Annotated in this window: 43 protein-coding genes and 1 other RNA gene; 14 read left to right on the forward strand and 30 right to left on the reverse strand. The window is 64.6% G+C overall.

The window, feature by feature from the left end; genetic code table 11:
- Positions 1-189, forward strand: a 189-nt coding sequence (locus ACQRCJ_RS05245) for a hypothetical protein (RefSeq protein ID WP_427799445.1), incomplete at its 5' end; no start/stop codon positions are given.
- A gap of 612 nt (positions 190-801) precedes the next feature.
- Here the strand turns inward: ACQRCJ_RS05245 and rny are convergent.
- From rny to ACQRCJ_RS05305, 12 genes are all read right to left on the reverse strand, one after another.
- Positions 802-2,361 (reverse strand): ribonuclease Y, encoded by a 1,560-nt coding sequence (rny, locus tag ACQRCJ_RS05250; protein WP_168934889.1) that lies wholly within the window; start codon positions 2,359-2,361, stop codon positions 802-804.
- A gap of 171 nt (positions 2,362-2,532) precedes the next feature.
- Positions 2,533-2,711, reverse strand: a non-coding RNA gene (ssrS, locus tag ACQRCJ_RS05255) — 6S RNA.
- A gap of 17 nt (positions 2,712-2,728) precedes the next feature.
- A complete protein-coding gene (gene zapA, locus ACQRCJ_RS05260; protein WP_168934888.1) occupies positions 2,729-3,007 on the reverse strand; it encodes a cell division protein ZapA in 279 nt (92 codons plus the stop codon).
- Positions 3,008-3,015: 8 nt separating this feature from the next.
- Positions 3,016-3,261 carry a DUF904 domain-containing protein gene (locus ACQRCJ_RS05265; RefSeq protein WP_081446796.1) on the reverse strand — a complete coding sequence of 82 codons (246 nt, stop codon included), beginning with the start codon at positions 3,259-3,261 and terminating at the stop codon, positions 3,016-3,018.
- A gap of 317 nt (positions 3,262-3,578) precedes the next feature.
- Entirely contained in the window at positions 3,579-4,934 is a 1,356-nt protein-coding gene (glmU, locus tag ACQRCJ_RS05270; protein ID WP_427799446.1) for a bifunctional UDP-N-acetylglucosamine diphosphorylase/glucosamine-1-phosphate N-acetyltransferase GlmU, read from the reverse strand.
- 367 nt (positions 4,935-5,301) lie between these two features.
- Positions 5,302-7,902, reverse strand: a complete 2,601-nt coding sequence (gene clpB, locus ACQRCJ_RS05275; RefSeq protein ID WP_204625286.1) for an ATP-dependent chaperone ClpB — start codon at positions 7,900-7,902, stop codon at positions 5,302-5,304.
- Positions 7,903-8,118: 216 nt separating this feature from the next.
- Complete coding sequence (locus tag ACQRCJ_RS05280; RefSeq protein WP_168934885.1) at positions 8,119-8,421, reverse strand: chaperone modulator CbpM; 303 nt, start codon at positions 8,419-8,421, stop codon at positions 8,119-8,121.
- Between the two features lie 15 nt (positions 8,422-8,436).
- Positions 8,437-9,360 (reverse strand): J domain-containing protein, encoded by a 924-nt coding sequence (locus ACQRCJ_RS05285; RefSeq protein WP_168934884.1) that lies wholly within the window; start codon positions 9,358-9,360, stop codon positions 8,437-8,439.
- A 307-nt stretch (positions 9,361-9,667) separates the two neighbouring features.
- Positions 9,668-10,768 carry a protein translocase subunit SecF gene (gene secF, locus ACQRCJ_RS05290; protein WP_168934883.1) on the reverse strand — a complete coding sequence of 367 codons (1,101 nt, stop codon included), beginning with the start codon at positions 10,766-10,768 and terminating at the stop codon, positions 9,668-9,670.
- An 18-nt stretch (positions 10,769-10,786) separates the two neighbouring features.
- Positions 10,787-12,367, reverse strand: a complete 1,581-nt coding sequence (gene secD / locus ACQRCJ_RS05295) for a protein translocase subunit SecD (RefSeq protein ID WP_168934882.1) — start codon at positions 12,365-12,367, stop codon at positions 10,787-10,789.
- A 153-nt stretch (positions 12,368-12,520) separates the two neighbouring features.
- The gene (gene yajC / locus ACQRCJ_RS05300; RefSeq protein WP_006004428.1) at positions 12,521-12,856 is read right to left on the reverse strand and encodes a preprotein translocase subunit YajC; all 336 of its coding nucleotides are present in this window, start codon (positions 12,854-12,856) and stop codon (positions 12,521-12,523) included.
- 485 nt (positions 12,857-13,341) lie between these two features.
- Positions 13,342-14,100, reverse strand: coding sequence for an alpha/beta hydrolase (locus ACQRCJ_RS05305; protein WP_168934879.1), 759 nt, complete (start codon positions 14,098-14,100; stop codon positions 13,342-13,344).
- A 77-nt stretch (positions 14,101-14,177) separates the two neighbouring features.
- Here ACQRCJ_RS05305 and ACQRCJ_RS05310 point away from each other — a divergent pair, with 77 nt between their 5' ends.
- The 10 genes from ACQRCJ_RS05310 (at position 14,178) to ACQRCJ_RS05355 (ending at position 25,540) form a co-directional block, all read left to right on the forward strand.
- Positions 14,178-15,506 carry an amidohydrolase gene (locus tag ACQRCJ_RS05310; RefSeq protein ID WP_303931307.1) on the forward strand — a complete coding sequence of 443 codons (1,329 nt, stop codon included), beginning with the start codon at positions 14,178-14,180 and terminating at the stop codon, positions 15,504-15,506.
- Between the two features lie 178 nt (positions 15,507-15,684).
- Positions 15,685-15,948 carry a PxxKW family cysteine-rich protein gene (locus ACQRCJ_RS05315; protein WP_006004419.1) on the forward strand — a complete coding sequence of 88 codons (264 nt, stop codon included), beginning with the start codon at positions 15,685-15,687 and terminating at the stop codon, positions 15,946-15,948.
- Between the two features lie 154 nt (positions 15,949-16,102).
- Entirely contained in the window at positions 16,103-17,365 is a 1,263-nt protein-coding gene (locus ACQRCJ_RS05320; RefSeq protein WP_303995565.1) for a M20 family metallo-hydrolase, read from the forward strand.
- On the forward strand, positions 17,346-19,277 hold the full coding sequence (gene mnmG, locus ACQRCJ_RS05325; protein ID WP_302261780.1) for a tRNA uridine-5-carboxymethylaminomethyl(34) synthesis enzyme MnmG: 1,932 nt from the start codon (positions 17,346-17,348) through the stop codon (positions 19,275-19,277). The genes ACQRCJ_RS05320 and mnmG overlap by 20 nt, the downstream gene beginning before the upstream one ends.
- Before the next feature lie 372 nt (positions 19,278-19,649).
- Positions 19,650-20,513 (forward strand): hemolysin family protein, encoded by an 864-nt coding sequence (locus ACQRCJ_RS05330; RefSeq protein ID WP_168934875.1) that lies wholly within the window; start codon positions 19,650-19,652, stop codon positions 20,511-20,513.
- A gap of 1 nt (position 20,514) precedes the next feature.
- Positions 20,515-22,059, forward strand: coding sequence for an apolipoprotein N-acyltransferase (gene lnt, locus ACQRCJ_RS05335; RefSeq protein WP_427799447.1), 1,545 nt, complete (start codon positions 20,515-20,517; stop codon positions 22,057-22,059).
- A gap of 5 nt (positions 22,060-22,064) precedes the next feature.
- Positions 22,065-23,178, forward strand: a protein-coding gene (gene prfB / locus ACQRCJ_RS05340; RefSeq protein WP_204625293.1) for a peptide chain release factor 2 whose coding sequence is annotated in 2 segments (ribosomal slippage) — positions 22,065-22,139 and positions 22,141-23,178 — 1,113 coding nt in all. Because the reading frame shifts where the segments join, the coding sequence is not laid out codon by codon here.
- A gap of 190 nt (positions 23,179-23,368) precedes the next feature.
- Complete coding sequence (locus ACQRCJ_RS05345; protein ID WP_006004403.1) at positions 23,369-23,644, forward strand: HU family DNA-binding protein; 276 nt, start codon at positions 23,369-23,371, stop codon at positions 23,642-23,644.
- 37 nt (positions 23,645-23,681) lie between these two features.
- Positions 23,682-24,563, forward strand: coding sequence for a 4-hydroxy-tetrahydrodipicolinate synthase (gene dapA, locus ACQRCJ_RS05350; protein ID WP_303876403.1), 882 nt, complete (start codon positions 23,682-23,684; stop codon positions 24,561-24,563).
- Between the two features lie 275 nt (positions 24,564-24,838).
- Positions 24,839-25,540 carry a LexA family transcriptional regulator gene (locus ACQRCJ_RS05355; RefSeq protein WP_278338622.1) on the forward strand — a complete coding sequence of 234 codons (702 nt, stop codon included), beginning with the start codon at positions 24,839-24,841 and terminating at the stop codon, positions 25,538-25,540.
- 530 nt (positions 25,541-26,070) lie between these two features.
- On the opposite strand, the gene argF is transcribed toward ACQRCJ_RS05355, so the two are convergent.
- The gene (gene argF, locus ACQRCJ_RS05360) at positions 26,071-27,102 is read right to left on the reverse strand and encodes an ornithine carbamoyltransferase (protein WP_204625295.1); all 1,032 of its coding nucleotides are present in this window, start codon (positions 27,100-27,102) and stop codon (positions 26,071-26,073) included.
- 256 nt (positions 27,103-27,358) lie between these two features.
- On the opposite strand from argF, the gene ACQRCJ_RS05365 reads away from it, so the two are divergent.
- Together ACQRCJ_RS05365 and ACQRCJ_RS05370 are read left to right on the forward strand one after the other, a co-directional pair.
- Positions 27,359-28,723, forward strand: coding sequence for a histidine-type phosphatase (locus ACQRCJ_RS05365; protein WP_304014702.1), 1,365 nt, complete (start codon positions 27,359-27,361; stop codon positions 28,721-28,723).
- Positions 28,720-29,103 carry a hypothetical protein gene (locus ACQRCJ_RS05370; RefSeq protein WP_427799448.1) on the forward strand — a complete coding sequence of 128 codons (384 nt, stop codon included), beginning with the start codon at positions 28,720-28,722 and terminating at the stop codon, positions 29,101-29,103. The genes ACQRCJ_RS05365 and ACQRCJ_RS05370 overlap by 4 nt, the downstream gene beginning before the upstream one ends.
- A 228-nt stretch (positions 29,104-29,331) precedes the next feature.
- On the opposite strand, the gene ACQRCJ_RS05375 is transcribed toward ACQRCJ_RS05370, so the two are convergent.
- The 6 genes from ACQRCJ_RS05375 to modA all read right to left on the reverse strand — a co-directional run bounded on the left by ACQRCJ_RS05375 (position 29,332) and on the right by modA (position 35,021).
- Positions 29,332-30,177, reverse strand: coding sequence for a tetratricopeptide repeat protein (locus tag ACQRCJ_RS05375; protein WP_300705588.1), 846 nt, complete (start codon positions 30,175-30,177; stop codon positions 29,332-29,334).
- Between the two features lie 129 nt (positions 30,178-30,306).
- Positions 30,307-31,248: a DUF4037 domain-containing protein gene (locus tag ACQRCJ_RS05380; RefSeq protein WP_427799449.1), complete on the reverse strand. Its 942-nt coding sequence runs from the start codon at positions 31,246-31,248 to the stop codon at positions 30,307-30,309.
- Between the two features lie 2 nt (positions 31,249-31,250).
- Positions 31,251-32,228 (reverse strand): DMT family transporter, encoded by a 978-nt coding sequence (locus tag ACQRCJ_RS05385; protein ID WP_427799450.1) that lies wholly within the window; start codon positions 32,226-32,228, stop codon positions 31,251-31,253.
- 341 nt (positions 32,229-32,569) lie between these two features.
- Positions 32,570-33,349, reverse strand: coding sequence for an ATP-binding cassette domain-containing protein (locus ACQRCJ_RS05390; RefSeq protein ID WP_302261792.1), 780 nt, complete (start codon positions 33,347-33,349; stop codon positions 32,570-32,572).
- Entirely contained in the window at positions 33,346-34,035 is a 690-nt protein-coding gene (gene modB / locus ACQRCJ_RS05395) for a molybdate ABC transporter permease subunit (RefSeq protein WP_427799451.1), read from the reverse strand. Before modB ends, ACQRCJ_RS05390 begins: the two co-directional genes overlap by 4 nt.
- Before the next feature lie 203 nt (positions 34,036-34,238).
- A complete protein-coding gene (gene modA / locus ACQRCJ_RS05400; RefSeq protein WP_204625302.1) occupies positions 34,239-35,021 on the reverse strand; it encodes a molybdate ABC transporter substrate-binding protein in 783 nt (260 codons plus the stop codon).
- A 153-nt stretch (positions 35,022-35,174) separates the two neighbouring features.
- On the opposite strand from modA, the gene ACQRCJ_RS05405 reads away from it, so the two are divergent.
- A complete protein-coding gene (locus ACQRCJ_RS05405) occupies positions 35,175-36,281 on the forward strand; it encodes a TOBE domain-containing protein (protein WP_168934863.1) in 1,107 nt (368 codons plus the stop codon).
- Between the two features lie 370 nt (positions 36,282-36,651).
- Here ACQRCJ_RS05405 and ACQRCJ_RS05410 read toward each other — a convergent pair whose 3' ends face one another.
- The 11 genes from ACQRCJ_RS05410 to ACQRCJ_RS05460 all read right to left on the reverse strand — a co-directional run bounded on the left by ACQRCJ_RS05410 (position 36,652) and on the right by ACQRCJ_RS05460 (position 50,573).
- Positions 36,652-37,365 carry a histidine phosphatase family protein gene (locus tag ACQRCJ_RS05410; protein WP_303933839.1) on the reverse strand — a complete coding sequence of 238 codons (714 nt, stop codon included), beginning with the start codon at positions 37,363-37,365 and terminating at the stop codon, positions 36,652-36,654.
- 1 nt (position 37,366) lies between these two features.
- Positions 37,367-38,605 (reverse strand): DVU_1551 family NTP transferase, encoded by a 1,239-nt coding sequence (locus tag ACQRCJ_RS05415; RefSeq protein WP_168934861.1) that lies wholly within the window; start codon positions 38,603-38,605, stop codon positions 37,367-37,369.
- Positions 38,587-39,846 (reverse strand): DVU_1553 family AMP-dependent CoA ligase, encoded by a 1,260-nt coding sequence (locus ACQRCJ_RS05420; protein ID WP_427799453.1) that lies wholly within the window; start codon positions 39,844-39,846, stop codon positions 38,587-38,589. Before ACQRCJ_RS05420 ends, ACQRCJ_RS05415 begins: the two co-directional genes overlap by 19 nt.
- Positions 39,833-41,293: a radical SAM (seleno)protein TrsS gene (gene trsS / locus ACQRCJ_RS05425; RefSeq protein ID WP_204625307.1), complete on the reverse strand. Its 1,461-nt coding sequence runs from the start codon at positions 41,291-41,293 to the stop codon at positions 39,833-39,835. The genes ACQRCJ_RS05420 and trsS overlap by 14 nt, the downstream gene beginning before the upstream one ends.
- Complete coding sequence (locus tag ACQRCJ_RS05430; RefSeq protein ID WP_168934893.1) at positions 41,286-41,747, reverse strand: DVU_1555 family C-GCAxxG-C-C protein; 462 nt, start codon at positions 41,745-41,747, stop codon at positions 41,286-41,288. Before ACQRCJ_RS05430 ends, trsS begins: the two co-directional genes overlap by 8 nt.
- Positions 41,747-42,451, reverse strand: a complete 705-nt coding sequence (trsM, locus tag ACQRCJ_RS05435; protein ID WP_168934858.1) for a DVU_1556 family methyltransferase — start codon at positions 42,449-42,451, stop codon at positions 41,747-41,749. Before trsM ends, ACQRCJ_RS05430 begins: the two co-directional genes overlap by 1 nt.
- A complete protein-coding gene (locus tag ACQRCJ_RS05440; protein ID WP_040369047.1) occupies positions 42,448-42,663 on the reverse strand; it encodes a DVU_1557 family redox protein in 216 nt (71 codons plus the stop codon). The genes trsM and ACQRCJ_RS05440 overlap by 4 nt, the downstream gene beginning before the upstream one ends.
- Position 42,664: 1 nt before the next feature.
- Entirely contained in the window at positions 42,665-45,028 is a 2,364-nt protein-coding gene (locus ACQRCJ_RS05445; protein WP_427799454.1) for a pyridine nucleotide-disulfide oxidoreductase/dicluster-binding protein, read from the reverse strand.
- A 211-nt stretch (positions 45,029-45,239) separates the two neighbouring features.
- Entirely contained in the window at positions 45,240-47,969 is a 2,730-nt protein-coding gene (locus ACQRCJ_RS05450) for a molybdopterin-dependent aldehyde oxidoreductase (RefSeq protein WP_303955836.1), read from the reverse strand.
- A 51-nt stretch (positions 47,970-48,020) separates the two neighbouring features.
- Positions 48,021-49,046, reverse strand: a complete 1,026-nt coding sequence (locus tag ACQRCJ_RS05455) for a molybdopterin-binding protein (RefSeq protein ID WP_304014712.1) — start codon at positions 49,044-49,046, stop codon at positions 48,021-48,023.
- Between the two features lie 609 nt (positions 49,047-49,655).
- Positions 49,656-50,573, reverse strand: a complete 918-nt coding sequence (locus tag ACQRCJ_RS05460; protein WP_168934855.1) for a DUF2333 family protein — start codon at positions 50,571-50,573, stop codon at positions 49,656-49,658.
- Positions 50,574-50,883: the final 310 nt, after the last annotated feature.

Below are 50,883 nucleotides of genomic sequence, written 5' to 3' on the forward strand. Positions count from 1 at the left end.
CGAGGGAGACTTATGTCTCATTTTCAAACCCGCGTCAAGAACTTTTTTGCCATCCGGAAAAATTTCTTTTTCCGTCGTCCTTTCGGACGTGGCCAGCTCGTTGGCGCGAACGGCTTTATGCGCCTTTTCAACTCCACCGTCAAGCATTTTTCCGCAAAAAAATTTATGGTTTTGCTCCCTGCTGACTGATTATTCAATCAACATACCGAAAAGACACAGAAAAATGTTTTATTTTTTTGCAAGCTATCAGTTTTCCTCACGCGCAAGGTCTCCCATTGAGAGCGGAAGGAATCACCGATCTGCCTGCTTTCAACAATCTCTGCTTCCTACCGTTTTCCCTACTTTTCCCTGTGACACAAACATACCAGGGCATATGACACTGCCTTATCCCTTTACCAGGAAGATAGCGGCCATCCAGATTTCATTCGTGTTCCAGTGCAACGCCAGAAACAGCAGGAGAGAGATGCATGCCTCCCCTGCGGCCCTGGTAATCCCTTCCCCCTCTCTAACAAGAGCCTTCGGCAGCTTTGAACGGCAAGCCTGCGAGATAAGGCACGACAGGAATTCCTTTTGGGATTTTCACTCTGGGAGAGAAGGTTTTCGTAGGCTGCCGGGGAGCAACCCTGCAGTACGGAGAAAACACAGAAGCCCGTCATCTTTCAGCAGCACCGGACAGAAGCCCCATACCCGGGAGCGAAGAGCCTTCGAGCATCAGACAGCCACCAAACAGGGATTTATTCGTACAACAAAAAAGGCGGCCACCGAAGTGACCGCCCTGAATATGCACCTGCTCGCTCTGCTCTACTTGGCAAAGCCCATGGCACGGCGTTCGCGGATGACCGTCACTCGGATCTGGCCCGGGTAGGTCAGATTCTTTTCGATCTTTTCCGCGATGTCCTTGCACAGCAGATAGGTGGCATCGTCATCCACATTGTCGGGATTGACCATGACACGGATCTCGCGGCCCGCCTGGATAGCGTACGCCTTGGACACGCCCTCGAAGCTGGTGGCGATGCCTTCCAGTTCTTCCAGACGTTTGACGTAGTTCTCCAGCAGTTCCTTGCGGGCGCCGGGACGGGCACCGGAGATGGAGTCAGCCGCCTGCACCAGCACGGCCAGAGCCGTCGAGGGGCGCTGATCCTCATGGTGCGCGGCGATGGCGTGGACGATGTCCTTGCCTTCGTTATACTTTTTGGCGATATCGGCGCCAATGAGGGCATGGGGCCCTTCGACCTCATGGTCGACGGCCTTGCCGATATCATGCAGCAGACCGGCACGCTTGGCCTTTTTGACATCCATGCCCAGCTCCGCGGCCATCATGCCGCACAGGGCGGAGACCTCCAGGGAATGCTGCAGCACGTTCTGGGTGAAGGACGTACGGTAGCGCAGCTGCCCCAGCAGGCGGATGATCTCGGGATGGATGCCGTGGACCCCGGCATCGAACGTGGCCTGTTCGCCCACTTCGCGCACCTGAGCATCCAGTTCCTGTTCACATTTCTGGACGATGTCCTCAATGCGGGCGGGATGGATGCGGCCATCCTGGATCAGACGTTCCAAAGCCATCTTGGCCACCTGACGACGCAGGGGGCTGTAGGCGGACAGGATGACGGTCTCCGGCGTGTCGTCGATGATGAGGTCCACACCGGTCGCGGCTTCCAGCGCACGGATGTTGCGCCCTTCACGACCGATGATGCGTCCTTTCATATCCTCGCTGGGCAGGGAAACCGCCGTGACGGTCTGCTCGTTGACGTAGTCGCCGGCATAACGCTGGATGACGTTGCACAGGATCTCCTTGGCCTTGCGGTCGGCGGTCTCCTTGGCTTCCGTCTCGATCTGGCGGATCATCTTGGCCGATTCGTGGCGGGTCTTGGCCTCCACCTCGGCAAACAGACGGGCCTTGGCTTCTTCCGCCGTCAGGCCGGCGATCTCGGAAAGACGCTGCTCTTCTTCATCGATGCGCGTCTGCAGGAACTCTTCCGACTCGGCCAGCTGGCGTTCCTTGCGGGCCAGATCCTTTTCAGCGGCGAGGAGCTCATGCTCCTTGGCGGTGGCTTTTTCCAGTTTTTCTTCCAACCGGCCGCCCATCTCTTCAAGCTTGCGTTCACGCAGTTTGACTTCGCGCTCGCGCTCCTTGAATTCGTTTTCCAGCTCTCGCTTCTGGTTAAAAAGGTCATCCTGCCCCTGGATGAGGATTTCCTTTTTTTGCGCCTGGGCCTCCTTGCGCGCTTCTTCCACAATGCGTTTGGCCAGCTCGTCAGCATCGCCGATGCGCTTGGTGGTCACACTTTTGTGCACCAGCGCACCGACCAGCAGGCCGACCACAGCGGCCAGGGCCAGCCATACAATATCCATAAAATCCATAACCATCCTCTATAATCAACGGGAATCACCCGGGTATCATAAATGGCGGAAGCCAGCCTCCGCACGAGGTCTACTGGCGGAGGGCTGGCTTCTGACCGCAAAAACGGCATAAGGATGGCTGCAGGCAAAGACCACGCCGAAGCGTGCAAGGAGTACGGTGCAGGACAGAAAAAAATCCCCAGAGCGCCGTGTCATGACTTCGATGCAGAACCTGGTTTCCCAGGGGGGGGCCGTGTACTTTTCTACAGGCTTCCCGTAAACGGGCGTGCTCACAAAAAGCAGGGACAGCTCCCGATTTTATGCTTGTAAGGTCAGCACCGAGTCATAAATCACGCACACTCCAGGGAAATATGCTGTCATTGATGACTTAAACGGACTCTTCTTTTATCTTTGAAAGCATGGTCTCGATGCGATTCTGCACATCGTCCAGCTTTTTTTGCGATTGCAACAAATCATCCGCCAGACCAAGAGCCAGAACAGTCAGCAGAATATCTTTGTTACTCTGCATACCGTGTGACCTCAGTTTCTGGTCTGCAAACCGTTCTTCCACAAGAGCGATGGCCTCACGCACACGCTCCATATCGGCACTGTGGCGGAATGTGACCGCAGTACCAAGAACGGTAAGGTTAAAGTGTTCTTGACTCACTCGAAAACCTACTCGGCGCTTTCATGCTCCTGGATAAGTCTCAGCAGAGCATCCATGCGGTTGATGGCATCGCCCCGCACCTGTTCTTCTTTGTTCAGGTTCTCGCGCAGTTCGCGGTTTTCTTCTTCCAAAGACATCTTCGCGGCGATAGTGGCCTCAAGTTCGGAGTGGAGACGACGAGTCTCCGCCAGAAGCTGGGCTTTCTGCTCCAAAAGGGCCAGTACCTGCGTTTCAAGTTGCTCTAGTGCTTCCATGATTCTGGGTATAGCACTGCCCCATGCCGATGGCAAGGCGGCCCATGCGGCAAATCACGATTTCATGCAAAGATAATCAACTGTTTTTCCTTGCTATTCAACGAAATTTCCTTTTCTGGAAAAAGAAAAAACTTTTCCTGCATATCAGAAAAAAAGAGGGAGGCACCGGGCCTCCCCCAAAGGATTTTTTGCCTGGAACTCTCCCGCCGGGCAGGAAGAATCAGACGGATAGAGCCTGACTGACGCCACGGCATGGCCGGGCAGTCTTGCCTGCAGCGGAAAAGTTTCTGGTGGCGCTTTTCATGCTCCCAAAGGAGCTAGATGGATTTGCGCGGCAGGTTCTTCTGCCGGCCGCGGGCGATGCCCATCTCGCCATCGGGCACGTTCTTGGTGATGACCGAGCCCGCCCCGATCAGCGCGCCGTCGCCCACACGCACCGGAGCCACCAGGGCCGTATTGCTGCCGATAAAGGCCCCTTCGCCGATGGTGGTCTTGAACTTGTGCTTGCCGTCATAGTTGCAGGTGATGGTGCCCGCACCGATATTGGTGCCCGCGCCGATCTCGGAATCCCCCAGATAGGTCAGGTGATTGGCTTTGGCGCCCTTGCCCAGACGGGATTTTTTGAGCTCCACGAAGTTGCCCACATGCGAGGCTTCTTCCAGCACGGCGCCGGGCCGCAGACGGGCATAGGGCCCCACCAGGGCGGCCTCGCCCACATGGGCATCCTCGAAATGGCAAAAGGAGCGGATCTCCGCCCCGGCCTCGATGACGGTATCGCGCATCACGCAATGGGAGTCGATACGGGCGCCCCGACGCACCACGCTGCGGCCGTAGATCTCGCACGGGCCCGTGATCTGCGCACCCGGCTCCACCGTGGCCAGCGGGCTGATCCGTACCAGCGCGGGCGCATGCAGCATCACGCCGGAACGCAGCAGGCCGTCCACCACACGTTCACGCAAAAATTCTTCGCTGCGGGAAAGTTCCAGAGGCGAATTGACGCCCATCAGGCTCTCGTCCCGGCCGCACTGCACACCCTGCACCTTGCAGCCTTCGGCCACAGCCAGGGAGATGAGATCGGTGATGTAGTATTCGCCGCTCTTGTTGGCATTGCCGATGCGCGGCAGCAGACGGACAGCTAGGTCCAGACGCACGCAGTACATGCCCGCATTGACCTCATGCGGTTCGGGCCCGTACAGCGCGGGATCATAGTCCTTGGCCTCCACGATGGCCCGCACGCTGCCGTCGGCGGCACGCACCACCCGGCCATAGGCGGCGGGATCGTCCAGCTCGATGGTGGCAAAGGCCAGATCAGCCCCTTCCGAGGCCTCCACGAAATGACGCACCACGTCCTCGGAGAGCAGCGGCGTATCGCCGTTGACCACCAGCACGCGCTCGCACTGCCCTTCCAGCGCGGGCATGGCCTGCATCAGCGCATGGCCCGTGCCCAGCTGCTGTTCCTGGTGCACGAAGGAAGCCTCCGGGAAGGCAGCCTCCACCATGCCCGCCTGATGGCCCACCACCACCAGCACACGCCCATCGAACACGGGGCGGACGGCTTCCAGCACGTAGCGCAGCATGGGTTCGCCCAGAACGGTCTGCAATACTTTGGGTTTGTCGGAATGCATGCGGGTGCCCTTGCCCGCGGCCAGAATAAGGGCGGCTGTCTGCAACATGGTGGCTCCTTGCAAAAAAGATGGAAAGAAAATAGCCCCTCAGCCCGCAAAGGGCAAGCTGATGGATACGAGGGGGAAGGGGAGGACCTTTTGAAAAAGGCCTCCCCTTCCCCCTCGAGCTCCCCCTTCCCTACCCGAAAACTTTTATTCTGAAGGATGGCAGGCAGGATAGGGGCCGGGAGCAGACACGCGGCCGCAGGTCCCCGGCAGGAAGACGGCTGTCCCGGACAAAGGGGAATGCTTTTGGCAAAAGCTGCCTTTTGGAATCATGGCGATACGAAAAAGGCGGCCCCGAAGGGCCGCCTTTGCTGTGCGGGATCATCCCGGCAGGCTGGCAGACAGCCATGCCGGAGCATTTTTTTCAGGCTCAGGCGTTCTGGAAGACCAGTTCGCCATCGCGCACATCAATCTGGACAGCCTGACCATCCAGGATGCGGCCGCTGACCAGCTCACGGGCCAGAGGCGTTTCCACGTACTGCTGCACGTAGCGCTTGAGCGGACGGGCGCCATACACGGGATCGTAGGCTTCGCCGGCGATGAACTCGCGGGCGGCATCCGTAATGCCCAGCGTGATCTTGCGTTCTTCCAGACGCTTGCGCAGGCGATCCATCTGCAGGTCCACGATGCGCGTCACCTGGTCACGCCGCAGGGGCAGGAAGAGCACAGTCTCGTCCACACGGTTCAGGAATTCCGGCCGGAAGTGGCGGCGCAGCTCTTCCATCACCGCATCACGGGCGCCTTCCTTCAGGCTGCCGTCCTCACCGATGCCGTCCAGCAGATGCGGCGAACCGATGTTGGACGTCATGATGACGATGCAGTTGCGGAAGTCCACGGTACGGCCCTGACTGTCGGTCAGACGGCCATCGTCCAGCAGCTGCAACAGGGTGTTGAAGACGTCGGGATGGGCTTTTTCGATCTCGTCGAACAGCACCACGGAGTACGGCTTGCGGCGCACGGCCTCGGTGAGCTGACCGCCTTCGTCATAGCCCACATATCCTGGAGGCGCACCGATGAGGCGGGACACGGAGTGCTTTTCCATGTACTCGCTCATGTCCAGACGCACCATGTTGTCCTCGGTATCGAACAGGGCCTCGGCCAGGGTCTTGCACAGTTCGGTCTTGCCCACGCCCGTGGGGCCCAGGAAGATGAACGAACCCGTGGGACGCGAGGGGTCGGACAGACCGGCACGGGCACGCAGCACGGCGTCGGCCACGGCCTGCACGGCTTCGTCCTGGCCCACCACACGCTTGTGCAGCTGATCGGCCAGATGCAGCAGCTTTTCGCGTTCGGATTCCATGAGCCGGGTCACCGGGATGCCGGTCCACTTGGCCACGATCTCGGCCACGTCGTCGGGACGTACTTCTTCCTTGAGCAGGCGCGGTCCGTCGGCACCGGCGGCAGCGGAGGCATCGGCCAGCTGCTTTTCCAGGGCCAGCAAGGTGGAGTACTTGAGCTCGGCGGCCTTGTTGAGGTCATAGGCCCGTTCGGCCTGCTCGATGGCCAGCTTGGTCTGCTCGATCTTTTCCTTGATGCCGCGCACGCTGTCGATGGCGTTCTTTTCCTTTTCCCACTGCTGGCGCAATTCGCCCTGCTGCACCCGCAGCTCGCCCAGTTCGCTTTCCAGCTTTTCCAGACGGTCACGGGAGGCGGCGTCGGTCTCGCGGCGCAGGGCCTCGCGCTCGATCTCCAGCTGCATGACCTTGCGGTTCACCTCGTCCAGGTCGGACGGCAGGGAGTCGATCTCGGTACGGATCAGGGCCGCGGCCTCGTCGATGAGGTCGATGGCCTTGTCCGGCAGCTGACGGTCCGTGATGTAGCGGTGCGACAGGGTCACGGCCTCCACGATGGCGGAGTCGCTGATACGCACGCCGTGGTGGACCTCAAAACGTTCCTTCAGGCCACGCAGGATGGAGATGGCGTCCTCCACCGTGGGCTCGTCCACCAGCACGGGCTGGAAACGGCGTTCCAGGGCCGGGTCCTTCTCGATGTACTTGCGGTACTCGTCCAGGGTGGTGGCGCCGATGCAGTGCAGTTCGCCACGGGCCAGCATGGGCTTGAGCAGGTTGCCCGCGTCCATGGAGCCTTCGGTCTTGCCAGCGCCCACGATGGTGTGCAGCTCGTCGATGAAGAGGATGATCTTGCCTTCGCTCTTCTCCACTTCATTGAGCACGGCCTTGAGGCGTTCCTCGAACTCGCCGCGGTACTTGGCACCGGCGATCAGCGCGCCCATGTCCAGGGCGTAGAGCTTGTGACCGCGCAGGCCCTCGGGCACGTCGCCCTTGACGATACGGAAGGCCAGGCCTTCCACGATGGCCGTCTTGCCCACCCCGGCCTCACCGATGAGCACGGGGTTGTTCTTGGTACGACGGGACAGGATGCGCACCACACGGCGGATCTCGGCATCACGGCCGATGACCGGGTCCATCTTGCCCTGACGGGCGGCTTCCACCAGGTCACGGGCGTACTTGCTCAGGGCCTCCACCGTATCTTCGGGGTTGGGGCTGGTCACCCGCGCACCGCCGCGCAGGCTCTCCATGGCCTGGCCGAAACTGGCACGGCTGATGTTGTATTCCTTGAAGACCTCGCCCAGCGGCGTGCCGGGCGCATTCTCGGCCAGCGCGGCGAACAGATGGTCCACGCTGACGTATTCGTCCTTCATGCGCCGGGATTCGTTTTCGGCGTCGCCCAGCACCTTGGCCAGACGCTGGGTGATGGAGATGCGGTTGGGGTCCATGCCGCCGCCGGAGACGGAGGGACGCTTGCGCAGTTTTTCCTCCACGGCTACGGCCAGAGCGGCGGTCTGCACGCCCATCTGATCCAGGATGCGGGGCACGATGCCCTGTTCCTGACGGATCAGGGCCAGCGCCAGATGCTCGCTGTCGATATCCTGATGGCCCATGCCCACGGCGATGCTTTGCGCCTGGGTCACGGCCTCGCGGGCTTTTTCCGTGAATTTGTTGATGTCCATATATCCTCCACGATGCCGCTATGGACGGGGCCCGTGCGCACACGGGCCGCCCCACGGCGGAAGGTAAGCAAAATCGATTTTTTTGTGCGCGGGCTGCGCAGGCGGACGGAGGCGGGCTCCAGAGGGCCCGGAGTGTCCGGGCGGCGGCGCAAGGCCGGGTGGGGTCTGCGGGCCGCCGCGACGGATCCGTATCCGCGGGCTTCCCGGCACAGGGGATCAGTCTTCCAATCCCTGCAGTTCGCGCACCTTGTGCTCCAGAGCGTCGATGCGCTCCAGCAGGTCCACGATGATGGTGCCGCCCACCACGGGCAGCTCAAAGTCGCAGCAGATGCGTTCCAGTTTGCGCACACGGTAGATGTCCGCATCCCGGAAGAACTGGTCGGAGCCTTCCGTGCGGCTTTCCAGCCAGCCCAGGGCCAGCAGCTCACGCAGCCGCTCGGGCGCGATGCCGGTGCTTGCCATGAATTCTTCGCACGCCATGACCACGGTGGTCATGTCGTCTCTGTCAGACGTGCTCATATCACAACCTCCATCCTAGCCGCGGGCCCGGAAGGACGACTTGTCCGCCAGCTGCTGCCACAGGGCCTTCTCTTCATCCGAAAGCTGCTCAGGCACCCGGATCATCACGCGGGCCAGCAGGTCGCCGCGATGCTGTGCCGAACCAAGTCCCTTGCCGCGCAGGCGGAACTTGCGCCCCGAGGACGAACCGGCGGGGATGTTCATCTCCACCTGCCCTTCCAGGGTGGGCACGGGCACCCGGGCGCCCAGGGCCGCTTCCCACGGGGCCAGGACCACGTCGCACTGCAGGTTGTCGCCGTCCACCTTGAACACGGAATGCGGCAGATAACGCACCCGCAGGAACAAATCGCCGGGCGCACCGCCGGGAGCGGGCTCGCCCTGTCCGCCCAGACGCAGCTTGGCGCCTTCGCGGATGCCGGAAGGCACGTTCACTTCCAGCGTCTTGGGGCCGAAGGCCGTCTGCAGGTTCACGCTGCGGCGGCCGCCGCGGGCCACTTCTTCCAGCGTCAGGGGCAGTTCGGCCTCCACGTCACGGCCGCGACGCGGCTGCTGCTGACGGAAACCGCCGAACGGATCACCGCCGAAACGGCTGCCGCGCCCGCCGAACAGGGTCTCGAAAAAGTCCGAGAAGCCTGCACCGTCGAAGTTCTGGCCGTTGAAGTTGAAGTGCATATTTTCAAAGCCCGGAGCGCCCTGGAACTGCTGGCCATGCTGCCAGTTGGGGCCGAGCTGATCGTACATACGCCGCTTTTCAGGGTCTTTGAGCACTTCGTAGGCTTCGTTGATATCCTTGAATTTGTCTTCGGCCTGCTTGTTGCCCGGATTCAGGTCCGGGTGGTACTTGCGGGCCAGCTTCTTGTAGGCTCTGGCGATCTCGTCCGCACCGGCGGAACGCTCCACGCCCAGAAGTTTGTAATAATCCTTGTATTCTACTGCCATGATGCTCTCCCCCAATCGGGTCTTCTTGCCAATAGGTAAGACGTTCTTGCCCGGTGTCAAGAAACCGTCACACAAAAAATATTCCCCGGCGCTCAACCGGGCCAGCCGGGGACAATGACCTGCCGGGGCCCTCCCGTCGGCCAGGGGCCGCTTCCAGACGACCGGCCCCTGTCCGGCAGGGCCTTCTTGTGCAGACCGGCCGCGCTCTTGCGGGCGCAGGCTCCGGCAGGCGGGAGCGCACAAAAAAAGCCGGGAAGGACCAACGTCCCTCCCGGCCGTGAATCACCATCCGGTGTGGCTGGAGCAACTAGACGATGCCGTGCTCACCGGGCTTTTCGTACACGGGGCGCTCCTGCTGGTGCACGTAGAATTCCGTGTCGCCCAGGGCCAGCAGAACGGCCGAGGACACATAGATGGACGACGCCGTACCCACGAACACGCCGATGAGCATGGTCAGGGCAAAGTCGTGGATCACGCCGCCACCCAGCAGGTACAGGGCCAGGGTCGCCACAAAGGTGGTACCACTGGTCAGGATGGTACGGGACAGGGTCTGGTTGACGCTGCGGTTGATGAGGGCGTCCAGGGGCTGCTTGGGCGCGGCACGCAGGTTTTCGCGCAGCCGGTCATAGACGATGATGGTGTCGTTGAGCGAGTAACCCACCAGGGTCAGCAGGGCCGCCATGACGTTGAGGTCGATCTCCACGCCCATGAGCGACAGCAGGCCCACCGTGATGAAAACGTCATGGATGAGGCCCACCAGGGCGCCCAGAGCGAAGTTGAGCTTGAGGACGAAGCAGACCACCAGGGTGATGCCCAGGGCCACCAGCACCAGCCAGCCCATGCTCAGGCCCGTGAGGCCGGCCAGGTACATGCCGCCCCAAAGGACGGCAGCCATGGCCACACCGGCCATCCAGCGCTGTTCGAAGCGGCCGGAGATGTACACGGCGATGAGCAGGGTCGCGTAATACAGGGCGCCCAAGGCCTTGTTGGTCAGGTCGTCACCGACCTTGGGGCCCACCATCTCAAGGCGCTGGATCTCCACGTCATTGCCGGGGAAGGCCTTGGCCAGGGCGGTCAGCACGTTGGTGCGCAGCGCCGCGGCATCGGTGTTCTCGGCAGAGGAAAAGCGCAGCAGGTAGTCGCGCGTGCCCTCACCGAAGCGCTGGGTGCTGATGCCCGGCAGTTCGGGCACATCCAGGCTCTTCTTCAGTACTTCGTCTTCCACAGGCTGGGCGAACTGCACCTGCACGATGACGCCGCCGGCGAAGTCGATGCCCATGCGCAGGCCATTGCCCCACAGCGCCGAGCCCAGACCCACCAGAAGCAGCAGGATCGAGATGGCGTAGGCGATGTGGCGCTTGCCGATAAAATCTATCTTGGTGTCATGCTTGATGAATGCGAAAGCCATGATTCTCTCCCGGCCAGCCTAGATGCTGATGCCCTTGGGGCCGCACTTGCGCGCCCAGTATTCAAAGATGGCCCGCGACACAAAAATGGCCGTGAACATGGAGGCCACGATACCCAGCGACAGAGTGACCGCAAAACCGCGGATGGGGCCCGTACCGAACTGGTACAGGATCACCGTGGCGATGATGGTGGTCAGGTTCGAGTCGGTGATGGAAATGGTGGCGCGCTCGAAACCGGCCTTGACGGCCGCCAAGGGCGAGAGCCCCAGATGCAGTTCCTCGCGTATGCGCTCGTAGATCAGCACGTTGGCGTCCACGGCCATACCGATGGTCAGCACGATACCGGCGATGCCGGGCAGGGTCAGGGTGGCGCCGAAGCCGGCCATGCCCGCCATGACGATGAGCATGGTGAAGCAGAGCATGATGTCGGCGATGACACCGCTCATGCCGTAGTAGATGGCCATGAACACGACCACAGCGGCGGCACCCACCAGAGCGGCGTTGATGCCGCTGTCGATGGATTCCTGGCCCAGGGAAGGACCGACGGTGCGTTCTTCCAGCACCGACACGGGCGCGGGCAGCGAACCGGCACGCAGCACGATGGCCAGGTCCGTGGCTTCCTGCGTGGTGAACTGGCCGGTGATGACGGCGCGGCCACCGGCGATGCGCTGCTGGATCACGGGGGCGGAATAGACCTTGTCGTCCAGCACGATGGCCATGCGGCGGCCCACGTTTTCGCCGGTGACGTTCTCGAACAGGGTGGCGCCGCGGCTATTGAAGTTCAGGCTGACGCTGGCACGGTTCTTTTCGAAGGTGGGCTGGGCATCGGCCACGTCCTCACCGGAGAGCATGGCGTCCTTTTCCACTGCGATCAGGCGCGTGGCGGTCTCGCTGCCGTCGTGGCCTTTTTCCAGCAGGGGCAGGGCCATGACGCCGCTGGGCAGCACGGCCTTGTTGGGATCCACGTCGTCACGGACAAGGTGGAATTCCAGATGGGCGGTCTGGCCCAGGATCTGCACGGCACGGCGCGGGTCGGAAAGACCGGGCAGCTGCACCTGGATGCGGTTGCCTTCCTGCTTGCGGATGTCGGGCTCGGCCACACCGAACTGGTCGATACGGTTGCGGATGGTCCGCAGGGCCTGATCCAGCGCCATGTCCTCGATGCGGCTGATCTCTTCGGGACGGAATTCGGCCACATAGCGCAGACCGGCTTCCGTACGACGGGGCTCGCCCACATTCAGCTGGGGGAAATTCTTTTGCAGGATCTCCTGCAGCTTGGCTTCATCGTCCACACGGGGCAGGGCAAATTCCAGTTTGTCATTGCCCACCACGCGGGGATGCAGCACGACGATCTTCTCGTCCTTGGCAAGGCGGCGGATATCCTGCCCGGCCAGCGCCAGCGAGTTGCTGACAGCCTTGGCCACGTCGACGCCCAGGGTCAGGTGGATGCCGCCCTTCAGGTCCAGGCCAAGGTTGATTTTTTTGGATGGTAGGACGTTTTCCAGCGCCGTCCCGATATAGGGCACGCTGGGCAACGCGTAGACAAGGCACAGGCCGAACACGAGCAGGGCCACGGCCAAGCGCGAGCGCAAACCAATCATTGGGATACCTTCCGCACTTGATGGAGATGTCCGTAAAAACGGAAAGAGGCGGCCGGCCGGAGCCAGAACCGCCCGACACGGCCCGGCGCCTCCCTGCAAACAGGGCGGCGCCGGAGCCGCAACCATTACCGATTCCGAAACAAGAACGGAATGTTACTTCTTTTCTTCGGCCTTGGCTTCAGCCTTTTCGGCGCTCTTGCCGATCAGGCCGCCGATGGCGCCGCGGCTCATGCGCAGCTTGGCATCGCCACATTCGATGACCACTTCTTCTTCGCTGATTTCCATGATGCGACCGATCAGGCCGCTGCTGGTCATCACGTGGTCGCCGCGCTTCAGTTCGGCCAGCATCTGCTTGTGGGCCTTGGCGCGCTTCTGCTGGGGACGGATCAGCAGGAACCAGAAGATGGCGAACATCAGGATCAGGGGAACAAACTGCATCAGCATGTCGCCGCCGCTGGGGGCGGCGCCGCCGGCCTGGGGGGTACCCATGGCGAAAGCAACGGATTCAAACAACAAGACGAACCTCCAAAGGGATGCTGTAGGCAGGCCGCTTTCTATGCGGGATGCCCGGGGTAACAAATTTTCAGCGCGCAAGCATATCCTGCCGCAAAAAAACTTGCAAGCCCTTCTCCTGAGCGGGAAAAACGTCCTCCGCGCGGCAGGGGTGACGGTAAAAAACATGCCGGCAGGGGCGCTTCGTTCAGAAAAAATCGCCGCCGCAGGGCCGATTTGAACGACCGGGGACTGTGCAGTCTCTTTATTGAAGGAAAGCCCGGTGCCTGGGCCGCCATCCCGCCCGGGAAGCTCCCGCACAGAGACGACAGGCGGAAAAGCGAAGTTCCTACGCAAGCGGCCTTCGGAAAGGATCGCCCCTCCTCTGCTCCACCCGTCTGAGGGAAGAAAGACGCATCCCCTTCCTATCACCGGGGATGCCGCCCCGGTATCCCGAAAAGGCTCTCTGTACGGGGCGGACCTCAGCTTCCCAGCACGGCCCGGACGAAATTGCAGGCGATGCGCACCACCTCGTCCCGGCTCTCCCTGTGCGACAGGGGCAGATGCCCGCCGTGACGGCTGACCGTGCGCAGCACATGGGTCTCGGCCCTGCGGGACGCCGTGCAGATCCACTCCACGGCATTGCGGCGCGGGCAGCTGCTGTCATGCCAGAGCTGGACATAACAGACCGGGACATCGCAGGCGGGCAGCAGGGCCCGCAGCCGGGGCTGCTCATGGGCTATCTCGGCCATATGGCGCCAGCAGACCACCCGCTCGTGTCCCTGCCAGGGCGCGGTCTCCCGCGCGGCCTCACTGCGCGGGGAGCAGATCTCCACAGGTTGTCGCCAGGCTTTCCAGGCCAGCCGCCAGCGCAGGGCCCGTTCGCCCAGACGGCCGGGGCGGGACGACCAGTAGAGCGGCGCGGCGAAGACCAGCAGGCAGCGGGGCGCGGGCAACCCGGCCTCCCGGGCCCAAAAAAGCGTATCCAGAGCCAGCAGGCCGCCCAGGGAATAGCCCGCCAGCAGGGGCGGCTCCGGGCTTTGGCCCGCAAGGGCGGCATAGGCCTCATGGGCCGCCGCGCTCCACTGGTTCCAGTGGCTGCGTACGAAAGCCTCCCAGCCGGTGCCATGCCCCGGCAGACAGGGCGCATGGCATGCCACGCCCATCGTCGCCAGCTCTTGCGCCAGCGAATCCATATCAGCGGGCCCTCCACCCAGACCGTGCAGCAGCAGCGCGTCCATTCTTGCCCTCCCCGAAGCATGAGGATACAACTACGCCTGTTTTCCCGTCCGCAGACCTTAACCCGTCAGGAGCATCCATGCAAACCTGCGACACGCTTCTCCACGCCGGTGTCCTGCTGACCCAGGACGATGACCGGCGCGTCCTCGAAAACGCCGCCCTGGCCATTGATGGCGGGCGCATCGTCGCCCTAGGCTACAGCCAGGATGTGACAGCCGCATGGCAGGCACGTGAAATCCTCGACCTTTCCGGCATGCTCGTCATGCCCGGCCTTGTCAACGCCCACACCCACGCGGCCATGACCTTCCTGCGGGGCCTGGCCGACGACATGCCGCTCATGGACTGGCTGCAGCAGAAGATCTTTCCCGTGGAACAGGGCCTGACGCCCGATCTGGTGCGTCTGGGCAGCCTGCTGGGCTTTGCCGAGATGCTGCGCACCGGGACCACGTCCTGCGTGGACATGTACATCTTCGAAGCCGCCGTGCTGGAAGCGGCGGACAAGGCCGGTCTGCGCTGCCTGGCCGGTGAGGGCGTGTTCAATTTCCCCTCGGCCTGCTGCCCGGATGCCGATGCGGCCCTGGCCTGCACCCGGGAGATGGCGCAGCGCTGGGCCGGTCATGACCGTCTGCATGTGGCCGTCATGCCCCACAGCGTCTACACCACCACGGCGGCGCAGCTCACGGCCTGCCGCGAACTGGCCGACGAACTGGGCCTGCCGCTGCACATCCATCTGGCCGAGACCCGTCAGGAAACGGCCCTGAGCCTGGAACAGCACGGCCTGCGCCCCGTGGCCCATGCCGACCGTCTGGGGCTGCTGCGTCCCGGGACCATCCTGGCCCATGTGGTGGACGTGGACGCCGACGAGATCGCCCTGCTGGCCCGCCGCGGCGTGATCGTTGTCCACAATCCCTCGTCCAACATGAAGCTGGCCTCCGGGGTGGCCCCGGTGCCCGCCATGCTGGATGCCGGCGTGCGGCTGGCCCTGGGCAGCGACGGCGCCGCCAGCAACAACCGCCTCAACATGTTCACGGAGATGGGCCGCGCCGCCCTGCTGCACAAGGCGGCGGGCGATCCCGAGACCATGCCCGCCCGGACGGTGCTCGACATGGCCACCCGAGGCGGTGCGGCGGCCATGGGCGGTGACGGCGGCGTCCTTGCCGTGGGGCGTCCCGCGGACTGCATCGCGCTGGATCTTTCCGCGCCCAACATGCAGCCCCTGTTCAACGCGGCCTCCCACGCCGTCTATGCGGCCACGGGCATGGAAGTGGCCCTGACCATGGTGGCGGGCGAGGTCCTGTACCGTGACGGCCGCTTCAGCCGCTTTGATTACCCGGCCCTGTGCGCGGAAGTGCGCGAGATGCGGTGCTTCGTCCTGCGCCGCCTGGGCCTGCCCGAACAGGTGGCCTGAGCCGGAGCCCTTCCCGTCGCGGCCTTGCCTGCCGGGGCCGGAGCGGGGCCCTTGCGGCAGCGGAAAAGCCGCCCGGGCGGGGTTCCCTTGCACGGGGGGACTTGACACCATTGTTTTTTGGTCTATAGTGCCCCATTCAGACTGAAACGAAAGCGCTTCGGCGCATGGAGGTATCGTTATGGCTGCTCTGCTTAATGCCGTGAAAACCGCCGAAGGCGTGGTTGTGAACGGTTTTGTGGTTTCCCCCATCATTGACAAGTGCGAAGGCTGTGATCGCATTCGCGAGTTTGAAGGCGAAAACTTCTGCTCCAGCTACGCCAGCCCCGCCAGCAAGTGGTCCGGTGGCCGCTGCAACTTCGCTACCCATGTGAAGGTGCAGGTCGCCGCCGCTGCCAAGGTCAACCCCCTGAAGGCGTCCAAGCGCGCCGCCAAGGGTCGCTAGACCATACGCGGCATGCGGGACGCGCCCGGCGCGAACATCCCGCACCGATTGCAATTTTCTGGCACATTGCACAGGGGAGGCTGTCGCGACAGCCTCCCTTTTGTCATTTGTCCGCAGGGGCCTCCAGGCCCGGGCGGCTTCAAGGAAAAACAGCATGAACACAAGTTCGCAGGACAGCGCCCTGTCCCCCCTCCTGCGCTGGCTGGATCAGCGTCAGGACCGTGTGGCGACCCTTCAGGGCGACCTGACCGCCTTCCGTGCCCTGGGCCCGGAAAACGGCGGCGAGGGCGAGCTGGCCAAGGCCCTGTATATCGAAGACTGCCTGCGCGCCTGCGGGGTGAGCGACATCCGCCGTCTGGATGCCGCCGATCCGCGCGTGCCCTCCGGGCTGCGCCCCAACGTGGTGGCCCGCATCCCCGGCCGTTCCTCCCGGACGCTCTGGCTTTTTGCCCACATGGACGTGGTGCCGCCCGGTGACCCGGCCCTGTGGCATTCCGATCCCTGGCAGGTGGTCCGGCAGGGCGACATGCTCGTCGGACGCGGTGTGGAGGACAACCAGCAGGGCCTGGTGAGCATGCTGCTGCTGGCCGAAGCCCTGCATGCCTGCGACATCACCCCCGGACTCAGCCTGGGCCTGCTGTTCATGGCCGACGAGGAATGCGGCAACGACTACGGCCTGGCCCATGTGCTGGAGCGCCACGCGGCTCTCCCCGAAGAGCAACGTTTCCTGCGTGCTGACGATTTCTACATCGTGCCGGACTCCGGTTCCCCCACGGGCGCGGACATCGAGGTGGCCGAAAAGTGCCTGTGCTGGCTCAAGGTCGACGTCAGCGGCGTGCAGTGCCATGCCTCCACGCCCCACAAGGGCCGCAACGCCTTCGTGGCCGGGGCCGCCGCCGTGCTGGCCTGCATGGAGCTGCACAAGGATTTCCCCCGCCGCGACGCCCTGTTCGACCCGGCCTGCTCCACCTTCGTGCCCAGCCGCCACGATGCCAACGTGCCCAGCGTCAACATCCTGCCCGGACATGACACTTTTTACGTGGACTGCCGTCTGCTGCCCGGCGTGGAACCCGAACATGTGCTGGACGCCGCCCGCCGTCGCCTGACGGCCGTGGCCGAACATCACGGCGTGCGCATCGACGTGGCCATCGAGCACTGCCAGCGCGCCTCGGAAACGGCTGCGGACAGCCCCGTGGTCGCGGCCCTGCGCCGTGCCGTCACGGACATCTATCAGGTGGAGGCCCGTCCCGTGGGCATCGGCGGCGCCACCGTGGCCGCCCTGCTGCGCCAGCAGGGCCTGCCCGCCGCCGTGTGGAGCTGCATCGACAGCACCTGCCACCAGCCCGACGAACATTCTTCCATCACCGCCACCCTCAAGGACGCCCAGGTGTTTGCCCATGTGCTCATGCAGCGCTGAGAACCGTTTTGACTGTATCGTGACAGGCGGCGGCCATGCCGGTTCCGAGGCCGCCGTGGCCCTGGCCCGTCTGGGCCTGAGCGTGCTGCTGATCTCCGGCAATGTGGACCGTCTGGGCTATCTGTCCTGCAACCCTGCCATCGGCGGCCTGGCCAAGGGCCACATGGTGCGCGAGATCGACGCCCTTGGCGGCATGATGGGCCTGTGGGCCGATGCCGGGGGCATCCAGTTCCGCACCCTCAACATGAGCAAGGGCCCGGCCGTGCGCGCCACGCGCGCCCAGATCGACCGCGAGGCCTATCAGAAGGTCCTCAAGAAGACCCTGTTCTCCACGCCCGGCCTGCGCATCTGGCAGGACTCCGTGACCGAGGTGCTGGAAGAGAACGGCCATGCCGCCGGCGTGCGCACGGCCCAGGGCCTGACCTTCCATGCCCGGCATGTGCTGCTCACCACCGGCACGTTCCTGGCCGGCCTCATCCACATCGGCCTCACGCATCTGCCCGGCGGCCGTCTGGGTGATGCCCCGGCCACGGGCCTTTCCGACAGCCTGCGTCGTCTGGGCCTCACGCTGGGCCGTCTCAAGACCGGCACCACGCCGCGCCTGCTGCGGGCGTCCATCGATTTTTCCAAACTGGAGGAACAGCCCGGCGATACTCCGCCGCCGCGCTTCAGCTTCCGAGGTCCCGGCCCGGTGCTGCCGCAGGTGCCCTGCCACATCACCTGGACCAACGAGGCCGCCCATGCGGCCATCCGTTCCGGCTTCGACCGCTCTCCCCTGTTCACCGGGGTCATCCAGGGCACGGGCGCCCGCTACTGCCCCTCCATCGAGGACAAGGTGGCGCGCTTCCCCGAGCGCGAACGGCACCAGATCTTCCTGGAGCCCGAAGGCCTGGACAGCCCGGAGGTCTATGCCAACGGCATCTCCACCAGCCTGCCGCTGGACGTGCAGCAGGCCATGATCCACGCCATCCCCGGTCTGGAGCATGCCGTCATGGTGCGTCCCGGCTATGCCATCGAATACGACTATGCCAACCCGGTGCAGCTGCACGGCACGCTGGAGACCAAGGCCCTGCCCGGTCTGTGGCTGGCGGGCCAGATCAACGGCACCTCCGGTTATGAAGAGGCCGCGGCCCAGGGGCTGTGGGCGGCCCTGAACATCGCCTGCCGGGAGAAGGAGCTCGATCCCTTCGTGCCTGGACGCGACTCCTCGTACATGGCCGTGCTGGTGGACGACCTGGTCACCTCCGGCACCGAGGAGCCCTACCGCATGTTCACCTCGCGGGCGGAGCATCGTCTGCTGCTGCGCGAGGACAATGCCGACGTACGCCTGACCCCGCTGGGCCGCAAGATCGGTCTGGTGGGCGAAGAACAGTGGCGCCTCTTTAACGACAAGATGGAACACGGCCATGCGGTGCGCCGCCTGCTGCAGCAGGTGCGCGTCCAGCTGACCGACGGCGACGAAGCGGCGCAGACCGCTCCGGCAACGCCCGAAGAGACGGAACTGCGTACCGCGCTGCGCGGCCGGACGCTGGAAGAGGCCCTGCGCCGTCCCGACATGGATCTGGAGCGTCTGGCCCGCATCTCGGCTCCGCTGGCCGAAGCCCTGGCCGATCGCGACCTGCGCGATCTGGAGACCGTCCAGGTGGACGTCAAATACGCGGGCTATCTGGAGCGCCAGCGCGAGCTCATCGCCCGTGCCGCGCGTCTGGAATCCGTGGAGCTGCCCGCCGATCTGGATTACCGGCAGGTGGCGGGCCTTTCCCGCGAGGTGGAGGAAAAGCTGGACCGCGTGCGGCCCCGCAACCTCGGCCAGGCCGGGCGCATCTCCGGCGTGACCCCGGCGGCCGTGGGCTGTCTGGAGATCCACCTGCACAAGCTGGGCCTGCTACGCGGCAAGCGGCAGTCCCTCTGATGCCTTTTCCGGGACCTGCGGCCCAGCCGCGGGTCCCCTTTTTGTGCCGCGCATCTTCGCCTGACAAAAGAAGGATGCGCTGTTGACGTTGGGGAATGTTCCCCGTTATCCTGAGAGGACGGGTGCCTTTTGTAGGCGTGTGCTCAGGGCCACGCCGTACACACGGCGGCAGACCGCGTTTTCCTGCCCCGGACGCGGCATCCGCTCCTGCGTCCGCCCGGACGCCTCCACGACAAGGCTGCACATCCCGCAGCCTGCGTGGGCTGCGTTCCCGGCGGCGTCCCCCTCACCCCAGCCCGTGCCCCGGCACGGCGACATGCCTTTGCCCGGCGCCGGTGCGGCGCGCAGGCAAAGCCCTTCTAGGAGGCTGTTTTGGACGGTGGTTCCGACTGTCATAGTAGCAATGGCACCATCTGGTCGCGTCTGACCCGCTTTTTCGGACGCGAAGACGATGAATCCCTGGAAAAAGCCATCATCGAAGCCCGCGCCGACGGCGAAGTGGAGCCCGACGAGGAGTCCATGCTCCTGGGCATCCTGCGCTTCAACGACCTGCAGGTGCAGGACACCATGACGCCCCGCACCGACATCGACTGTGTCCCCGAAGACATGCTCCTGCCCGAAGTGGCCAGGGTCATCGTGGAGTCGGGCCATTCCCGCATCCCTGTCTTCCGCGACACCCGGGACAACATGGTCGGCATGCTCCACGCCAAGGATATCCTGAGCTGCCTGCTGGACCCCAAGATGGCTGACCAGCCCGCCAGTGCCATCATGCGCGAACCGTTCTTCGTGCCCGAGACCAAGCCCATCCGCAACCTCCTGCAGGAATTCCGCGCCAGCAAGCAGCACATCGCCATCGCGCTGGATGAATACGGCGGTACCTCGGGCCTGATCACCATCGAAGACCTGCTGGAAGAGATCGTGGGCGACATCGAGGACGAACACGACGCTCCCCGCGAGGAAGACATCCGTCCCCTGGGGGCCCATGTCTATGAACTCACGGGCCGTGCCCTGCTGGAAGATCTTGAAGAACTGGGCGTGGACCTCAGCTCCGACGAAGTGGACACCATCGGCGGCTACCTGAGCATGGAAGCCGGCCATGTGCCCGCCCCCGGCGAGGTCTTCATCCTGCGCGGCTGGCGCTTCGAAGTGCTGGATGCGGACAAGAAGCTCATCCGCCACCTGCGCATGGAACCGGCCCGGGAAAACACGCCCGACGCCTCTGAAACGGAAGACTGAGATGCGTGACGCCTGGTTGCGTTCCTCCCCCCTGGGCCTCGGCCTGGCGGGGGCCGCGGCGTTGTGGCTTGCGTTCCCCAACGGCTGGATCTCCCTGCCGCCGCTGGCCCTGCTGCTGCCCCTGTGCCTGGCCCTGCTGGGCAGCTCGGCGCCCTCGGCGGGCGCGGCCCTGCGTCGCGGCTGGCTGAGCTCCATCGTGGGCATGGCGGCCGTGCTCTACTGGCTGACCATCCCCATGGCCACCGTGGGCAACCTGCCCATGGCCCTGGCGGCGGTCTGCGCCGTGCTGGTGGCCACCTGCCTGGCCAGCGCCGGCGGCCTGTTCAGCCTGCTGGCCCATGCCCTGCGCGGGCGCGGCCCGCTGGCACAAGCCTGGGTGCTGGGTCTTGCCTGGTATTTTCTGGAATACGTCTACGCGCTGGTGGCGGGCTTTCCCTGGCTGCCCCTGGGCGGCGCCCTGGCGGCCTGGCCCCTGTGGATACAGGCCGCCGACGTGACGGGCGCCTATCTGCTGGCCGGCCTGTGGGTCACGGTGATCCTTAGCCTGCGGCACTGGCGCCGGCCTGCCTGCGTGTGCACCGGGCTGCTGCTGGCCGCCCTGCTGCTGAGCTACGGTGCCTGGCGCCTGCACACCACGCCGCTGGAGGACGATCCCCGCGGCGAGGACAGCGTGGCCGTCCTCTTTGCCGAAGGCAACATCGACCAGAACCAGAAGTGGGTGCCGGCCTACCAGCGCCGCACGGTGGAGACCTATCTGCGCCTGACACAGGCGGAGCTGGCGCGCCATCCCGGCGAAAAGCCCCTTATCGTCTGGCCCGAAACGGCCCTGCCCTTCAATTTCGACAACAACGGCATCCTGTCCGCACTGGTGCGTAATCTGGCCCGCCAGTCCCAGAGCCCCCTGCTGACCGGCGTGCCCGGCTTCCAGTATGATGCGGCAGGCAACATGCAGGTCTTCAACCGTGCCCTGCTCCTCGATCCCTCGGGCAACACGGCGGGCCATTATGACAAGGAACATCTCGTGCCCTTCGGCGAATATGTGCCGGAGTGGCTCAACTGGAACTTCCTTGCCGACCTGCTCCAGGAAGTGGGCGTCTACACCCCCGGCCGCTCCGCCACGCCCCTGGTGCACGAAGACCTCCGCCTGGGCATGCTCATCTGCTACGAGGCCGTCTTCCCCTGGCTGGCGCAGGCCCGCGTGGAGCACGGCGCCAACGTGCTGGTGGACATCAGCAACGACGGCTGGTTCGGCCGCTCGCCGGCGGCGCTCCAGCATCTGTACCTCGCCTCCCTGCGCGCCGTGGAACAGGGGCGCTGGCTGCTGCGGGGCACCAATACCGGCATCTCCGCCATCATCGACGCCCGCGGCCGCGTTACCGTCCGCGGGGGCCAGTTCGAAGAAAATACCCTCTGGGGGCGTGTGCGCCTGCAACAGGGGGCCACCATCTATCACAAGCTCGGGCTCTGGCTGCCGCTGGCCGCCGGACTGCTCTGGCTCAGCATTTTCTGGGGCACGCGTCGCCCCTCACCTTCAACCCCTCGATAGTTCTCATGTTGCAACTCAGTGATCTTCGTGCCCGTTGCCAGCCCCTCGACCAGCGTTTCGACAACCTTTGGGGGCGTCTTTGACGTCGCGGCCAGCGAACAGCGTCTTGCCGCCATCGAAACGGAACTTTCCCGCCCCAATGCCTGGGACAATCCCGAAGCCCTGACCCCCCTGCTGCGCGAAAAGCGCCAGCTGGAGGATGAGGTCTCCCGCCTCAATGCCCTCAAGACCTGCCATGACGACATGCACGAATGGCTGGAACTGGCTGTGGAAAGCGGCGAGGACGAGGCCCTGGAATCCCTGGCGAAACAGCAGGACAGCCTGGATGCCCTGCTGGACGAGACGGAACTGGTCATGCTGCTCTCCGGCGAGGAGGACAACCAGGATGCCATCCTGGAGATCCACCCCGGTGCGGGCGGCACCGAATCCCAGGACTGGGCGGAGATGCTGCTGCGCATGTACACCCGCTGGGCTGCCCGGCGCCACTTCACCGTGGAGGAGCTGGACTATCTTCCCGGTGATGAAGCCGGCATCAAGAGCGTGACCCTGCGCATCTCGGGCCCGCACGCCTTCGGTTTCCTGAAGAGCGAACGCGGCATCCACCGCCTGATCCGCATCTCGCCCTTCGATGCTTCCGGCCGCCGCCACACCTCCTTCGCCTCCGTGGACGTCATGCCCGACGTGGGCGACGACATCCAGCTGGACATCAAGGAAACGGATTTGCGCTTCGATACCTTCCGCTCCAGCGGCCCCGGCGGCCAGAGCGTGAACACCACCAGCTCCGCCGTGCGCGTGACCCACATCCCCACGGGCATCTCGGCCCAGTGCCAGAACGAGAAGTCCCAGCACCACAACAAGGAAGCGGCCCTGTGCATCCTCAAGGCCCGTCTGTACAACCTTGAGCTGCAAAAACGCGAAGCCGAGCGCGCCGCCCAGTATGCGGGCAAGGACGCCATCGCCTTCGGCAGCCAGATCCGCACCTACACCCTCCAGCCGTACCGTCTGGTCAAGGACCACCGGACCAACAGCGAATGCGGCGACGTGGAAGCCGTCCTGGATGGTCAGATCGACCAGTTCCAGCACGACTACCTGCTCTACAGGCACGAACAGCAGCGCTGATAGCGTCTTCATGGCCCGGAAAGGTGCGTCTGCCCCGCAAAACAGGCATGTCCCGCACTTTTCCGGGCATATTTCCCTGCCATTTTCCGCCCTGCAACTTTACCTCGTCCGGTAAAAAGGATAGGATTCCTTATCATAACGACTGGCATCCTTTTTACCAACGCTCTCCTTTCACCGACGAGGAGGAACGATGAACAAGAGCGAACTCATCAAGGCCCTGGCAGAAGAAAGCAATCTTCCGTTCGATGATGCGTCCTTGGTGGTGAACACTTTCATTGATGCGATGAAGGATTCGCTCATCGCTGGCGACCGTATCGAGATCAGGGGATTCGGGAGCTTCAAGATCAAGGAATACAGCGGCTATGCCGGACGTAATCCCAAAACCGGCGAAAGCGTCTCCGTCGTGCCCAAACGCCTGCCCTTCTTCCGTGCCGGGAAGGAGCTCAAGGAATATATCAACCAGTAACCGCAGTCCCATTTAGCTCAGTTCCAAGGAGTGGACCATGCAATTTTTCGGTGCCCTGACCGCCCTCGTCACGCCGTTCAAAAACGGCGCCGTTGATGAAGCCGCCTATCGCGAATTCATTGAATTCCAGATCAGTGAGGGAATCCACGGCCTTGTGCCTTGCGGCACCACCGGCGAATCGGCCACGCTCTCCCACGAAGAGCATGAACGTGTCATCGAGATCTGTATCGACCAGGTCAAGGGGCGTGTGCCCGTCCTGGCCGGTGCCGGTTCCAACAATACCATCGAAGCCATCCGCCTGACCCGCTTTGCCCAGAAAGCCGGGGCCGACGGTGCGCTGCTGATCACCCCCTATTACAACAAGCCCACCCAGGAAGGTCTGTACCGTCACTTCAAGGCCATCGCCGAAGCCGTCGACATGCCTCTGGTCCCCTACAACGTTCCCGGCCGTACCGGCACCAACCTGCTGCCTGCCACGCTCAGCCGTCTGGCTCATGAGTTCCCCAATATCGTGGGCGTGAAAGAAGCCACCGGCGACATGAGCCAGTGCAGCCTGATCATGGAACAGTGCCCCAAGGGCTTCAGCCTGCTTTCCGGTGACGACTTCACCGCTCTGCCCCTCATGTCCATCGGCGGCAGCGGCGTCATCTCCGTGACCTCCAATATCGTCCCCGGCAAGGTGGCTGCCATGTACAATGCTTTTGCCAAGGGCGATATCTCCACCGCCATGGGCATCCATCATGACCTCTTCGTCCTGCATCAGGCCATGTTCATGGAAAGCAACCCCATCCCGGTCAAGACCGCCCTGGCTCTCATGGGCCGCATGACCGACGAGATGCGCCTGCCGCTCTGCCCGCTGACCGACGAACATCTGGAACGCCTCAAGAACGTTCTGGCTTCCAAGGGACTGCTTGCCTAATACGGCACATCGTCTTCAAGCCCCGCTCCGGCGGGGCTTTTTTCTTGCCCGGCGTCCGGCCTCCGTACCGGGCCTATCCCTTTTCCGGTATGCCGATGCCTGCAGCCGGGGACCACGGTCTGCACGAAAGCCTGCCCGTATCCCTCCCCGTTCGCTCAGGCCGGCGCCCCTTCCGTGCCGTCGTTTCTGCCCGCCGGGCCTTGCCGCTGCTTGCCTTCCCCCTGCCCTGCTGCTAGCATGATGGCGTTTTCCATACTGTGCCGAGGAGACCATCCATGACCGATTCCCGTTCCGATCCGACAATCGTGCAACGCCTCATGCAGGCGCTGGAAGCGGACACCGCTGTTGAACTGGCCCGGGCCCTGGGTCTGCCCGTGACGGATGTGGAACAGGCGCTGGCCAAAGGCCAGGTCCCGGACGAGTGGGTCCGCATCTGCGCCGCGGAAACAGGCTGCAATGCCGACTGGCTCTTCTTCGGCCGTGGCCCCATGCGCCTCCCGCTGGTGGAGTCCGGTGCCATGCCCGCCTGCCTCATGCTGGAAGACGTGGACGACGATGTGGACATGATAACCGTGCCCCTGGTGGTGGCCCGCCTGTCCGCCGGTTCCGGCAGTCTGGAAGTCAGCAGCGAACAGGAAGGCGGCTATGCCTTCCGCAGCGACTTTTTGCACCGCAAGGGCAATCCCCGCCGCATGGTGCTGATGCGCGTCTCGGGCGACAGCATGGTGCCCGAGATACAGGACAACGACCTCGTCCTGCTGGATCAGGGCCAGACCGAGATCGTCTCCGGCCGCCTCTACGCCATCGGCTTCGAGGATGCCATCTACATCAAGCGCATCGACCTGCTGCCCGGCCAGATCGTCCTGCACAGCACCAACCCTGCCTATCCTCCCGTGACCCTCGACCTGAGCGGCGACTGCGCCGAACAGTTCCGCGTCATCGGCCGCGTACTCTGGTCCGGTCGCGAATACCGCTAGCCGCAGAAGTTTCGATCCATATTTTCAAGGGGAGAGGGGGACTTTTTCCAGCGGCAAAAAGTCCCCCTTTCCCCCTCACCCTTCAAAAAACGCTGCATGATCCCTGTGACGCTGATGTCGCGCACAGGACAGCCCCGCCTTCCCGTCCCCCGGTGCGGATGAGGGGCACTATGCGGGGACCCCGCCCAGATCCCGGCCCGGCAGCCAGATGCCCCTGGGGGCAGGGCAAACAGCATAAGGACGGCGTGGTCTACCCGGCAAAATGGTTTTCGGGAAAGTGAGGGGGCGCGGGATGAGGCAGCGCTGCGACCCTGCGGGCCTGCGTCCGCAGGAGCCGGCGCTCCTCCCGCAGGATGACGGAACAGTCGTTGCCGCATAAAAATAAAAGAGCGTGCATCCATGACAGGATACACGCTCTTTTTGTGCATAAGGTCGTTGTTCGGCCCCTAGCCGGGCCGCCAGCCCTGCGCCCCCGGAAAAGAGGGGCTTTCACATGACGGCGGGAAGGCTTCGGGCCGCTGCGGTGCGGCCTACAGGCTGCCCTGCTTCACGAAATCGTCCGGCACGTCGGCCAGCGTGGCCACCATGACGGCCTTGATGGTGTGCATGCGGTTGGCGGCTTCGGCAAACACGAGGCTGTTGGGCGATTCGAAGACTTCATCGCTCACTTCCATGCATTCCAGGCCAAAGCGCTGGTACATCTTTTCACCGATGATGGTGTCACGGTTGTGGAAGCTGGGCAGGCAATGCAGGAAAGCGCAGCGCTCATTGCCGGTCTTGCGCATCATCTCGCTGTCGATGCGGTAGGGGGTCAGCAGGTTGATGCGTTCCTGCCAGACATCTTCCGGCTCGCCCATGGAGACCCAGACGTCGGAATACAGGAAGTCGCAGCCCTTGACGCCGCTGTCCACATCTTCCGTACGGGTGATGCGGGCCCCGGTCCGCTCGGCGATGGCGCAGGCCTGTTCGTAGATCTCGTCGGAGGTCCACAGGGCCCGGGGCGCCACGCTGCGGAAGTCCAGGCCCAGCATGGCCGAGGCGATCATCAGGGAGTTGCCCATATTGTAGCGGGCATCGCCGATGTAGGCCATGGTCTGGTCCTTGTAGGGCTTGTCGCAATGCTCGCGCATGGTCAAAAAGTCCGCCAGGATCTGGGTGGGGTGCCATTCGTTGGTCAGGCCGTTCCACACCGGCACGCTGGCAAAACGGGCCAGCTCTTCCACGATGCTCTGGCCAAAGCCGCGGTATTCGATGCCGTCATAGAAACCGGACAGCACACGGGCCGTATCGGCCATGGATTCCTTTTTGCCGATCTGGGAACCGGAGGGGCCCAGATAGGTGGTGTGGGCACCCTGGTCATGGGCCGCCACTTCAAAAGAGCAACGGGTCCGGGTGGAATCCTTTTCAAACAATAGCACGATATTCTTGTCCAGCAGGAACTTGGGCTCGCGCTTTTCCTGCTTGGCTTTTTTCAGTGCGGCGGCCAGATCCAGCAAGTAGATCAGGTCTTCGGAAGTAAAGTCCGTTTCCTTCAAAAAATCTCGATTGGTCAGTCTGCTCATGCCATGCTCCACCCTTTCGGGTCGTTGCTGAAACTCTCTCCGCCTGCGCCGCCCGGCGGCTGTCGGCCTGTCCTCAGGCCGTGTTCCTCTACAGGTGGAAAGCAGAAATCTAGCAGCGCCGGGCCGCTTTGTCCATGCCCGAACGCCTGTAACATGAACGTCACATCCGCGCGCAGAAGGGTTGCGGGCATATCTGCGCAAGACATTGCCCCCGGCATCGTTTACGCTTATGCTTCCACCAAGAAAGGAGATCCTCATGCGAACCTGGACATGCCTCGCCGGATTGCTCGCCCTGCTCCTGGGCCTGATACCCTGTCCGGTGTCTGCTGCCCCATCCGCGTATCACCTCAGCAAGGTCGTCATGCTGACACGTCATGGTGTCGCGGCACCGGCCGACGATAACCAGCTGCCCCGGATCACCGGCAAAGCCTGGCCGCAATGGCCTGTGGGGCCCGGCCAGCTCTCGCCGCGCGGCGCCGGGCTGCTGACGGCCCAGTGGGCCTCCCTGCGTGCTCTGTATCTTGAGGCGGGCCTGCTGCCGGCGCAAAAGACCGAATCCCGGGTCTTCGTGCGTGCGGACAACACCCCGCGCAGCCGCGGCAGTGCCGAGGCCCTGTTGCGGGGCCTGACGCCGGGCACGCTGCCTTCCTATGCCGTGGTGAACCTGGATCCCGATCCTCTCTTTGAGCCTGTACAGGCCGGTCTTGCCATCTTCGACCCGGCCGAGACGGCCCTGGCCGTCCTGGACCACATCAACGGGGACTTTTCCCAGTTCTGGGAAAGCCTGGGCGAGCCCATGTCCCTGCTGGACCAGCTCACGGGCCCCCTGTCCTCCGAAGCCTGCAACAGCATCAACCTGCCCGGCGGCTGCCGCCTGTCCGACATGCTCCCCTCCATCTCCATTATGGACATGGGCCGCCGTGTGGAGATACGGGGCGGCCTTGGTCTGGGATCGACCCTGGTGGACCTGCTGGTGCAGGAATACGCCCAGTGGCCGCAGCAGGATGCCGCCTGGGGCCAGGCCAATGCCGCGGCCCTGCGCAAGCTCCTGCCCATCCGCAGCGAGATTTTCAATGCCCTGCACCGCACGCCGCTGGTCGCCGGCATCTACGGCGGCCCCCTGCTGCGGGATATGGCCCTTGCCCTTTACAGCCAGCATGCCGACCCGCGTCTCAACGAGGCCCGGTGCGCCGTCTTTGTGGGCAACGACAACAACCTGGCGGCCATCGGCTCGCTGCTGGGCATCGACTGGCAGGCGTCGGGTTTCCCGCCCAATGCCCTGCCGCCCGGCACCGTCCTGGCCATGGAATTGTGGGAAGGCCCCGACAACGCCAGTGAAGTACGCTTCCGGGTCTTCATGCAGAGCCTCGATTTCATGCACGCGCCGCTGAGCGTCACCACGGCCAGCGGCTACCAGACGGCCCCGGACAGTTACGGCCCGGCCCTGCTGGAAGCCCATGTCACGCTCGACGGCCAGGAGGACGGTCCGGTCATGGGCAGGGAGCTGTTTGAACAGCGCGTCCGCGGTGCGCTGGAAGGACGGGGCCTGCCGCGCATTACCTTCCTGCCGGAAATGGTCTCCCCGCAGGCCCCGGCACCGACCCTTCCCGTACAGCCATGACGAACGACGAAAAAAAGACTTTGCTGCAACAGCGCTACGCGGAACTGGATGACGAAAGCCTGTGCACGCTGGAACGCCACAAGCTGACCGAACAGGCCCGCGAGCTTTTCGATGCGGAGCTGGCCCGCCGCGGCCTCGATCTGGCCGCCTATGAAGCGCGCCACGGCGACAGCCTGTACCGGAGCCGGACGGCCCTGCGCCAGAGGCAATGGCGCGGTGTGGGTCTCAAGGCCATCCTTGCCGGTGTCATCTTTGCCGGGGCCGCCCTGGTCCGGCAGCAGTATGGCGACAGTCTGGACGCCATGGAGGCCCTGCCCGTGGCTGCCGGCGGCCTGGCCCTGGTCATCCTCGTGCTGGCCTTTGCCCTGCGCCGCCGCTGAGGCACCTGCCCCTGCCGGACAAATTCCGCCGAGGCTCCGGAGCTGTCAGGCGATCTCCGCCCTGCCGCGCCGGGAGCACTGTCTGTATCTTCGTGCCATCGCCTGCTGTCCGTCAGGCGCAAACATCGGCCCATTACGACAGCTTTCCTTCCTGTACAAAAAACGGGGAAATGCCATGAGGCATTTCCCCGTTGCCGTTTCATGTCGTCCTCAAAAAGATGTGGACGGCTAGTCGTCGCTGACCTGGGGCGTCGTCCCCGGAGCCACCATCTTCAGGGCGTGGCGGCAGATCTCAAGATTCTTGCGGTAGCCTTCGATGTCCGGTCCGGTGGTATGTCCGGCACGGGCATAGCAGTCCAGGGCTTCCTGCAGGGTATCCACGGCTTCCTGCCACTGACCGGCCGTTGCCAGGGCCACGCCGAGGTTGCCCAGGGAGAAGGCCGTTTCCGTATGGTCGCCCAGCAGCTCCTTGCGGATGGCCACGGCCTGGCGGTGCAGGGCGATGCCCTGTTCCAGATCGCCGCGCTCTTCATGGATGCGTCCCAGATTGTTCAGGCAGGTGGAGACATCCATGCGGGACTCGTCGCCGCTCTGCTTCTCGAACACGTCCCGGGCCTTGAGCAGCAGCGCCTCGGCGCCATCCAGATCCCGCTGCATGTACAGGCAGGCCGAAAGGCGCATCATGGCTCCGGCCACCAGCGGATGATCTTCCCCAAAACCGGCACGCAGGCCGTCCACGGCTTCGCGGCTCACGGCGATGCTCTTTTCCACCTGTCCGGCAGCAAGGTACAGACGTCCCAGATTCTGCAGAGCGCCACAGGTGGCGGGATCCTGCACGCCCTGCCGCTCACGCAGCAGGCTCACGGCCGCCTCGATGGCTTCGATGGCTTCGGCCTGACGGCCCTGCTCGAAGACGGCACGCCCCAGCCCGTCCAGAGCCAGAGCCTTGTGCAGAGGATTGTCCGTCCCCTTGTCCAGCAATTGGCGATACCGGTTTTCGGCACCGGCAAGGTCCCCGGCAGCCATCAGCTTGCCGGCGGCACGGATCTCCTGGATCCAGCTTTTCGCATCCATGTTCGTACTCCTGAAAAGATCTCTTCTGCCGGGCTGTATGCGCAGACGTCCGGCCATGCTGGCCCCATGTTGCCAAAACGGGCAGCCGGTCGCAACCGTATGCCCGCTGTTCCGGCTGTGTCCTGCCCGCTAATCCCGCAGCAGGTCCATGCGCAGGATCTCCACCGTGCGCACCTGCCGCATCACTATCGGCCCGTGCAGCCACAGCCAGCTGTCCTGCTCATCGCTCAGTCCCTGACGCCGTAGCTCCGCCGCCACAAGAGCGCAGATGTCTTCCACGGCCGCCACGGCTTTCTGCCCGCCTTCTTCGGTCGTCAAAGGGGCCGCTGCGGCCTGTTGCAGGGCAGTACACATATCGGCCCCCAGGCGGGGCAGGCCCTGCACGGTGCGCCAGGCCCATTTGTAGAACGGCAGATACCGCCGGTTCAGCAGGCAGGCCAGGGAAAGGGCCGCCTCGCTGAAGCGCCCCAGGGCCAGCATGGCGCCGATGCTGTCCCCGCGTTCAAGACAGCGCGGCAGGTTGTACTGGCCCGCCTGTGCCATCTGCATGCAGCGCGTGGCCATTTTTTTCAGATACAGGTCACGGGGAAAATAGTCCAGCAGGGTCGTGCGCCAGGCACTGAAGCGACCGGGCCCGTCGAAAAAAACTTCGCCATTGGTGCAGGTGGCCAGTCCCCATTCCTGCATGCCCAGCCAGTGACGCCAGTCGGAAGGCGGCGTGTCCCGGCCGGTGAAGCGGGCGTAAAAATCTTCCATGGCCATGGGTCCTGTCCGCCCCATGCGCCGCTCCGGCGTCATGCGACAGGGAAAACCCTCGAAGGTCCCGGGCAGCAGGCGCAGGACGTCTTCCAGCCGCTGCCTGTGCCGGGCCAGGTCTTCCCGCGAAAGCCAGATACAGAAGCCCGGCCCCCAGTCGTGATCCCGGGACGTGGCATCGTCGAAGCCCAGGCATTCCGAGCCCTCCCCTGCCAGGCCCACGGCGCACAGGGGCAGGATGTCGCCCACCTGTTCCTGCAACAGGGGCAGGCAGGCCTCGAAATAGCGCCGGGAAAGTTCCAGTCCTTGCATCATGATCATCTCCTTGGGGCGGTATCCGCCGATTGTCCGCATCTGTTGCCGTCAGGCCGGGGCACAGCATGACGCTGCCCCCACAAAGCCACGATGAAGATGCCGCCGAGGATGGCGGCCGAACACAGGACAAGGCGCAGGGTGATGGCCTCGCCCACGAAGACCACCGCCCCCAGGGCCGTGATCACAGGCACGCTCAGCTGGGCGGCGGCAGCGGCCGCGATACTGTAACAGGGCACCAGCGCATACCAGAGGATATAGCCCAGGGCGGAGGCCAGGGCCCCGGCACACAGGGCCAGCGCCACCCCCTGCACCGGCAGGGAGAGCCGCCACCACAGGGCCAGCATCAGCACCAGGCCCAGGGGGACGCAGCGGATGAAGTTGTCGGTGGTGGCCTCCGCAGCGTGACGGAACTTGCGGCCGCACAGGCTGTAGGCCCCCCAGGCGGAGCCGGACACGAACATCACGCAGGCGGCCGGCAGGGGCGGCGCTTCCAGACCGGGCAGCAGCAGGACCACGAGCCCGGCCATGGCCAGGCCTATCCCCAGCGTCTGCCCCAGGTTGGGGCGCTGCCCCGCATGGATCCCATAACCTATCATGCTGGTCTGCACGGCCACGGCGATGACCAGGGCCCCGGCCGCGGTGGGCATGCTCACATAGGCGATGGAAAACGCCAGCATGTAGGTGAACAGCGCCAGGGCCGCGCCCCAGCTGCCCTGCCCCCGCCAGTCCGGCACCTGTCCGTGACGCCGCTGGCGCCATCTGTGCAGGGCAAAGAGCATCAAAGCGCCGGACGTCATGCGGATGGCCGTATAACTGACCGGATCCATGCCGTGATGCAGCAGGGCAAGGCGGCACAGGATGGAGTTGAGGGCAAAAAGGGTCATGCACAACAGGGTCAGGAGCGCCAGCGGCAGCCCCTTCTGCCAGGCGCGGCGTGCCGCAGGCCCTGTCCCCGGTATGGATCGTTCCGTATCCGTCATCTTTTCTCCCCGGCGTCACAGGCTGACGCCACGGCTATTCAAAAGAAATCTTTCGCAAATGACAAGCAAAATCAGTACCTTCGGCAGAACATGCGACAGGTTTGAAGAAATTCTTTCCTCCCCTCTTCCTATGGCGCAACCATGCATCCTTTCCCTTCTCTTCGGATGCAGGACTGCAACAAAAAAGCCTCCCGAAGGAGGCTTTTCATCAGGGATCTGTCCCTCTTTTCTGGATGGCGGCAAGCAAAAAGTCTCCTATGCAGGCAGGCCGTTACCTCAAGTACCGGGGCCCAAGTCGCAAAAACGTAGGGGAGCCTGCCGTTGCTTATGGCCCGCCCGGACTACCGCCCTGCGGCCCGGGCGCTCTCTGCCTGCATCTCCTGCTGCAGATGGCGCAAACAATCGCCCGCCGACGCGTACTCCCGGCGCAGGGAGGCATAATCCGCGATCATGCGGGCCCGTCCCCGGTGGTAGGTGACCAGGGTCCCGGCAAAGGCGTCCACGTCTTCCGGGTCATGGCTGATGATGACGGCCGGGATGGCGAATGCGGCAAGGATCTCCTGTATCTCGCCGCGCAGGCGTTCACGCAGCAGGGGGTCGAGCGCGGAAAAGGGCTCGTCCAGCAAAAGGAGCGACGGCCGTGTCCCCAGGGCCCGTGCCAGCGCCACACGCTGCTTCTGCCCGCCGGAGAGGTTGCCCGGGTACAGGCGGGCCAGATGAGCGATGCCCAGGCGCTCCAGCAGATCCATGGCCCAGGTGCGCTGTTCCCCGTTCAGGCGCCAGGGCAGCAGGCCCGTCCCGGCATAGGCCACGTTATGCAACACGCTCAGATGCGGGAACAGGGCGTAATCCTGGAACATGTAGCCGATGCGCCGCCGCCGGGCAGGCACACAGATGCCCTGCTCGCTGTCATACAGGATGTTCCCGTCCACCACGATTCGCCCGGCATCGGGCCGGACCAGACCGGCAAGGCAATGCAGGGTCAGGGTCTTGCCCGAACCGGAAGCGCCGAACAAAACGAGGGTCCGGCTGTCCTCCGGCATCTCCAGACGGATGCCCAGATGGAAGGGCGCTTCCCTGCCGGGATCGTCGAATGATTTTTTTATATCCAGAGAGATCATGCGCTGCGCCGCCTTCTTTTGTATTTGACCAGCACTTCGGCGGCCATGAGCAGGGTCACGCACAACCCGGACGTCACCAGCACCAGCAGGGTGGCCAGGGCGCCATTGCCCGCCTGGAAGGCATCGTAGATGGCCAGGGCCAGGGTCTGCGTCTTGCCGGGGATGTTGCCCGCCACCATCAGGGTCGCGCCGAATTCGCCCATGCCGCGGGCAAAGGCCAGCATGAGCCCGGCAAAGATGCCCTTCCAGGCCAGCGGCAGGGAAACGGTCAGCAGGATGCGCAGCTCCGAGGCCCCCAGAGTGCGCGCGGCGTTCTCCAAATGCGGGTCCACCTGTTCCAGGGCCGCCCGCGCGGATTTGTAGAGCAGCGGGAAGACCACCACGGTGGCGGCCACCACCGCCCCCTGCCAGGAAAAGATGAGCTGCAGGCCAAGATCCTGCAGCGCCGGGCCCAGCAGGCCGTTACGGCCCACGACGAGGATCAGGTAATAGCCCAGCACCGTGGGCGGCAGGACAAGGGGCAGCGTACACAGGGCATCCAGCAGGGCCGGCAGGGGGCCGCGGCGACGGGCCAGACGCCAGGCCACGAAAAGCGCGGCCAGAAAGGAGAGCGCGGTCGCGATGCCCGCCACCCGCAGCGAAAGCAGGAGCGGCCGGGCAAGATCGGTAGGGACAAGGTATTCCATGCGGTATCCGGGCAACGATACCGGCGGGGGACCAGGCCCGACCGCCGTCAGGGGGAAGCATCCTGGGCTCCGGCCGTCGTCGATACCGCCGGACCGGAGACATTCAGCGCAAAATGCCGGACCCGGACATGCAGGAGTCGGGACATGTCCGGGCCCGGTGGGAACAGGACGACAGCGCCCGCAACGCCGTCGCCATCAGAATCCTACGGCTTGGAGAAGCCGTAACGGGCCAGGATCGCCTGTCCTTCGGGGGAAAGGGCGAAGTCCACGAAAGCCTGGCCCATGGCAGCATTGCTGCCGGTGGTGGCTACGGCAATGGGATAGGTGACAGGCTTATGGCCCGTGAGCGTCAGGCAGACATCGACCTTGTCGGCGCGCTGCTTGGCGTCGGTGGCGTAGACGATGCCGGCATCGACTTCACCACGGGCCACGTAATCCAGGACCTGCCGCACGCTGTTGCCGTAGATGAAGGAGGGCTGGAGGGTCTCCCAGAGTCCGGCGCTTTTCAGGGCGTCACGCGTATAACGGCCCACCGGCACGCTTTCGGGCGAACCCACGGCGATGCGCTGGGCCTTCTTGAGCTCGGCAAGGCTGCCGAACTTCTTGCCCTGGGCGGGCACGATGAGGACGACGGTATTGCTGACGAAATTCTTGCGGCTTTCTGGCTTGATGAGCTGGGCTTTCTGGGCCTTGTCCATGGTCTCCTGGTCGGCGGAGGCGAACACGTCCACCGGGGCCCCTTCCTGCATCTGCTTGAGCAGCGGGTTGGAGGCGGCAAAATTGGTATGCACGGTCAGGCCCTGATGGGACTTTTCGAACGCGGTCTTGAGTTCGGCAAAGGCATTGGTCAGGCTGGCCGCCGCGGAAACGGTCATCTCCCCGGCGGACGCCGTCACGGCCTGCCCGCAACCGAGGGCGAGGACAAGGGCGGCCACGGCCAGGGACACGCTTTTGATACAGGCGGAAAGCACTCGTTCAAACAACATACAAGCCTCCTTGGCTTTTTTATGTTCTTGTCATGATGCACTTTACGCGCCTTCAGGAGCGGGGCAAGGCAGACACGGATTATATGAAAAGCGCGACAACTTGTAACATCTTATGATACAAGTTATTTTAAGGAAGCTTCAGGGAGGTTTTCTATGGTTTCCGCGCAAAAACGTGAAAAACTTAGCACTTTACTGCACAGTCTGGAGACGGAAGACAGGAAATGGCTGCAGCAGAAGCTCATGCGCCAGGACACTGCCAGCCTGCTGCGTGACGAAAAAGGCCTGAGCGATCAGGAACTGCTGGCCGCCGAATCCTGGTACTGGCAGCAGTACGCCGAATCGACCAGCATGCGGGCACGCCGGGCCCATGCCCGCCTGTGGTGCATCTTCATGCTCTTGCGCTATGGCGGTCTGCGCCTGGTGGAGGCCCTTGCCCTGGAACTGGGGCACATGGACTGGGGCTCCGGGATCATCCACATCCAGGGGGAACATGCCCGGCAGGTCCCCCTGCCCGCCACCCATTGCCGCCGCCTGCGCCAGATGATGGAAGACCCCGCCCTGTTCACGCCCAGCGGCGCCCTGCTCCACTGCGATGCCAGCTATGTGCGGCGCAGCCTGCAGCAGTGCGGCAATGCCTGCGGCCTGCCCGCGGGCCTGCTCAGTGCCCGCAGCCTGCGCCAGACCCGCATCCTCGAGCTGGTCCGCCAGGGCCTGCCCGCCCCTGTGGCCGACATGTTCGCCGGGCGCAACCGCCGTCAGCAGTCCGGCAGCATCCGCTACAACCTCAAGGCCGCGCAGACCCTGCTGCGTGAACATGTCCAGCGCACCAGCGGGCTGCGTACCAGCGCCCGAAACGTCTTCCACGGCCGCATCGAACACTTGCGGGCCTCGGGCATCATCGTCACCGTGGTCTTGTGCACGGCGGGCGGCCTGCGCGTCACGGCCATGATCACGGACGAAAGCTGCAAGAGCCTGGGGCTTTCCAAGGACATGCTGGTCACCGCCAGCATCAAGGCCCCTTGGATCATCATCGAGCCCGACCAGGGCCAGGACAAGCCCCCCGTGGCCACACGCAACTGCTTCCGGGGCACGGTGGAACGCGTGCGCCAGGACGAGATGCTGGCCGAGATCCTGGTCAACCTGCCTGACGGCAGCCAGGCCTGCGCCCTGCATGTACGCGGTGAAAGCCCCATCCCGCCGGTGGGCAGCAGCGTCTGGGTCATCTTCAAGGCCCTGTCCGTCATCCTGACCCTGGATTAGGAAGGAACGCCGGGGCTTCTTTCAGGAGGCCCCGCGCGCTGTCCCAGGGCATCGTCACAGGCCCGCCCTGTGCCGCTCTCCCGTTACGCAGACGTAAAACTCTTTTCCCTCGGACGCCCTCCCCGCGCACGGCATCACCCGGGGCATTCCCCTCCCGACAGCGACGACAACGACGGCCGGACCGTGCAGTTGGGAGGTCCGCCTTTCAAAGTCCCACATCCAACAGCCTTCGGTCTCTTCGTTTCTGTTACCGGAAGGCCACAGGGGCAAGCCGACCTTGTAGGCGCCCCCTGCCATTTCCCTGACCAAAGCGTCTTGGGGAAGATGCAAAGGAAGCCCCCAAGACCCCGCTAGAGGAAGCGCTTCCCCTCTAAAATTCCTGTCCCGACAGCCAGATACGGCAGGCATAATGCTGGGGGACGCGCATCACTTCGGCCAACGGCAGGGCCAGGCAATGGCACAACAAAGTACGCAGCACGCCCGCGTGGCTGACCAGCAGCAAACATTCATCAGGATACCGGGCCTGCCAGCGTTCCACACAGGCCACGGCACGGGCCTGTACGGCGGCGAAGCTCTCTCCCTGCGGCGGCGCAAAGCCCGCCATGTCTGCCCCGCGTGCCGCATGGCTGCCCGGCCAGCGGCTTTCCACTTCGGCCACGGTCAGCCCTTCCCACAGTCCCAGCGAGATCTCGCGCAGTCCCGCATCGGGAAAAATATCTATGGCATGGCCCCGGGCATGGAAGATTTCCTGCACCAGCCGTGCGCTTTCCCGGCAGCGCCCCAGATCCGAGCAGATGATGTGCCGGGGCAGGAAGGGCCCATACCGGCCGCTCTCCCCTTCCCGTAGCGCTCCTCTCTCCGCCGCCTCTGCCACCGCCGTCCGCGCATGTCTGCCCTGCCCGGTGGCTGCGGCACCAAAGGGCGGCAGTCCGTTTGCCGCACCGCATTCCCTCAGCAGGGCCCGGGCGGCCTGCCGTATCTGCTCCCGTCCCGCAGCGGTCAGGGCGATGTCGCGCGCGCCCACGAAACGCCGCTCAGGATTGGGCGGCAAAGAACCGTGACGCAACAGCCAGAGCCCGGCCATGTCAGGCATCCTCTCCCAGCGGGCACAGCGGCGTCCAGAGAGCGCGCCGGGCATCCAGCATCTGCGCGCGCGTACCGATGTCCGCCGTATCCAGCACTTCCCGTGCCAGCTGGGCGGGGTCACGGCCCAGCTCCACGGCCAGCCGCCGTTCCAGAGCCAGTGCCCGGTCGCGCCGCCCTTCGATACCGGCCCGGGCGCCCGGATCAGCGCCGAATTCTTCCAGTTTCTGGGCAAAACGCTGCGCCACCGGCACCCAGATCCCGCCCCGGCAGTATTTGTCCGCCAGATAGACCAGCTCGTGCGCACCCAGTTTTTTTTCCGCCGGGACGCTCTGATCCCTGTGGGCCGCCACGATGGCAGCCATGCGGGCCAGCCCCAGACGAGCCAGCAGCCGCCCTCCGGCGGCCTCATGGCCATGCACGCCCTTGCAGATATCGTGCGTCAGCCCGGAGGCCAGCGCCAAAGCCGTCTCCACGGGAGCCTTCTCGCCCCGGGCCTCCGCCAGGGCCGCGCACAGGGCTTCCGCCACCCGGCCCACGGCCAGCGCATGGCGCAGCCCCCGCTCCGGCACACCGGCCTGGAGCAGCAGGCCTTCGGCCTCGTCCCGCGTCAGGGCATCGTGGCAGGCGGCCCTGTCCTGCAGATCCGCGTACTGCTCGGGAGTATCCATATCCAGCAGCATGGCGGCATCGGCCACCGGCACCTGACGGCAGGGGACAGACGCCAGCGCACCGCGCAGGCCTTCACGTCCGTCATGGGCAAGGATGGCGGGCACGAGGGAAAGGGGCAGATAGACGGGATGCCCCGGCTCGCCACAGAACGCCGCCTGCAGGGCTGTCCCCGGCACGGCGTCCGCAGTCCGCAGCAGGGCCAGCAGGGTCAGGCGCCGGGTCAGGGGCACGTCCACAGGATGGACGAACACGCCGCCCTGCTCCGGCTCCACGCCATCCGCCCGGGCCTGTTCCAGAACGGCCTGGAGCCCCGCACAGATGGAAGAGAACATGCCGTCTTCCGGGCGGGGATTACGGACAGCGCGCAGGCCCCAGCCGGGTGCCACCGGCTCCAGCAGCCCCGCATGATGTCCGGTGACCACGAAGCGCTGCCCGCAAAAAGCGTACATCCGGGCCAGACGCTCCAGAGCGCAGCAGTCCCCGTCCGGGAAGGGCAGCGGCAGCAGGGCCTTGCACCGCCCCATGCGGGACGCCGCACCGGCAGCCAGTATCAAAGCGTAATGGTGCATGACCTCCTCTCCTCGCTCCCCCCTTTGCGGGGATGCGTCACTCGAAATCCCTGTCCGGCATACTCGATGCGCCCCAGCACCGGCCCCAGACGCGGCAACGGACTGCCGCAGGCACAGGGCCCGTCCAGCAGGCTGGCCATGTCGCCCGTACGGTAACGCAACAAGGGCATGGCCCGCCGCTGCAAGGTGGTGATGACCAGCTCCCCGGTCTCGCCCGCCGGCAGGACCTTGCCCGTCACAGGATGGACTATCTCCAGCAGCAGGTCCAGGGCCCGCACATGCCGCCCTTCACGGCAGCGGCACTGCACGGCCCCGGCAAAGGCGCTCTCCGTGGAGCCGTAATGATCCAGCACAAGGCAATCCCAGCCCTGCTCCACCTGACGGCGCAGACCGGGATCCAGCCAGTCGGCAGCGCACAGGGCGGCGCACAGGCCCGGCGGCGTCTGGGGAAAGGCCCGCCACAGGCACGCCATCTGGCGGGGCAGCAGCACGAGCCCCAGACCGGCGGGAGCGGTGGCCGCAAGTGCCTGCCAGGCGGCACGGACAGCCGCCAGACGGGCCGCCGCCCCTTCCGGGGCCTGCTCCGGCACGCACAGCAGCAGGTCGGCCAGGTCCATGCAGGCCGTCACGCTCACGCCCTGCGACGCCAGGCTCCCGGCCAGCAGATCCGTGATGCCCCGCGGGCGGTGGGCGCCCGGCAACAGCACGGCCACGTGCTGCCCTGCCGTGACCATCTGGGCCATGCCCACGGCAAAGAAGTCCCGTGTGCGCGCCAGCTCGGCATCGCTGAAGGCCAGCCGTTTGGGCACGCCCGTACTGCCGGAGGTGCTCACCGTGACCATGCGCGCCACCTCGTCACGCGAGACACAAAGCAGCGCCTCGCCGGGGCGCAGATCGTCGGCCGTGGTGAACGGCAGTTCCGCCAGTTCGGAAAGATCATGCAAAGGACGAAGACCTGCCGCGGACCAGCGCCCGACCCCGGCCAGACGTTGCCGGTACAAAGGACTGTGCAGCGCCATATGGCAAAGATCGGCATTGAGCAGCTCCAGCTGGCGTGCCCGCACGGCGGCGGCCAGTCCTTGGGGGTGCGTCGCACCGCACTCCGCCGCCAGCCAGGCATCCAGCCCCAGCGCGAAAGGCCCAGGATGTTCCAGGGCCTGCCGGACGGCCGGGGGCAGGAGCGACGGCGCTTGCCCCGTACTCCGTGCCTTTGCCGGAGAACGCGGATCAGATGCCGTCATGGCCTTCCTCCCCGCAAGCCAGACGCTGCGGATAGAGCATCCGGCCTTCCGTGGACGTAAGGTTGTGGAGGCAGAAGGGGATCATGCGGCCATCGGGGCGCACCACATGGATGCAGCAGCCGCGCACCCGCTCCACGTCCAGAGAGAGCGCATCCTGAAAAGCCATGCAGGAAAGGGTGAAGCGCTGTTCGGCCCCGGCACGGGCCAGAAAGCGGCCGAAGTCATCGGCCAGCGCCGCCTTGCCCCCGTCCCGGGGACTGTCGTCACCGCGCCAGTGACTGGCCACGAACTGCCGGGACTTGCGCGCCCCTTCGGCCGCCGGGACCGGCACCTTGTCCACGGCAGGACCGCAGCAGGAGCGGGCCGCATCAGGCAGCCAGCGCAGGGATGGGCTGCCGTCCGCCGCCTTTTCCCGCGCGTAGAGCGAACTGAAGGAGCAAAGGGAATGCTCGCAGCCCGGCGGGTGGAAATGCTCCATGCGCAGCCACTGCGGGACCTGACGGCACAGGGCGGCCATCACATCGCTGAGGGTGAAGCGGAGGCCGTCCTCCAGCCGTCCGGGATAGCGGCCGAAACGGGCCACGGGCTGGATATGCAGGCCGCGCACGCCGGGGCCCAGCTTCAGCGCCAGACGCAGCAGGGCCCCCAGACGGTCATCATTGACGCCCCGGGCCACGGTGGCCACCAGCACCACGCCCAGACCGGCGGCCGTGCACTGCTCCACGGCCCGGCGCTTGACCGCCAGCAGATCCAGCCCATCGGGCAGGGCCACGGTCCCCCGCAAAGGCAGACAGCCCTCCAGATCGGGACTGTCCCATTGCAGGTAGACGGAATCCAGCCCGGCCTCGCGCAGCTTTCGGGCATAGCCCGCTTCCAGCCCCAGACGCAGACCGTTGCTGTTGACCTGCAACAGGCCGAAGCCCCGTTCCCGCGCCATGCGGATGATGGCGGGCAGATCGTCGCGCACTGTGGGCTCGCCGCCGGAAAGCTGGACATTGCAGCCCGGCGAGGCCCGGCGCAGGCTGTCCAGCTGGAAGGCCACGGTCTCCGGCGAAGGATCGTCGGGCACGGCCCCGCCGGCCGCCGCATAGCAGATGGGACAGGCCATGTTGCAGCGCAGGGTCACTTCCACCAGGCCCGTGCAGGTATGCTGGGCATGGGCCGGACACAGACCGCAATCATAGGGGCAGCCGTGCCGGACAGCTGTGCGCGGTTCACGCGGGTACGACGGCGTTTTGGGCCGTGACCAGCCGTCGAAACGCGGCGGCGTGACGTCCTCTTCCGTCCGTTCGTGCCAGATGTCCACGGCAAAGGTGCCGTGTTCCGGGCAGGTACGCTCCAGCAGGATGCTCTGCCCCCGCCGCACATACCGGGCATCCAGCCGTCGCAGGCAGACAGGGCACAGGCTCTGGGTCTCGTGCAATATCTCCACGTCCACCTCAGGCATGGGCCATGAAATCCAGATCGTAGTTCTGGATCAGCTCCAAAATCTTTTCCCAGCATTCGGCCAGCAGGTCGCCACAGGCCACGGGATCGGGCTCCGCGCCCGCCGCCGTACGCGCTCCCAGCCCCAGCGCCACCTGTTCGCAGGAGTGGCCGCCGTAGGCCGCCGTGCGCTCGTAAAACCAGCTGGCGTAATCATTGAGCAGGGGGGCCAGCATGGGATGGGGCTCCTCGCCTTCCGCGCCTTTGCCCGCCAGCAGGGCCAGCACACAGGCACCGCCCGTGAGCAGGCCGCAGGGCCCGCCGGACTGGCCGATGCCGTGACAAAGACCGTGCAGGGCCCGCACCAGATCCGGAACTTCCCTGCCCTGGGCCTGCACCAGAAGCTGCACCAGCAGCTGGCTGCAACAATAGCCCTGCCGCACCAGCGGCAAAAGATCCATCATCAGGGGATGCATCATTCCTCCTTTTGCGCGATCCAGAGCGCATAACCGGGCCGGGATGCCGCTCCGCCGCGACCGGGCCCGCACAGGCCCCATTCCCGCAGGCTCCGCTTGTCGCCATACCAGACCAGCGCCGCGGCCAGACGGGCCAGAGCCGGGCTGGCATCCTCGAAATGCCGGACGGTGAAACCCGCCCCTTCGCACAGCGCCGTCCAGCCCGCACGGGAACGGGCCCCGGACGCACAGCCGGCGGGCTGCGGCGCAAGGACGCTCTCTTCTCCACGCCGGTACAGATCACTGCACGCCAGCAGACCGCCCGGCCGCAAGACGCGCCGGGCCTCCTGCAGAAAGGCGGCGGGGTCCGGCAATACGGACAGCACGCATTCACACAATATCATATCCAGCACACCGTCCCGCAGGGGCAGGCCAGCGCAGGCATCGGCCACCAGATACGGCCGTTCCCCGGTCACAGGCGGAGCTTCCGTCCGCCACTGGGGACGCAGCACGGTATCCAGGCCCCAGACCTGCCGCCCCTGCTGCCGCAGATGGCGCACACTGCCGCCGGGCCCGCAGCCCACGTCCAGGATACGGCCTTCCGCCCCGGCATCATGCCAGCGCCGCCCCAGGGCCAGCAGCCTGTCCGTGATCTCCGTCCCGCCGGGCCGCCAGTGTTCGCCCGCGATGCGCCTGAATTCCGGCCGGGTGTAGAGCTGGCTCACTTGTCTTCCAGCAGGGCTTCCACTTCCAGCATCTTGCCCTCGGCCAGTGACTTGGGCACCATGGTCAGCCCGCATTGCGGACAGCGCGGCAGCATGACGTCAAAAGCGCTGTTGAGGTAAAAGACCTGCACCTTGCCCTGTTCCAGCGGGCAGCCACAGCGGCCGCACGTCCAGCTGCCGCCATCCGGTTCATAATTGGGACCGATACTCATCTTACGCCTCCCCGCAGCAGCCGTTTTCCTGCACGCCGCCGCTGCCCGGCACGCGCATCCGGTGGCACCAGGCATCATGCAGCAGCCAGCGCCCGTCTTCTTCCGTGTATTCCACCCAGAAGGTCACGTTGCGCGGCCGCCACGCGCCCAGACGATGGCCGCTCTCCGCATCCACGAAATAAGCCTTTTCCGCTTCCACGGCCGCCACGGCTCCGTCCACGTCCTCCAGCAGGATATGGCGACGCTCAAGCTCTTCCAGCAGGCCGGGGACAAGATCCAGCCGCCCGGCGGCCGGTTCGGCCAGCTCCTGCCCCAGCCAGATACGGGCCAGACGACGGCGCAAGGCCGCACGACGGGCGCGCCGTTCCGAAAGGCCGGGGCCCTTTTCCGGCTCCAGACCGTGGGCCAGCGGAGCCAGCTGCGGCAGCAGGTCCAGCAGATGCAGACCGGGCTTGCCGCTGCCCGCCAGACGGTCACGGCACATGATGCAGGAACTGAGGGCCGCATGCGGCAATCCTCCGGCCCGGTGACCGGCCATGGCATCGGCCAGTTCCGGCTGGGCACACCAGACCAGACCGCCGTACCCGCAGCAGGCCGTCCTGTCGTGTCCCTGCGGCGGCTCTTCCGGGATCATGCCGGCCTTGCGCGCCAGCGAACGCACGGCGTCCTGCCATGCCGTATCGTGCCGGGCCGTGCAGGGGTCCTGCATGGTCAGCAGGGTGCCCCTGTCCGCACCGCCGGAAGTGCCTTCGGGCCACGGCAGGGCATCCAGTACCTCCCAGAGGGAAAGGGCCCGCGCCTCGGGCAGGACCTCGCGCAGGACGGAGAGGCAGGACGAACAGGCGGCCATGATCCGCGGCCTGCCCAGTCCTTCCCATTGCTGCCGCAACTCCTGCGCCTGTCGGGAAAAAAGTTCTTCGCGGCCGCCCCAGCGTGCCGGGATGCCGCAACAGCGCAGCAGCAGGCTCACGGGCCCGCGTTCCAGACCGGGAGCGAACTCGCCCTGCCCGGCCAGCGCGTCACGCAGCCAGGCATAGAGGGCTTCCACCTGCTCCCCGCGCGAGGCCGCCAGCTGGCAGCCGGGGAAGAACAGCCAGCCGCCCTCCCCTCCCCTGATGCTCAGGGCGCATTCCGGGCCGCTGGCGGCTTCCATGTCCTCCAGCGCGAATTCATGGGCCGAAGGCGGCATGACGCCGCGCTCCACCATGTCCTGCCGCGCGCTCAGGCAAAGCTCGGCCATGGAGAAATTTTCGGGGCACAGTTCCTCGCACTGCCCGCACAAGGCGCAACCGTTGATGAGGTTGTTGGCCAGATGCAGGCCTTTGACGATGGCCGCATTGTTGTACATCTGGCGGGCATAGACGCGAGGATAGCCCTTGTATTTTTGCAGATAAACGCAGGCCTTGACGCAGACAAGACACTGGCATTGCAGGCAGCGTCCGGCCTCCTGCCGGGCCTCCGCCTCGGAATAGACTTCCGCGACGGGCAGGACCCGCTCCACCGGTGCGATGCCGTCCAGCTCGGTGTACAGGCTGCGCTCGTCCGTATCGCGGGCCGCGGTCAGGGACACGCCGGCCACCAGGCGTTCCAGGGTCCGGGCCGCACTCCTGCCCTGCCCGGCCTGCCGCGACGCGGACGCGAAACGGTGGCCCGTGGGCGTGACGCTGGCCCAGCCCGCGCAGCAGATGTTGTCCCGCCAGTGCAGGATCTGCGCGTCCACGCCGTCTTCGGCGGGCGCCAGCTCCGGCAGGGCCCCGGCATCCAGCAGGACGCCCTCGTACTCCCCGGCAGCCTGTTGCAGGCAGGCCGCATCCGTGGAGGCTTGCTCAAAGCGCACGCCCCGGCGGCCCAGGGCCTCCCATTCGGCATCCAGGGCCGCGGCCCCCGCCCCGGCCAGCACGGGCCAGCAGGACAGCAATTGTGCTTTGGGATCGCCTTCATGGAAGACAGTCACGGGATAGCCCTTGCCGGCCAGATCCCAGGCACAGACCAGACCGGCCAGGCCGGCACCGATGACGGCGATGCGCTTTTGTTTGCGCGGCATGGGCAGGGAACGGGTCTGCACGCCCAGATGCTCCGTGCAGAAGATCTCCAGCCCGTGCAGGTTGACGGCGCCCCCCAGATCGCCGCGCAGGCAGCCCTGTTCGCAGGGATGGTCGCAGACGCGGGCCAGCAGGCCCGGCAGGGGCAGATAACGTTCCAGCTGTTTGCGGGCGTCGCTCCAGCGGCCTTCGGCGGCATGGCCGAGGAAGGCGCGCGCGTCCAGACCCAGCGGACACAGGGACTGGCAGCGGGGCGGGCGCTCCTGCGTGCAGCGGGACTCCACTTCATGCAGCGCGCTCTGGCTGTTCATGGAAATGCTCATGGGGACCTCGGGATGCCAGCGGGCAGGGGCCCCGCATCGTCATGCCCCATGAGGAGGCAGGCAACGGATACGGCACACGGCACGCCTGCGGCGGGCAGGGAAGAAAAAACGGTGCAGGGCAAGACGGCATCCCTCCAGCAGGATGCCGTCAGCCTTGTCTGCATCTGACGGGGGACCGGCGAACCGGCCCCCCGGACAGTCATTGTTCCATTTACTTCTTGGGCATGACCGCCAACACCTTTTCGGGGTACGCGGGCAGATGGGTCACGCGAGCGCCGCAGGCGTTGTAGATGGCGTTGATGATGGCCGGATGCGGGCCGCACAGCGGGATCTCGCCCGTGCCGGAGGCGCCGAAGGGGCCGTCAGGACGCGGGGTCTCCACGTAGATAAGCTCGAGGTCGTCCGGGATATCCTTGATGGTGGGGATACCGGCGCCGGCCATGGTGCTGTGCTTCTTGATGTCCTCGTAGTCTTCGGTGAGGGCCAGACCGATGCCCTGGGCGATACCGCCGTAGAGCTGGCCGTCGGTGAGCAGGCGGTTGACCACCTTGCCGATGTCGGCCACCATGGTCATCTTTTCCACCTTGGTCTTGCCGGTGGCCACTTCCACGGCCACTTCGGCCATGAACAGGCCGTACATGTAGCAGCAGAAGGGTTCGCCCTGGCAATTCTTGCCGCAGTCGCGGGCCGGAGCGGTCCACTTGCCGTCCTGATGCACGGCGCGGCCTTCGGCCTTCATTTCATCATAGGTGTAGAAGCCGCCGTCAGGCTTGCGCATGGCTTCCACCAGCTGTTCGCAGGCCACGCGGATGGCGTTGCCGGTCATCACCTGGGAGCGGGAACCGCCGGCAGGACCGGAGTTGGGGGTCTTGCTGGTGTCGTTCATGACCAGGCGGATCTTTTCCACAGGCAGGCCGATGGGACGCAGGGCCTCATGGGCGGTGCACTGCGCGCCGGAGTCGGCGCCCTGGCCGTGATCTTCCCAGGAGCTGCCGATGGTCACGGAGCCGTCGGGGTTCAGTTCGGCCCAGGCTTCGGAGGAGTCGGGGCCGTCCAGACCGGCACCGTACACGGCAAGGGCCAGGCCCACGCCGCGCTTGACGGCATCGGTGGATTCCGCCTTGGCCTTGGCTTTGGCGGCCTCATACTTGGGACGCAGGGCCTTGAACATGGTGGGCAGGTTCATGACCTCGGGCTTCTGGCCGGTAGGCGTGGTGTCGCCTTCCTTGTAGCAGTTGAGCTCGCGCAGATCGAAGGGATCCATGCCCAGCTTTTCGGCCAGTTCGTCCATCAGCACTTCGGAGGGGAATTCCGATTCGGGACCGCCGTAACCGCGGAAAGCGGCGCCCCAGGCGTGGTTGGTGGCCACGGTGCGGCCGTCACCACGGATGTTGGGGATGCCGTAACCGGCGCCGATGAACTGGGCGCCGCGCAGGGTCAGCAGGTCGCCGAATTCGGAGTACGGGCCGTGGTCGCAGGTCCAGTCGGTCTCCATGGCCACGATCTTACCGGTCTTCTTGTTGGCGGCCATGCGCACCTTGGTCCAGAAGGGCGAACGCTTGCCGGTGTACTGCTGTTGCTGCTGGTAGTTGTAGCGCAGGTGGCAGGGACGGCCGGTGGCCAGCACGGCCACGCCGATGAGGGCTTCCATGGTGGGGCTGAACTTGTAGCCGAAGGTGCCGCCGGTGGTGTTCTGCACCATGACCAGCTCTTCGGGGAATTTCACGCCCAGACCGGGGGCGATCATCAGGGCATGCAGGTGCAGGCCGATGGACTTGGAGTGGATCACCAGCTGTCCCTGCTCGTTCAGGTAGCCGTAACCCACGTCAGGCTCGATGTTCAGGTGCGGCTGACGCTGGGTGTAGAAGCTGTCTTCCACCACCACGTTTTCGGGATCGTCGAAGAAGGGCTTGGTGTCCTCGCCCTTTTCGATGTGGGGCTCATAGTAGATGTTGGGCGTGCCGGGATGGATCTCGATGGCGTCGGGAGCCATGGCTTCGGGCGCGCTCATGTATTCGGGCAGCAGTTCCAGGTCGAACTTGACCTTGTCGGCAGCGGCGCGGGCGTGGGCCTCGCTGTCGGCGCAGACGATGGCCAGGGCGTCACCGTACTGGAACACCTTGGTATCGTTGAGGATGGGACGATCCCAGCCGTCGCCCTTGTTGTCGGCAAAGGTGATGAGGCCGGTGATGCGGTTCTTGCCCTTGACGTCCTTGTGGGTCAGCACGCGGACCACGCCGGGCATCTTTTCGGCTTCGGAGGTGTCGATGCCCTTGATGATGGCATGGGAGACCTTGGCCTGGGCCAGGGCCAGGTGCAGGGTGTCGGGCGGCATGTGCACGGCGGCGTCGGCGCCGTATTCGGCCAGACCGGTCACCTTGACCAGGGCGCTGGGACGGGGCAGACGCGAACCGAAGGCGCGACCGTCGGCGGGCAGCTTGTAGCGCAGCTCTTCGATGTCCTTGTCACCGCGCATGACGGCGGCGGCGTCCATGACGGCGTCCACCAGGGGCTTGTAACCGGTGCAGCGGCAAATATTGTGATGTTTCTGGAACCAGTCGCGCACTTCTTCACGGCTGGGGGCGGGATTGGAGTCCAGCAGGGCCTTGGCGGACACGATGAAGCCGGGCGTGCAGAAACCGCACTGGGCCGCACCGTGGAACATCCAGGATTCCTGAAGGGGATGCAGTTTGGCGGGGGTGCCCACGCCTTCGAGGGTGGTGATCTGGGCCTGATCGGGCACGCGACGCATCTTGACGATGCAGGCGCGGGTGACCTTGCCGTCGAGGATCACGGAACAGGCACCACACTGGCCCTGACCGCAACCGACCTTGACGCTGGTGATCTGCAGCTGGTTGCGCAGCACGTCAACGAGAAGAGTGTCGGAATCCACCAGGACCTGACGGGGAATACCATTGACCACAAGCGTTTTCGTTTCCATATGCGACTCCTAGAAACGGCTTGCAAGTTGAGACGGTCGCTGTCGCGCCGTCTATTTTCCAAACGGACAGATGGGATAACGGCATTCGCCACAGCCGGAGCAGAAGCCCCCGTGACCCATGCCGGCGATATCCTCGGCTGTCACCTCCAGTCCGGCCAGAAGGCGCGGGACTACGAGTTCGAAGATGCTGGCCTTGTAATACATGACACAGCCGGGCAGCCCCAGTACGGGGACGCGGCCGCGTTCCGTGGGCACATAGCCCAGCAGGAACATGGCCCCGGGATAGACCGGTGCGCCATAGCTCACCACCTGCGCGCCAGCGGCACGGATGGAAGCGGGGGTCTTGTCGTCGGGATCCACGGACATGCCGCCCGTCACCACCACCATGTCGGCTCCCTGTCGGATGAAGCCGCTGATGGCTGACGAGGTCATCTCCACTTCGTCGCTGGTGAAGACCTGATCCATGACGGTGCATTCAAGGCGGGCGAACTTGTCTCGAAGCACAGGGCCGAAGGCATCCTTGATGCGGCCCGTGTAGACTTCGCTGCCGGTAGTGACAATGCCTACCTTGAACTTTTGCAGGGGCAGGACCTCGACCACGGGACGGGAAACCAGCTGCTCGAGAGCGACGATCTTGCTTTCCTCGATGAGCAGGGGCACCACGCGGGTGCCCGCCAGGTTCTGTCCCGGCCTGACCTGCTGCATGCTGTGCAGCGTGGCCAGGGTGATCTCTCCCAACAAATTGATGCGGGTCAGCGTGGGGACATCCACCCGCAAGAGGCCCATACAGGACGCCGAGTAGTTGATGCGCCCTTCCTTGGGCTCACTCAGCGTGATGTTGGCCCCGGCCGTAGCGGCCGCGATGCGCCGGGCGGCTTCATTCTCATGCAGCACGCCCTCCTGCGGCTCGTACACATACAGATGTTCCTTGCCCACCTCCAGAAGGGTTTGGATGTCTTCCTCCCTCACGATATGCCCCTTGCGGAAAACGGGCCCTTTGTCCCCTCCGGGCACGATGCGGGTGATATCGTGACAGAGCACGCTGCCGACAGCGTCCTTGACGTGAATGGTTTTCATGGCAGCAGCTTTCATTGTCTCTCCTGAACAAACTGTGAGATACGGAAAAGAAATAGCAAGTTTTCATAAAAAGTGCAAAGAAAAACCTCATAAAATAAGATGGCTTGATGCGTCAGCGAATGATGCACGCTTTTCCAATGATTTCCGGGGGAATGTCACGCTTTGAGCTTTTCCGGTGATAAAAGTGCGCCTTGCTGCCTTTAATTGTGAAAACAAGTACAATCATCACTGCTTCCCTGCCCATCGTTGCACCATTATTTTTTGCAGTGTCCTCTGTCCGTATCCCAAGCGGCAACCTCCCCTTCCGGGATCCTGTTCCCGATCGCCCGGAGCCCGCCCCGATCGACCATGACGACCGTCTCCGGCTGCCAGTCCGTGCACAGATACGCAGGCGCCAAGAGCCCGGCCAAGCGAACGGACGAGGCTCCGGACCATAAAGAGGATCACGGGGAAAGGAACGAAATCCCCTCCCTACCTGCCGCAGGCCGGAAACGCACGAACGGCCGCATGACCACCGTCCCCCTCCCCTCCGCAGCCCTGCCCATAAACACGAAAAGGCCGGAGCCTTTGGGGCTCCGGCCTTGCCGATGCATGTGAAAGGACGTCCTGCTAGATGCGCAGGCTGTCGCGGATGTCTTCCAGACGGTTCTTGGTGAACATCAGGTAGGAGATGATGAGCTCACCGGAGTTGAACGACGAGGTGATGTACATGGGATCATAGGTGCAGATGTCGTTCATGAACTGCATGGCGGCGGCCATGTTCTCGGCATTGTTCTTCTGGGCGATCTCGGGATACAGGTCGTACAGGGCCTTCACGAAGTCACGGATGACCAGCACCATGCCCTGCACTTCGTAGATGCGGTTGTCCAGGGTATAGAAGGGGATGTCCTGGGCATCGGCCAGCAGGCCCAGGGCATAGCCCAGCATGTTCTCGCCCACCACCGTGTTCAGGGCCGCGTACAGGTCGTCAGTACGGCAATTGTAGGTGCCCTTGCCGGTATCCAGGGACTTCTTGTATTCCTCCACCTGCTTCAGGGCCTTTTTGTAAGAGCCTTCCGCCGAGGGGAACATGAAGCTGCGCGGGTCCACGGCAAAGCCGTTGAGCCGGGCCTGGTACAGGAACTCGCTTTCGCGGTCATTGGAGCCCAGCTTGGCGATCTGGGTGGAGTACAGGTCCATGAGCACGCGCGTGGCGTGGTAGACCCCGTACTGGCGATAGGCGCGATTATCCAGCACGAAGCGGTTGAACACGATGTCGTTCATGGTCCAGCCGAAGGTGGAGCCCATCTCGCGACGCAGCTGATTGGTGACGGAATCCACCAGCAGCTTGCCCTTGTCGTTCTCGCTCAGGTTCGCCGTCTCGCCCACACTGTAGGCCTGGGGGAATTTTTTGGTATCGATGACGCCGTAGAAGGCCTGGCTGCCCCAGACCAGCACCAGCAGGCCCACAAAAAGGCATACCTGGATGCCCAAGGTCTTGGCCACCACACGGGCCTTGTCAAACACATGCATGTCCGTCAGTTTCATGTCATCCTCGCAGGATTGAAAATTTCATTTTTCGTATGACAGGACATATTTCCACAAAACGGAAACATATCCCGGACAACCTTTCCACACCGGCAGCACCGGCGCATCAGTCGCCGCACCCCTCTGGCCTAACAGCACAGGCGTCAGTCAGCCGTCAGGATGCTTTATTCAGAGATAAGCCCGCCCGGACGCCGGTCAAGATGGCGGGACTGCCCGGCACGGCAAAAATGCCCTGCCGCAAGCAAAAGGGGAAGGGACCCTGCCCTCGGCCGGAACCCTTCCCCTGTCATTGCATCCCGTCACCCTTGAT

The sequence above is a fragment of the Desulfovibrio sp. SGI.102 genome (genome assembly GCF_050314315.1).
Classification (GTDB): domain Bacteria; phylum Desulfobacterota; class Desulfovibrionia; order Desulfovibrionales; family Desulfovibrionaceae; genus Desulfovibrio.

Excerpts from the sequence above, each read along its gene's own strand:
- ACQRCJ_RS05460 (WP_168934855.1), bottom strand. The coding sequence starts at position 50,573 with ATGAAACTGACGGACATGCATGTGTTTGACAAGGCCCGTGTGGTGGCC.
- ACQRCJ_RS05315 (WP_006004419.1), top strand. The coding sequence starts at position 15,685 with ATGGCTGCTCTGCTTAATGCCGTGAAAACCGCCGAAGGCGTGGTTGTG.
- ACQRCJ_RS05380 (WP_427799449.1), bottom strand. The coding sequence starts at position 31,248 with ATGATGCAAGGACTGGAACTTTCCCGGCGCTATTTCGAGGCCTGCCTG.
- ACQRCJ_RS05445 (WP_427799454.1), bottom strand. The coding sequence starts at position 45,028 with ATGAGCATTTCCATGAACAGCCAGAGCGCGCTGCATGAAGTGGAGTCC.
- ACQRCJ_RS05410 (WP_303933839.1), bottom strand. The coding sequence starts at position 37,365 with ATGGCCGGGCTCTGGCTGTTGCGTCACGGTTCTTTGCCGCCCAATCCT.
- ACQRCJ_RS05280 (WP_168934885.1), bottom strand. The coding sequence starts at position 8,421 with ATGAGCACGTCTGACAGAGACGACATGACCACCGTGGTCATGGCGTGC.
- glmU (WP_427799446.1), bottom strand. The coding sequence starts at position 4,934 with ATGTTGCAGACAGCCGCCCTTATTCTGGCCGCGGGCAAGGGCACCCGC.
- ACQRCJ_RS05320 (WP_303995565.1), top strand. The coding sequence starts at position 16,103 with ATGAACACAAGTTCGCAGGACAGCGCCCTGTCCCCCCTCCTGCGCTGG.
- ACQRCJ_RS05365 (WP_304014702.1), top strand. The coding sequence starts at position 27,359 with ATGCGAACCTGGACATGCCTCGCCGGATTGCTCGCCCTGCTCCTGGGC.
- mnmG (WP_302261780.1), top strand. The coding sequence starts at position 17,346 with ATGTGCTCATGCAGCGCTGAGAACCGTTTTGACTGTATCGTGACAGGC.
- ACQRCJ_RS05345 (WP_006004403.1), top strand. The coding sequence starts at position 23,369 with ATGAACAAGAGCGAACTCATCAAGGCCCTGGCAGAAGAAAGCAATCTT.
- ACQRCJ_RS05390 (WP_302261792.1), bottom strand. The coding sequence starts at position 33,349 with ATGATCTCTCTGGATATAAAAAAATCATTCGACGATCCCGGCAGGGAA.
- secD (WP_168934882.1), bottom strand. The coding sequence starts at position 12,367 with ATGATTGGTTTGCGCTCGCGCTTGGCCGTGGCCCTGCTCGTGTTCGGC.
- modA (WP_204625302.1), bottom strand. The coding sequence starts at position 35,021 with ATGTTGTTTGAACGAGTGCTTTCCGCCTGTATCAAAAGCGTGTCCCTG.
- rny (WP_168934889.1), bottom strand. The coding sequence starts at position 2,361 with ATGGATTTTATGGATATTGTATGGCTGGCCCTGGCCGCTGTGGTCGGC.
- trsS (WP_204625307.1), bottom strand. The coding sequence starts at position 41,293 with ATGCCTGAGGTGGACGTGGAGATATTGCACGAGACCCAGAGCCTGTGC.
- ACQRCJ_RS05285 (WP_168934884.1), bottom strand. The coding sequence starts at position 9,360 with ATGGCAGTAGAATACAAGGATTATTACAAACTTCTGGGCGTGGAGCGT.
- ACQRCJ_RS05355 (WP_278338622.1), top strand. The coding sequence starts at position 24,839 with ATGACCGATTCCCGTTCCGATCCGACAATCGTGCAACGCCTCATGCAG.
- ACQRCJ_RS05405 (WP_168934863.1), top strand. The coding sequence starts at position 35,175 with ATGGTTTCCGCGCAAAAACGTGAAAAACTTAGCACTTTACTGCACAGT.
- ACQRCJ_RS05415 (WP_168934861.1), bottom strand. The coding sequence starts at position 38,605 with ATGCACCATTACGCTTTGATACTGGCTGCCGGTGCGGCGTCCCGCATG.
- ACQRCJ_RS05370 (WP_427799448.1), top strand. The coding sequence starts at position 28,720 with ATGACGAACGACGAAAAAAAGACTTTGCTGCAACAGCGCTACGCGGAA.
- yajC (WP_006004428.1), bottom strand. The coding sequence starts at position 12,856 with ATGGGTACCCCCCAGGCCGGCGGCGCCGCCCCCAGCGGCGGCGACATG.
- ACQRCJ_RS05430 (WP_168934893.1), bottom strand. The coding sequence starts at position 41,747 with ATGCATCCCCTGATGATGGATCTTTTGCCGCTGGTGCGGCAGGGCTAT.
- ACQRCJ_RS05420 (WP_427799453.1), bottom strand. The coding sequence starts at position 39,846 with ATGACGGCATCTGATCCGCGTTCTCCGGCAAAGGCACGGAGTACGGGG.
- secF (WP_168934883.1), bottom strand. The coding sequence starts at position 10,768 with ATGGCTTTCGCATTCATCAAGCATGACACCAAGATAGATTTTATCGGC.
- ACQRCJ_RS05265 (WP_081446796.1), bottom strand. The coding sequence starts at position 3,261 with ATGGAAGCACTAGAGCAACTTGAAACGCAGGTACTGGCCCTTTTGGAG.
- argF (WP_204625295.1), bottom strand. The coding sequence starts at position 27,102 with ATGAGCAGACTGACCAATCGAGATTTTTTGAAGGAAACGGACTTTACT.
- ACQRCJ_RS05455 (WP_304014712.1), bottom strand. The coding sequence starts at position 49,046 with ATGAAAACCATTCACGTCAAGGACGCTGTCGGCAGCGTGCTCTGTCAC.
- ACQRCJ_RS05385 (WP_427799450.1), bottom strand. The coding sequence starts at position 32,228 with ATGACGGATACGGAACGATCCATACCGGGGACAGGGCCTGCGGCACGC.
- ACQRCJ_RS05310 (WP_303931307.1), top strand. The coding sequence starts at position 14,178 with ATGCAAACCTGCGACACGCTTCTCCACGCCGGTGTCCTGCTGACCCAG.
- modB (WP_427799451.1), bottom strand. The coding sequence starts at position 34,035 with ATGGAATACCTTGTCCCTACCGATCTTGCCCGGCCGCTCCTGCTTTCG.
- dapA (WP_303876403.1), top strand. The coding sequence starts at position 23,682 with ATGCAATTTTTCGGTGCCCTGACCGCCCTCGTCACGCCGTTCAAAAAC.
- ACQRCJ_RS05375 (WP_300705588.1), bottom strand. The coding sequence starts at position 30,177 with ATGGATGCGAAAAGCTGGATCCAGGAGATCCGTGCCGCCGGCAAGCTG.
- clpB (WP_204625286.1), bottom strand. The coding sequence starts at position 7,902 with ATGGACATCAACAAATTCACGGAAAAAGCCCGCGAGGCCGTGACCCAG.
- ACQRCJ_RS05305 (WP_168934879.1), bottom strand. The coding sequence starts at position 14,100 with ATGGACGCGCTGCTGCTGCACGGTCTGGGTGGAGGGCCCGCTGATATG.
- lnt (WP_427799447.1), top strand. The coding sequence starts at position 20,515 with ATGCGTGACGCCTGGTTGCGTTCCTCCCCCCTGGGCCTCGGCCTGGCG.
- ACQRCJ_RS05440 (WP_040369047.1), bottom strand. The coding sequence starts at position 42,663 with ATGAGTATCGGTCCCAATTATGAACCGGATGGCGGCAGCTGGACGTGC.
- ACQRCJ_RS05450 (WP_303955836.1), bottom strand. The coding sequence starts at position 47,969 with ATGGAAACGAAAACGCTTGTGGTCAATGGTATTCCCCGTCAGGTCCTG.